The organism is Arsenicicoccus bolidensis DSM 15745, assembly GCF_000426385.1.
Classification (GTDB): Bacteria; Actinomycetota; Actinomycetes; order Actinomycetales; family Dermatophilaceae; genus Arsenicicoccus; species Arsenicicoccus bolidensis.
Genome location: NZ_AUFG01000015.1, coordinates 1 through 55,852, shown reverse-complemented (window position 1 = coordinate 55,852; position 55,852 = coordinate 1). Strand labels below are relative to the sequence as shown.

Sequence of the window (55,852 nt, the reverse complement as noted above, 5' to 3'; positions counted from 1 at the left end):
CCTCAGCTACGACGAGGGGCCGTTCAGCCCCGAGGGGCTCTCGCTCCAGGTGCGCGGGGGCGTGTCCAGCTACCACTCCGTATGGCGGTTCGCCGAGCCCTTCGAGACGCTCGGGGGCACGGCGCGGACCCTCGACAAGGCCGACGGTGAGATCCCCTTGGAGCCAGGTGTCCTGTCCCGCAACGGTTTCGCCGTCCTCGACGACTCCCGGTCGCTCGTGCAGGGCGAGGACGGGCTCGAGCCCCGCCCTGCCGGCGCCATCGACCTCTACGTCTTCGCCCACGGCCGCGACTACCGCGCCGCGCTGCGCGACTACTACGCCCTCACCGGGCCGACGCCGCTCGTGCCGCGCTACGCCCTGGGCAACTGGTGGAGCCGCTACCACCGCTACTCCGACGACGAGTACCGCCGTCTGGTCGAGCGATTCGCGAGCGAGCGGCTGCCCTTCTCGGTCGCCGTCCTCGACATGGACTGGCATATCACGGACCCGGACCCGCGGTTCGGCAGCGGGTGGACGGGCTACACCTTCGACCGCGAGCTGTTCCCCGACCCGGCGGGCTTCCTTGACTGGCTTCATGATCGGGGGATGCGGGTCACGCTCAACGACCACCCGGCGGACGGGGTGCGGGCGTTCGAGGAGGCCTATCCGCGCATGGCGCGGTCGCTGGGCGTCGACCCCGCGACGGAGGCGCCGCTGTCCTTCGACGTCACCGACGAGCGTTATCTCGCAGCGTTCTTCGAGCACGTCGCGCACCCGCTGGAGCGTCTCGGCGTCGACTTCTGGTGGATCGACTGGCAGTCGGGGCCCTACTCGCGGCTCCCCGGCCTGGACCCGCTGTGGGCGCTCAACGACCGCCACTTCCACGAGCTGGCCTCGACGGGCGTGCGGCCCATGATCTTCAGCCGCTACGCCGGTCCGGGCTCGCACCGCTACCCGGTGGGATTCTCCGGCGACGCGGTCATCTCGTGGGCGTCGCTGGCCTTCCAGCCGTACTTCACCGCGACGGCGTCCAACATCGGCTACGGCTGGTGGAGCCACGACATCGGTGGCCACATGTGGGGCGTCAAGGACGACGAGCTGGCCGTGCGCTGGGTCCAGCTCGGGGTCATGTCGCCGATCACGCGCCTGCACAGCGCGGCGAACCCGTTCAGCGGCAAGGAGCCCTGGCGCTACGGCCCGCTCGCCGAGCGGGTCATGGGCGAGTGGCTTCGGTTCCGGCACCGCCTCGTGCCCTACCTCTACACGATGGCCGAGCGGGCGAGCGTCCAGGGCCGGCCGCTCGTGGAGCCGCTCTACCACGAGCTCCCTTGGCGCGAGGAGGCCTACGAGGCGCGCAACACCTACCTCTACGGCTCCGAGCTGCTCGTCGCGCCGATCACCGAGCCCGGCGACGCGCGCTGCGGTCTCGGGCGCGTCCAGACGTGGCTGCCGCCGGGTGACTGGTGGGACGTCACCACCGGCTGGAGGTATGCCGGCGACCGCCGCCTGGTCGCCTACCGCGACCTGTCGACGATCCCCGTGCTCGCGCGCGCCGGCGCCATCCTCCCGCTGGCCGCGGACGGCGGGGACGACTTCTCCGTCGACGAGGCCGACGACCTCGAGATCCGTTGCTACGCGGGCGCGGACGGCTCGTTCACGCTCTACGAGGACGACGGGGCACCCGAGGCGACGCTGCGGGCTGCGCGGACGCCGATCCGCCTCGGGTGGGAGGCGCGCACCGTCGTGGTCGGACCCACCGAGGGCGCGAGCGACGTCGTGCCCGCCTCGCGCACCTGGCGGCTCGCGGTGGTGGGGGTGCCCGCGGGCACCAGCCTCGCGATCACGGTGGACGGGGACCCGGTGGACTGCGACACGGTGCTCGACGAGGGACGGCATACGGTCGTCGCCGTCGTCACCGGGGTGACGCCTGCCCAGCGGGTCGAGGGTCGGATCCTTGGCGCAGATCGGCTGGCGGACAACGACATCCACGCCGCGGCCTATGCCGTCCTCGACGCCGCGCAGGTGGAGTTCGAGGCGAAGTCCGCTGCGCTGCAGGTGATCACGTCCGGTGCCGCCAGCGCGCACGTGGTCTCGCAGCTGATGGCCCTCTCCCTGGACGAGTCCCTGCTCGGTCGCCTGGTCGAGCTCGTCACGGCCTCGGAGCCCGTCACCTGACGGCAGCTCCTGCCCAAGCCCCCACTCACGATCCTGGAGGAGGGAGGTCCGTCCGGGCCGGAGATCGGCGGACCACGCGGGCCGACCCGCTAGGTTGGGTCCGACGAGCAGAGGGAGGGTGCCGTGCGCCGCACGACGACGAGCCTGGCCGGTGCGGGGGCGATCGCGCTCGCCCTGGCCCTGGGGGTGGCGGGCTGCACCTCGGACACCCCGGCCCCGCAGGACGTGGCCAGGCAGTATGCCGAGGGCCTGGCCCGCCTCGACCTGGCCGGGGTGCCCCTCGACGGCGTCGACGCCGCCACCGCCACGACCCGCCTGGCCGCCCTGGCCGGGCCCCTGGCCGGCACGAAGCCGCAGGTGAGCGTGCGGCAGGCCGGACCCGACGAGGGGGAGTCCACGACGGCCCGCCTCGCGGTGACCTGGCCCGGGACGGGGGCGAAGCCCTGGAGCTACGAGACGACCCTCCCCCTGGTCAAGCGGGACGGGACCTGGCGCGCGCAGTGGAGCCCCGCGACGGTCGTGGCGGGTGCGGCGGAGGGTGACACGATCCGCGCGGAGCGCACCGCCGCCCGCCGGGGTCGGGTCCTCGGTGCCGGCGGCGCAGCCATCGTCCAGCCCCGGCCGGTGCGTCGCGTCGGCGTCGACAAGGCGACCGTCACGCCCGAGCAGGCCCTGGCGGCAGCGCCCAAGGTCGCGGCCTTCGCCGGGCTCACCGACGCCGCTGCCTACGCCGCGCGGGTCAAGGCGGCCGGGCCCAAGGCCTTCGTCGAGGCGATCGTCCTGCGCCAGGGCGACCCCACCCTGGCCCGGCTCGACGCCCTCACCACCTCGACGCCGGGGGTGGGCGTCGTGGACGCCGAGCTCCCGCTCGCGCCCACCCGCACCTTCGCCAAGCCCATCCTCGGGACCGTGGGGGAGGCCACCGCCGAGATCGTCGAGCGGTCCAAGGGTGCGGTCGCGGCCGGCGACGTCGTCGGCCTCTCCGGCCTGCAGCAGGCTCAGGACGCGACGCTGCGCGGCACCCCCGGGCTCACGGTCTCGCTCGTGCACGCCGGCACGGCCAAGCCGGTGCACAGCACGGAGCCGGTCCCCGGCCAGGACGTCACCACGACGCTGGACGTCGCCCGGCAGGTCCGCGCCGAGGAGCTGCTCGCGGGGGTCGAGCCGGCGAGCGCCCTCGTGGCCGTCCGCCCCTCCACGGGCGAGGTCGTCGCCGCCGCGAGCGGTCCTGGGGGACAGGGCTACTCGACCGCCACGCTCGGCAAGTACGCCCCCGGCTCGACCTTCAAGATCGTCAGTGCGCTGGCCCTCCTGCGCGGCGGCGTGACCCCCGCGACGCCCGTGCCGTGCACCCCGACCCTCACGGTCGACGGCAAGCCCTTCGAGAACTACGACGCCTATCCCGCCGACGGCCTCGGCCAGGTGCCGCTGTCCACGGCCTTCGCCAAGTCCTGCAACACGGCGTTCATCGCCTCGCGCGACAAGGCGTCCGGCGACGCGCTCCCGCGGGCCGCCGCGTCGCTGGGCCTGACCGCGACCCCGTCCGCCGGCGTCCCCGCCTACCTCGGCGGCGTGCCGGCGCCGGGCAGCCAGGTCGAGGCCGGCGCCGAGATGATCGGCCAGGGCGAGATCACGGCGAGCCCGCTCGGGATGGCCACGGTGGTCGCCAGCGTGGTCAAGGGCGGCCCGGTGACCCCGCGGATCGTCATACCCACCAACGAGACCGGCGCCACGACGCCCTCTGCCGGCGCGACGCCCCCGACCACGGCGACGCCCTCGGCGGCGACGGCTCAGCCGGTCACGGCCGCCGAGGCCGGCACCCTGCGCGCCCTGATGCGCGGCGTCGTCACGGGCGGCAGCGGTGCGGCTCTCAAGGACCTGCCCGGCGAGGTGATCGCCAAGACGGGCACCGCGGAGTTCGGCACGACGACCCCGCCCAAGCTCCACGCCTGGATGGTCGCGGCCCGAGGCGATCTCGCGGTCGCGGTCTTCGTCGACGAGGGGGAGGGCGGGTCGCGCACGGCCGGCCCGATCCTCAAGGCCTACCTGCAGGGATGAGGAGCGAGATGACGAGCACCTCTCGAGAGCGGTCACACACCTCCCCCTGGGAGCTGTATGACGGCCTGACGGCGCTGGTGCCTCGCGGCGTCACCGTCACCACCTGCGTGGTGTCGAGGTGGGCGCTCGTCGAGACCGACGCCGGCGGCGCGGGGCTGTCGAGCGTGCCCGACGACGGCCGCGACGACCCGCACGGGCCGCAGGACGTGGTCGGTCAGGACCTCGCCGACGTGGCCGCGCTGGTGCGCTCGTGGGACCGACGCCTCGCCGCGATCGGGCTCGCCGCCATCAACGCCTGGTGCAACACCCAGGAGCGGCTCGAGGCGCACGCCGGTGACGTGATCGACTGGGACGCCTCGGCGTTCGAGCGGTCGGGGGAGCTCGTGCAGGGGCGCCGGGTGGCCGTCGTGGGGCGCTTCCGCCACCTCGACCAGCTCGCGTCCCGCTGCGACCTGACGGTCCTCGAGCGCCGCCCCCAAGGTCGTGACCTGCCCGACGCCGCAGCGGAGTTCGTGCTGCCGGAGGTCGACCACGCGTTCATCACGAGCATGACGCTGGCCAACAAGACGCTGCCGCGGCTGCTCGAGCTGAGCGGCGGCGCCCGCACCACGCTGGTGGGGCCGAGCACGCCGCTGGCGCCCGAGGCGTTCGCGGGGCGGGTCGACGAGATCAGCGGGTCGCTGGTCTACGACGCGCCCTGGTGCCGCCGCGCCCTGATGCAGGGGCAGGGGATGGCCTCGATGCGGGGCGCCCTGACGCTCTTCAACCTCCGCGTCCCCGCCTGACCGCCCGCCCCAGACCACCCGCCATTGGTCACCAATGACGTGTCGAGGGGTGTTATGAACGATCCAAAACGTCATTGGTGACCAATGGCGCGAGCCGGGTGAGCCGCGCGAGCCGCGCGAACCACGCGAGCCGGGGGAGGACGCGGCAGGTCAGATCAGGTCAGGTCAGGGGCAGCGGACGACCTGGCCGGCATAGGCCAGCCCGCCGCCGAAGCCGAACAGCAGGATCGGGGCGCCGCTCGCGACCCGTCCGCTGCGCACGAGCTTGGACAGGGCGAGGGGCACGCTCGCCGCCGAGGTGTTGCCGGACTCGACGACGTCGGTGGACACGACCGCGTCGGTGGCCCCGATCTTGGCCGCGAGCGGCTCGATGATCCGCAGGTTGGCCTGGTGCAGCACGATCCCGGCGAGGTCGCTCGGCGCGACGTCGGCCCGCTCGCAGATCTGTCGGGCGATGGCCGGCAGCTGCGTCGTCGTCCAGCGAAAGACGGCCTGGCCCTGCTGGCTGAACCCGTCGGGCAGCTCCTTGATGACGACGGCGTCGCCCATCTCGGGCACCGACCCCCACACCACGGGGCTGACCCCGCGCTCCGGCGACGCCTCGAGCACGACGGCCCCGGCACCGTCGCCCACGAGGATGCACGTCGTGCGGTCGTTCCAGTCGATGAAGTCCGTGAACTTGTCGACACCCACGACGACCGCGCGCGTGGCGCTGCCCGTGGCGATCGCCTGTTCCGCGAGCGCCAGCGCGTGGCAGAAGCCCGAGCAGACGGCGTTGACGTCCATGACCGCGGGCGCCGAGCCGAGCCCGAGCCGGCGGGCCACCTGGGCGGCGGTGCTGGGGGAGCGGTCGTGGTTGGTGCAGGTCGCGACGATCACGAGGTCGATGCCCGCGGGGTCGATCCCCTTGTCCTGCAGGGCGTCCCGTGCGGCCTCGGTGGCCATGTCGGCGACCGTCTCGTCCGGGGCGGCGACCCGGCGCTGCGCGATCCCGACCCGTCGGGTGATCCACTCGTCGCTGGTGTCGACCAGGCGGGACAGCTCGTCGTTGTCCAGGATGCGCGCGGGCTGGTAGTGGCCCACGGACACGATGGTCGAACCGATCACGGGTGGGCTCCTCGGGCAACGGTGGACGGGTGCGTCGGTTCGCCCCAGCATGCGCGTTACCCCTGGGTACGCAGAATCGGCGTCGTCTCGCCGGAGGTTGACGGATTGTGGCGACGCGTGGCCACAGATGCCGCTCCCCCCTATGGCGTAACGCGCGGGGGCGTCATACGCTCGCGAAGCGACCAACGTCGGTCGCACGCCATCTCTGGGAGGAACTGTGCACAAGCACTCATGGACCGGTCGAGGGAGACCGGTCATCGTCTCGGCGGCTGCTGCAGCCGTCGCGTTCGGCCCGCTGGCGATCGCCGGCGCGCCGGCCAACGCCGCAGGCCAGGGTTCTGCAGAGCTCTACATCGTCCAGGTCGCGGGCGCGCCGCTCGCCACCTACACCGGTGGGGTCGAGGGGATCCCCGCCACCAAGCCCGGCAAGGGCAAGAAGGTCAAGGTCCGGTCCAGCGCGGGGCAGCGCTACGCCCAGCACCTCAAGGCCGACCACACCGACACGCTCAAGGCCGCGGGGGTCCCCGCCTCGGCCAAGACGCGCGACTACACCACGTCCTTCAACGGCATGGCCGTGCGCCTCACGCCGGCTCAGGCGGCCAAGCTGGAGAAGTCCGGCGACGTCGTGCGCGTGTGGAAGAACGAGATCCGCACGATGGACACCAACACCACGCCGCAGTTCCTGGGCCTCGACGGCCCGAACGGCGTGTGGCAGAAGCAGTTCGGCGGCAACGCCAACTCCGGCTCCGGCATGATCATCGGCGTCATCGACTCCGGCATCTGGCCCGAGAACCCGTCCTTCGCCCCGCTCGCCAACCCGACCGACCAGTGGCGCATCGACCAGAACTGGAACGGCGTCTGCGACGGCGGCACCGGACCCAACAAGGTCACCTGCAACAACAAGCTCATCGGCGCGCGTGCCTACTACAGCGCCTCGACGGTCGAGCCCTTCGAGTTCAAGACCCCGCGCGGCTACAACGACCACGGCACCCACACCGCGGGGACCGCCGCCGGCAACTACGGGGTCCCGGCCTCGATCAACGGCATCTCGGTCGGCAAGATCTCCGGTATGGCGCCTGCCGCCCGCATCGCGGCGTACAAGGCCCTGTGGGCGACCCCTGACGGCCGCGCGAGCGGCGCGACGGTCGACCTCGTGGCCGCCATCGACCAGGCGGTCGCGGACGGCGTCGACGTCATCAACTACTCGGTGTCGGGCTCCAGCGTCTACTCCGTCACGCCGGACGAGATCGCGTTCTTCAACGCCGCCGACGCCGGCGTCTTCGTCTCCGCGTCGGCCGGCAACTCCGGTGACACCGTGGGCGAGTCGTCGGTCGCGCACAACTCCCCGTGGGAGATGACCGTGGCCGCCAGCACGGCGCCCAAGGCCGTCAGCAAGAAGGTCACGCTCGGCAACGGCCAGACCTACACCGGTGTCGGCACCGGCGGCAAGATCGGCCCCGCGGCCGTCATCGACTCCGAGAAGGCCGGCCTGCCGGGCGCGGACGCGACCAAGGTCAAGTACTGCTACTCCGACGTCGACGACAACCACGGCAACGGCATCACGCCCGTCCTCGACCCCGCCAAGATCAAGGGCAAGATCGTCCTGTGCACGCGCGGCGGCAACGCCCGCGTCGACAAGGGCGAGGCGGTCAAGGCCGCCGGCGGCATCGGCATGATCCAGGTCAACACCGCGGACAACCAGTCCCTCAACGCCGACTTCACGCCGGTGCCGATGATCCACCTGTCGGCCACGGACGGCGCCAAGGTCAAGACCTACGTCAACGCCGACGCCAACCCCACCGCGACGCTGGGCGACCCCTACCTCGACCCCGCCGCGCGCAACCCCGAGATGGCGGGCTTCTCGTCATACGGCCCGTCCCTGGCCGGTGGTGGTGACCTGCTCAAGCCCGACATCACCGCCCCGGGCGTCGACATCATCGCCGCCGTCTCGCCCAAGGCCGACGGTCACAACAACTTCAACTCGATGTCCGGCACCTCGATGTCGGCCCCGCACATCGCCGGCATCGCCGCGCTCATCAAGCAGGCCCACCCCGAGTGGACCTGGTCCCCGATGGCCGTGAAGTCCGCGATGATGACGACCGCGTCCCCGCTCGACGACAAGGGTCAGCCGATCCAGCGCTCGGGCGAGAACGCCACCCCGCTCGACATGGGCTCCGGTCACGTCCGTCCGGCCCAGGCCCTCAACCCGGGCCTGGTCTACGACTCCTACTCGCCCGACTGGCTGATGTACCTCTGCGGGATCAAGCAGCTCGAGCTCGTGCAGGCGCCCGGCACCTGCGACCGGGTCGGCACCATCGACCCGAGCGACCTCAACTACCCGAGCATCGCGGTCGGCGACCTCGCCGGCTCGCAGACGGTCACGCGCTACGTGCGCAACGTCGAGAGCAAGACCGCGACCTACAAGGCTCGCGTCCAGCAGCCGACCGGCGTCAAGGTCTCGGTCTCGCCGTCGACCATCACCGTCAAGCCGGGTGAGACCAAGAAGTTCACGGTCACCTTCACCCGCAGCGCGGCGCAGATGAACCAGTACGGCTTCGGCGCGCTGACCTGGCAGGGCAACCGCGGCCAGGTCGTCCGCAGCCCGCTCGCGATCCGCCCGGTGGCCCTGGCCGCCAGCACCAGCGAGATCAAGAGCGCGGCGACGTCCGGCTCCGAGGTCATCAAGGTCACGCCCGGCTACTCGGGCACCCTGACCGCCAAGCCCGCCGGCGCGATCCCGTCGCAGGTCAACACCGGCACCGTCGCCAAGGGCGCCGTCCTCACGACGACCGTCCAGGTCCCGGCCGGCACCAAGGCCGCCCGCTTCGCGACCTTCGACGCCGACTACCCGCAGGGTGTCGACATCGACCTCGTGGTCAAGAAGGACGGCAAGGAGATCGGCAACAGCGGCGAGGCCACGGCCCAGGAGCAGGTCACGCTGATGAACCCGGCGGCCGGCACCTACACCGTCGAGGCCAAGCTCTTCGCCGGTGCGGACTCGCTCGCGATCAAGCAGCACTCGTTCGTGCTGGGCGACAAGGCCGAGGGCAACCTCACCGCGACCCCGGCCACCCAGTCCGTCACGATGGCCCGACCGACCACCGTCACGGCCGCCTGGAAGGGCCTGACCGCGGGGCAGCACTACTTCGGTGCGATCTCCCTCGGCAACGGCGCGGCCACGGTCAAGGACGTCTTGGTCAGCCTGGACCCCAAGTGACCTCAGCCCGCTGAGTCACCGACGAGGGCCCGTCACCTCCGCGAGGAGGGGGCGGGCCCTTCGGCATACCTGCTCTGCTCTGGTCAGGCAGGCGTGGTGAGACCGTGCAGGTCGGGGAGCACCAGGTCGGCGCCCGCGTCGCGGAGCTCCTCGGCCGAGAAGCTGGTGGTGACGCCGACGACGGTCCCGACGCCGGCGGCTCGCCCGGCCCGGACGCCGGCGGGGGTGTCCTCGGCGACCAGGCAGTCCTCGGCGCGGACCCCGAGGGTGCGTATGGCGAGGAGGTAGCCGTCGGGGGCCGGCTTGCCCTCGGTGACGTCGTCGCGGGTCACCATCGCCGCGAACCGCTCGGAGCCGCCGAGGAGCTCGAGCGCGGTGACCGCCCAGCGCCGACCGGCCGAGGTCACGAGGACGCACGGGATGCCGCGGGCGCAGGCGTCGTCGACGAGCTCCCGTGCCCCGGCGACGGGCTCGGGGAGCAGGTCGTGGGGGTGGTGCGACACGACCTCGTGGAAGAGGGCGGTCGGGTCCTCGGCGGACCAGGGGCCCGGGGTGCTGGCAAAGACGTCGTCCGCGCGGCGACCGGTGAACAGCGAGAGCAGCGCGTCGTCGTGCTCCCACCCGCGGGCGCGGAAGAAGCGCCGGTAGGCCTCGCGGTGCACGGGCTCGGAGTCGACGAGCGTGCCGTCGAGGTCGAGCAGCAGCGCGGCGGGTCGCCTCAGCTCGGCCACGTCAGCAGCGTCTCGCCCACGGCGACCGGCGATCCGGCGCGGTCGGTCGGCACGGCGCCGGCCAGCTGGTCCAGGACGCACACCATGACGATGGGGGAGCGGTCGCCCGCCTCGACGGTGGTGGGATCCCAGCGGACCACGGCGGCGCCGGCGTCGACGTGGGCGCCCTCGGTGGCGAGGACCTCGAAGCCCTCGCCGCCGAGCTGGACGGTGTCGATGCCCAGGTGGACGAGCACCGCGATCCCGTCCCCGGCGATGGCGAACGCGTGGGGGTGCAGCTTGGCGATGGTGCCGGAGATCGGCGCGACGGCGGTCTGCGGCTCGCGCGCCGGGTCGACGGCCAGGCCGGGGCCGACCATCTCGGCGGCGAAGACCGGGTCGGGGGCCTCTGCCAGCGGCCGGATGGTGCCGGTCGCCGGGCTGAGGACGTCCGTCACAGCAGGTCCTCGATGTCCTCGGCGAGGTTGTCGGCCTCGGGGCCGACGACGACCTGCACGACCGTGCCGGCGGCGACGACGCCGTGCGCGCCGGCGGCCTTGAGGGCGGCCTGGTCGACCACGGAGGGGTCCTTGACCTCGGTGCGCAGGCGCGTGATGCACGGCTCGATCTCGACGATGTTGCCGGCGCCGCCGAGGGCGGCCAGGATCTGCTCGGCCTTGGTCATGTCAGGGGTCCTTTCGGGATCACGCGCGGTCGTCGGAGGACGAGTCTGCTTCGGTCTGGGTGACCTTGGCGAGCCCGCGCGGGCTGTCGGGGTCCAGGTCCAGCCGGGCGGCGAGGCGTTCGACGACGAGCTGGGCGGGGACGATGGTGCCGATGGGGGCCAGCGTCTCAGGTGCGGCGGGTGCCGGCACGTGCAACCCGCAGGCCCGGACGAACTCGTCGTCCCCACCGATGCCGATCACGGTGGCGCCACGCTCGGCCAGCGCTCCGGCGAGCTCGGTCATCGGACCGGTGAGCGGGCCGTCCTGGGCGCAGACGAGCACCGCCACCGCGCCGGGGCGGACGACGGCGATCGGCCCGTGCCGCAGGTCGGCGTAGGAGTAGCCGCGGACCGGGCGCAGGCAGGTCTCCTCGATCTTGAGCGCCGTCTCGAGCGCCGTGCCGAGCAGGAGTCCGCGGCCCGTGACGATCGTGGGGCCCATCGCCTCGGCCAGGGCGCACGCGGCTTCGTCGACGCCGGTGCCGGCCGCGATGACCTGCGCGATGCGCTGGGGGAGCTCCGCGAGCTCGGCGTCCAGCGTCGTCGGGGTGGGCGAGAGCGCGGTGGCGAGGACGGCCATGGCGATGGTCTGGCCGAGATAGGTCTTGGTCGCGGGGACGGCGAGCTCGGGACCGGCCTGGGTGACGAGAGCGAGGTCGGCCTCGGCCGCGAGTGGGGAGTCGGCGACGTTGGTGATGGCGACCGTCGCAGCGCCCTGCGCCTGCACCAGCGCCTGGGTCTCGACCAGCTCCTGGGTGCTGCCGGACTGGCTGACGGTGACGACGAGCGTGTCGGACAGGTCGACGGTCGCGTGGTAGTGCGTGAACACGCTCGGTGCCAGCATCGCGGCGGGACGCCCGGCATACGTCTCCAGCAGGTAGCGGCCGTAGAGGCCGGCGTTGTCGCTGGAGCCGCGCGCCGCGAACAGGACGTGGCGCCGGCCCTCGGCGAGGGCGGCGATCTCGGGACGCATCGGCACCAGCGCCTCGATGGTGCGCGTGGCGGCGGCGGGCTGCTCGTGGATCTCGCGCAGCATCTGGCTCTCGATCATGACGTCTCCTTCGAGTCACGAGTCGGCATCGGCACGGTTGGGCGCGTTGACAGCGATGGCGACGAGGTGGATCCTACAGGTCCGTACTGGTACGGACCAGTATGCACCACACTGCCGGACGAGAGGACCCCGATGCCACCGCGCACCCGCCTCTCCGACGGCCCCGTCCCCAAGCACGTCCAGCTCCGCGAGGCCCTCGCGGGCCGGGTGCGCACCCTCGGGCCGGACGACGCCATCCCGTCCGAGCGGGAGCTCATGACGGCCTACGACGTCAGCCGGGCCACGGTGCGCCGGGCGATCGAGGGGCTCATCGCCGACGGCGTCCTGCACCGCATCCAGGGCAAGGGGACCTTCGTGACCCGGCCCCGCGTCCAGTCCCACCTGCACCTGGCGTCGTTCACCCAGGACATGCGCCGCCGGGGGCTGACCCCCTCGACCCGGCTCGTCGGGATCAGCCTCGAGGAGCTGCCCGGCGAGGTGGCCGGGGACCTGCGTCTCGAGGCGGGCGTGCCGGCCTGGCTCGTCCAGCGGGTGCGGCTCGCCGACGACGAACCCATGGCCTTCGAGCGGGCCTGGCACCCCGCGGACCTGCTCCCCGGCCTCGACCAGCACGACCTGACCGGCTCGCTCTACGACGTGTTCGCCCACGAGTACTCCCTGACCGTCGACACGGCCGAGCAGACCGCCTGGGCCGACCAGGCCCAGTCCGCCGCCCGCCACCTCGGGGTGTCCACCACCGCCCCCGTCATGATCTTCGACCGGCTCTCCCGCTCCGGGGACCGGCCGATCGAGCGCGTACGCAGCTGGTACCGCGGAGACCGCTACCAGGTGCACATGACGCTCGACCGCACGATGACGCCCTGACGCCGTCGCGCCGCACCACCCCGCACCCCCGAGAGGAACATCCGATGAGCACCACCAGCACGACGACGGCGTCGGCGCCCCGAGAGCGCAAGGGCCTGGCCGCCGCCCAGAAGCTCGGTCGCAGCCTCATGCTGCCGATCGCCGCCCTGCCCGCCGCGGCCATCCTGCTGCGCCTCGGCCAGCCCGACATGCTCGGGGCCGACGGCGCCGGGTGGACCCAGGTCGCCCCCGTCATCGCGGCGGCCGGCGACGCGCTGTTCGCCAACCTCCCGCTGATCTTCGCCGTCGGCGTGGCCATCGGCTGGGCCAAGAAGGCCGACGGCTCGACGGCCCTCGCCGCCGTGATCGGCTACCTCGTCTTCAAGGGCGTGGGCGACGCCATGTCGCTCCTGGTCCTCGACCAGCCCACCAAGGCGGGCGAGAAGCCTGCGCTGATCAACTACGGCGTGCTCGGCGGCATCCTGATCGGTCTGCTCGCCGGCTGGCTGTGGCAGCGGTACTACCGCATCTCCCTGCCGCCCTACCTCGCGTTCTTCGGCGGCCGACGCTTCGTGCCGATCGTGACGGCCTTCGCCGCCCTGCTGCTGGCCGTGCTCACCGCGTTCATCTACCCCGCCTTCAACACCGGGCTCACCTCCGTCGGTGAGTGGGTCGCCAAGAACACGATCCTCGGCGGCTTCGTCTACGGCACGCTCAACCGCCTCCTGATCCCGCTTGGCCTGCACCACATCCTCAACTCCGTGCCGTGGTTCATCCTCGGCGACTACACCGCCGCCTCGGGCAAGGTCGTGCACGGCGACATCGCCCGCTTCCTGGCCGGCGACAAGACGGCCGGCGCCTTCATGACCGGCTTCTTCCCGATCATGATGTTCGCCCTGCCCGCAGCGGCGATCGCCATCTGGCAGGAGGCCAAGCCGGCCGCCAAGAAGGTCACCGGCGGCATCATGCTCTCGGCCGCGCTGACCGCCTTCCTCACCGGCGTGACCGAGCCGCTCGAGTTCGCCTTCATGTTCGTCGCCTGGCCGCTCTACGTGATCCACGCCGTCCTGACCGGCACCTCGCTGGCCCTGGTCAACGCCCTGGGCATCAAGGACGGGTTCGGCTTCTCCGCCGGCGCCATCGACTTCGGGCTCAACCTCGGCATCGCCACCAACCCCTGGTTGCTCGTGCCCATCGGGCTCGGCTACGCCGCGCTGTACTACGTCCTCTTCCGGTTCGTCATCCGCAAGTGGAACCTCAAGACCCCCGGCCGCGAGGACGAGGGCGAGGAGAGCGGCGTGCTCGACTCCGACGCCCGCCGATGATCCTCACCGCGCAGCGTCTGCTCACCACCCGGGGCATCACCGGCCCCGGGTGGGTGCGCGTCCAGGGGGACACGATCGTCGAGGTGTCGTATGCCGAACCGCCCGCACCCGGGGCCGGTCCCGACGCAGAGGACTGGCTGGACCTCGGGGACGTGCTCCTCGCGCCGGGCTTCGTCGACGCGCACAGCCACGGAGGCGGCGGTGCGGCATACACCGATGGCACCCAGGACGCCGCACGCCAGGTGATCGCCACGCACCTCGCGCACGGGACGACCACGATGATGGCGAGCCTGGTCACCGACACGATCGACGAGCTCGCCCGGCTGGTGGGGGTGCTCGCGCCGCTGGTGGCGGACGGCGAGCTGGTGGGCGTGCACCTCGAGGGGCCGTGGCTGAGCCGCTGCCACAAGGGCGCGCACGACCCCGACAAGCTCGTGCCCCCGACCCGGGCAGACCTCGACCGCCTGCTCGGCTCCCATCCCGGCACCGTCCGGATGGTCACGCTGGCACCCGAGCTGGAGGGCGGCCTCGACGCGGTCCGCACCGTCGTGGGGCGCGGCGTCGTGGCGGCGATCGGCCACTCGGACGCGACCTACGACATCGCGCTCGACGCGATGGATGCTGGGGCGACGGTGGCGACGCACCTGTTCAACGCGATGCGGCCGCTGCACCACCGCGAGCCCGGCATCATCGGCGCCTCGCTCACGGATCCCCGCGTGGCGGTCGAGGTGATCTGCGACGGCATCCACGTGCACCCGGCGATGGTGCGTCACGCCGCCGACACCTGCCCCGAGCGGCTCGTGCTCGTCACCGACGCGATGGCGGCGGCGGGGGCACCGGACGGTGAGTACCTGCTCGGGCCCCTCGGCGTCGAGGTCATCGACGGCGTCGCGCGGCTCGTCACCAACGGCGCCATCGCCGGCAGCACGCTCACGCTCGACCGGGCCGTCCGCTACGCGGTGCACGTCGCCGGCGTCCCGCTGGAGGTGGCGCTCGCCGCCGCGACGGCCAACCCGGCCCGGGTGCTGGGGCTGGACGACCGCGGCACGCTCGAGCCGGACAAGCGGGCCGACCTGGTGGCTCTCGACGCCGACCTGCAGGTCACCACCGTGGTCCGCGCCGGGATCCCGCTCGGGGACTGACCCCGGGCCGATGTTCCTACCCCAGGCGCGGGAAGGGCCGGTCACCGTGATGCGGTGACCGGCCCTTCGTCATACGGGCTCGAGCGTGAGACTGGGTGCAGGATCCGGTGTCAGCCCGGCGTCAGTGACCCGCCGGGCGACCGGTGTCCTCGGCGTCGTCGGTGTCGACGTAGTCCGGGACCACGATCGGCCGCAGCCGCGCCCACGCCATGAAGCAGCAGGCGACGACCAGCAGGGCCAGGCCCGTCCACAGGTTAGCGTTGACGCCACCGGTCTTGTCGAGCTCCTTGTCCCCGAAGAGTCCCATCAGGGTGAGGACCAGGCCGTAGAGGCCGAGCAGGTAGCCGATGAAGTTGCGGATGTCGAACGCGCCCGCCTTGTGCTTTCCCTTGCCCGGGCGAGCGGCTGAGGTGCTGGTGCTGGAGCTCATCGGTGCCTCCTCAGGCGAAGATCGTGTTGAGGATGATGACGAGGACGAGAGCCAGGCCGGCCAGCGGCACCGGGCGCGCCAGGAGCGGCAGCGACGCCGCGTCCGCGTCGGTCAGGCTCTCCTTCGGCGTCTCGGAGTAGACCAGGCCGACGAGGGACTCCCGCGGCTTGGGCTTGGTAAACATCGTGACGACGACGCTCACGACGATGTCGACGACGAACGCCGTCGAGGCCGCGAGGAAGGCCAGGCCCTGCCCCGCCATCTCGAAGGCACCACCGAACTTCGAGGCGTACCAGAGGCCGATCGCCGAGACGGTGCCGGCCACGAGGCCCGCCCAGCCGGCGGTCGCGGACATGCGCTTCCAGAACATGCCGAGGATGAACGTCGCGAACAGCGGGGCGTTGAAGAAGCCGAACAGCGTCTGGAGGTACTCCATGACGTTGCCGAACTGGCCCGCGATGCTGGCGGTGAACACCGCGATGACGGTCGCCGCGACGGTGGCCAGACGGCCGACGCGCAGGTAGTACTCGTCCGGCTTGTCCTTGACGGCGTACTCCTGCCACAGGTCGTAGCTGAACACCGTGTTGAAGGCCGAGATGTTGGCGGCCATGCCGGCCATGAACGCCGCGAGCAGACCCGCGATCGCCAGGCCGAGCAGACCGTTGGGGAGCACGTCGCGCATCAGCAGGAGCAGCGCGTCGTTGTAGGTCGCCGTCGTCTCGCCGCCACCCTTGAGGGTCTTGATCTCGCCGACCAGGACCGCCGCCACCATGCCGGGCAGGATGACGATGAACGGGATGAACATCTTGGGGAAGGCGCCGATGATCGGTGTCTTGCGGGCCGCGGTGATGGAGTTGGACGCCATCGCGCGCTGCACCTCGACGAAGTTGGTCGTCCAGTAGCCGAAGGACAGCACGAAGCCGAGGCCGAAGATGATGCCGACGACCGACAGGATCGGGCTGTCGAAGCCCGACAGCGCCTGACCCGGCCAGGAGGACAGCTGCTCGCCGCCACCGGGCGAGGCCGTGACCTTCTCGGTGAAACCGTTCCACCCGCCAACGCGGTGCAGACCGATGAGGGTCAGGGGCAGCAGCGCCGCCACGATCACGAAGAACTGCAGCACCTCGTTGTAGATCGCGGCCGACAGGCCACCGAAGGTGATGTAGGACAGCACGATCACGGCGGCGACGATGAGGGACACCCACTGCGGCCAGCCCAGCAGCGCCTCGACGATGCGGGCGAGCAGGAGCAGGTTGACGCCCGCGATCAGCAGCTGCGCCAGCGCGAACGAGATCGCGTTGACCAGGTGCGCTCCGGGACCGAAGCGGCGGAGCATGAACTCCGGCACCGACCGCACCTTGGAGCCGTAGTAGAACGGCATCATCACGACGCCGAGGAAGAGCATCGCCGGGATGGCGCCGATCCAGAAGTAGTGGAAGGTCGGCATACCCATCTCGGCGCCGGTGGCGCTCATGCCCATGATCTCGACGGCACCGAGGTTGGCCGAGATGAAGGCCAGGCCGGTCACCCACGCGGGGAGCGAGCGGCCGGACAGGAAGAAGTCGATGGAGCTGGAGACCTGGCGGCGCGCGGCGAAGCCGATGCCCAGGACGAACAGGAAGTACAGCGCGATCAGGAGGTAGTCCACCCAGGTCGCGTTGATCAAGGTGTCCTTGGCGGCGAGGGCCGCGGCCGGAGCGATTGCAGTCATGGGACCACCCTTACGTCGGTGGAAAGGTACGGCGGGACATTACCCCCGCCTCGCGGTGACCGCCCTCCGGGCCGTTCGTGGCACTCGCACTGTGGCCGAACCGTCATACTGGGCAGGCCATGTCATCGCTCGCGCCGCCGCCCGCAGGGGCGCGCATCCCCCGTGAGATCTGGGTCCTCGTCGCGGCGGCCCTGGTCATCGCGCTCGGCTTCGGCCTGATCGCGCCCGTCCTCCCCGCCTATGCCCGGTCCTTCGACGTGGGCGTGACGGCTGCGTCGATCGTCGTCAGCTCGTTCGCGCTGATGCGGCTGCTGTTCGCGCCCGTCGGTGGGCGACTCGTCGGCCGGCTCGGGGAGCGCCCCGTCTACCTCATCGGCCTGCTCATCGTGGCGGTGTCGACGGGGGCGTGCGCCTTCGCGGGGACCTACTGGCAGCTGCTGGTCTTTCGCGCGCTCGGTGGCATCGGCTCGACGATGTTCACCGTCTCGGCGGCGGCGCTGATCGTGCGCCTCGCGCCGCCGACGCTGCGCGGGCGGGTCTCGTCGGCCTACGCGTCGGCCTTCCTGACCGGCAACATCCTCGGCCCGGTCGTCGGTGGGGCCTTGGCCGGCCTCGGCTATCGCGTGCCGTTCATCGTGTATGCCGTCACCCTCGTCATCGCGTCCGGCGTCGTCGCGGTGTTCCTGTCCGGCGCATCGTTGCGGCCCGCGCCCGGCTCGGTGCCGCTGCCGCCGATGACGCTGCGCGAGGCCTGGGCGCACCCGACCTATCGCGCGATCCTCGGGGCCGGCTTCGCCAACGGGTGGTCCAACTTCGGCATGCGCGTGGCGATCCTGCCGTTGTTCGCCGTCGCCGCGCTCGGCACCTCTCCCGCGGTCGCGGGGCTCGCGCTCGCGGTGTTCGCCGCCGGCAACGCCGCCGCCCTCACCGTCGCCGGCCGTATGACGGACCTGCGGGGCCGCCGCCCCCTCGTGATCGCCGGGCTCGTGGTCAACGGGATCTTCACCATGCTCGTCGGGGTCACCGGCTCGCTCTGGTTGCTGTTCGCCGTGTCCCTGCTGGCGGGGGCCGGGGCCGGGCTGTTCAACCCCGCCCAGCAGGCCGCCGTCGCCGACGTGGTGGGCAACGAGCGCTCGGCGGGCGAGGCGCTCGCGAGCTTCCAGATGGTGCAGGACGCCGGCACGATCGTCGGGCCGGTCCTGGCGGGCCTGATCGTCGACCACTACGGCTACGGCTGGGCGTTCGCGATGGCGGGGGCGATCACCCTGCTGGCGGCCGTGCCGTGGGTGCGCGCCCCCGAGACCGCCCCCGCCACCACCTGACCCACCCTCACCCCCTCACCACCCCATCGCTCCCCGCGACCCCCGTCACCCCCGCGCCCCCACACCAAAGATCGGGGCTACTTCTGGTGGCTATGACCACCAGGAGTGGCCCCGATCTTCGGTGGAAGCCTCATGCTGCCTCGTCGGCGGCCTCGCGACACCGAGAGCACCGGCCCGTCTCACCGGTCCAGCCGCGACGCTGGAGGGCTGTCGCCACCTGTGCGGCCACCGTGCACGGAACGGTCGCCACCTGGCGCCAGCCATAGCGGAGAGTCGCCTTGCCCAGCACCGTGTGAGCGTTGTCGCGATCCATGTCTCGGAAGCGCCCGTCCCCGACATGACCTTTGCGCCCGTCCAGCTCCACGAGGACATCGAACCCGTCGTACTCGACATCGCAGATCGCGCCGGTCCCGTCCTGCCTGGCCTGGCGCCGAGCCACGGGAAGGCCATGGGCAGACTCGACGTCTCGGGCGTATCGCAGCTCCAGGTGCCTCGTGGTCCCTGACGCCATGTCGTCCAGCAGCGCGTGAAGGAGCTGCCGATGGGGGTGTCGCGTCCGCAGCGTGAGTCGGTGACGGAGGAGGTCTGCCGTCGTCCTCCCTCGTTGGACCGCGTCGAGCAGAGGTGACATGCATCCGTCGACGTTCGTGGACGCCGCGGAGAGGTCGAGCACGGTGTCCTCCACGCGCTGCCGCGGTGGGTGTCCCGGGCGAGGGTCCAGCAGGACCCCCGGGCGCCGGCGCACGAAGCGCCACCCCGCTCGCGACCGCACCCGCCGGTTGCGGGGGACGGAGATGTCGATGACCCGGGGCTCCTCCCCGATCAACCCCTCCAGGCGTGCGGCCGCCCTGCCGGCGACCAGGGCGCCCTCGCCCGCATGGAGCAGGCCTGCCCAGACACGGCTCATGAGCGGCAGGTCCCGTGGGTCTGTGCCGGGAGCAGCGGAGACGGCGTAGATGCCGGCAAAGACGGTGACCCATTGCTGCCGCCGCCAACGGATCGCGTTGTCCGACAACCCTGCCGCGAGGAGCTCGGCACGCGTCACGATGCCCCCACGCCGTCTGACGAGGGTGGTGACCGACTGCGGGAGCTCGCGCATGACCGCAGCCTGATCGATGCCGCCGCGCGGCGCACCTGGCTGGCCAGCACCTGTGGATCCCGCGGTCCGATCCGCGTCTCCCTGTGGACGACGGGGCGCTGATGCACCCTTTTCACCCGATGCCATGACATCGGGGCTACTTCTGGTGGCCATGACCACCAGAAGTAGCCCCGATGTGCAGCGAGCGGTCGGCGAGGTCAGCGGGAGGGGTAGGGGCGTGGCAGGCGCAGCCCGTTCAGCGCCATCACGCGACGCCCCAGGTCGGGGTAGTTCGTGATGAAGCCGTCCACCCCGTTGTCGATCAGCGTCTGCATCGTCGCCGGGTCGTCGACGGTCCACGGCACGACCTTGAGCCCGCGCGCATGGGCCGCGTCCGTCATGGCGCGGTCGGCATACAGCCGGAAGCCGGGCTCGCCGACCTTGCCGTCCTGCGGGAAGCCGTAGTTGGGGGAGAGGGTCGTCACCCCCGGGATCGACGCAGCGGCCGCCACGAAGTCGCCGCCGAAGTCGTCCGCGTCGATGCCGCCCAGCCACGGCGAGGCCCCCGGCTTGCCGACCTGCAGGAAGTCATGGTTGGTCAGCGCCACGAGGGGCAGCGACCGGTCGAGGCTGTGCATGAGCTTGAGCGCGCCCCAGTCGAAGCTCTGCACCGTGACCTGCTTCTTCAGGCCGGAGCGCCGGATCTCGGCGTGCACCGCCCGGACGAAGAGGTTGCGCTGCATCGTCTGCTCCGGCGCGCCCGCCTCGACCTTGGTCTCGATGTTCATCATGACCTTCTTGGCCTTGTGCTCCCGCACCACGGCGAACACGTCGCGCAGCTCGGCGAGCCGGTTGCCCCAGACCACCTCCTGGCGGGGGTGGCCGGGCAGCTGCTGATAGCCGCAGTTCAGCGTCTTGACCTGGGCCAGCGTCAGGTCCTTGATGAACTTGCCGACGTACGGGAACTGCGGGTCGCCGGCCCGCACCGGTGCCGTGTCCGCACACTTCACGCCGGACACCTGACGGTCGTGGGTGACGACGACCTTGAGGTCGCGGGTGACCTGGGTGTCGAGCTCGAGGGTGGTGACGCCCAGCTCGAGCGCCTTCGCAAAGGCCTCCGGCGACTCCTCGGTCGTGAGGCCGAGCCCGCCTCGGTGGGCCTGCAGGTCGAAGGTCTTGGCGGGCTTGGGCTTCGGCTTGGCGGACGGCTGGGCGGTGGCGGACGGCGCGACGAGGCCGGCCAGGGCGAGCGTGGCGAGGGTCGCCGCGGCGGTGCGGGTGAGGCTCACGAGGGCTCCTGCGAGGTATGGCGAGCGCGCTGCTCGCTCGACGGGTCCTGCCTGGTGCGCACGACGCTAGGTCTCGCCGATGACCTCCCGCCCATCACCGGTTGAACGTCAGGGGGAGGATGAAGCCATGGACCATCGACCGAAGCACGTCGACGCCGATCCTGACGAGGATGGGCACGAGCACGAGCACGAGCACGAGCACGTTCCCGTGCCGGCGGGGATCCTGCGGGCTGCGCGTGACGCGAGGCGGGTCACGGTCCTGACGGGCGCGGGCATGAGCGCCGAGAGCGGCATCCCGACCTTCCGCGACGCGCAGTCGGGTCTGTGGGCGCGGTTCGACCCGATGCAGCTGGCCACCCCCGAGGCGTGGGAGGCGGACCCGGCGCTCGTGTGGGCGTGGTACCGCTGGCGGGCCGCCCTCGTCCGAGGCGTCGAGCCCAACGCCGGGCACCGGGCGCTCGCGACCTGGGCCGACGAGACCGCCACGCAGGTCCGCGTCGTCACCCAGAACGTCGACGACCTGCACGAGCGCGCGGGCAGCGCCGTGCTCGCCCACGTGCACGGCAGCCTGTTCGCGACGCGGTGCGCGGACTGCGGGGAGGCGCCATACGAGGAGCCGCCCGTGCCACCCGCCCCCGTGGAGCGCCTCGACCCGCCGACGTGCACCCGCTGCGGCGGGCTGCTGCGGCCCGGCGTCGTGTGGTTCGGCGAGATGCTGCCGGCCGCCCCCATGTCGCGGGCGGAGGAGGCGGTCGAGGACGGCGACCTGGTGCTGGTCGTCGGCACCTCGGGTCTCGTCCACCCCGCGGCCGGCCTGCCGCACCTGGCCCGCGCCCGCGGGATCCCCGTCGTCGAGATCAACCCCGCGCCCACCGAGCTGAGCGACGCCGTCGACGAGGTATGGCGGGAGACCGCCGCCCGCGCGCTCCCCGCACTGGTGGCCGCCGTCCTCGCCTGACGTCCGTCAGGTCGTCATCGCACGGCCTCCTGGGGTTCACGTGTGACGGTGAACGTTGCTGTGGCGCACCAGCGCTCACCCCGCAGCAGCACCCTCCCCGAGGAGCTCGTGATGATGTCTCGCCGCACACCCATCGCTCTCGCAGTCGTCGTCGGCCTCGTGCCGGCCACCGCGCTCGCCGTCAGCATCGCCGCTGACGAGCCGGCCGTCGCCCAGGCCCCGGCCGCTCCCCAGCCGAAAGCCGCGTTCGACCGGTTCGTCGGCAAGGTCCAGGTCGTCCGCGACGTCGGCGCCAGGACGCCCACCACCAACGCCGAGGGCGAGCCGGTCCTGCGCGGCGTCGTCTTCGAGGACAAGGACAAGGACAGCGCCTGGCAGGCCAAGGACAAGGGCGTCGCCGGGGTCAAGGTCAGCAACGGCATCGACGTCGTCCGGACCGACGCCCAGGGTCGCTACGAGCTCCCGGTCCGGGACAAGATGACCGTCTTCGTCACCCAGCCGTCGGGCTACCAGGTCCCCGTCGACAGCAACAACGTCGCCCAGTTCGCCTACAACCACGCGCCCAAGGGGACGCAGCAGAAGCTGCGTTTCGGCGGGATCGAGCCCTCCGGCCCGCTGCCGTCCATGGTCAACTTCCCGCTCGCGCCGTCCAAGGCGACGGCCGCCGACACGCAGCGCTGCGTCGCCGCCGGGGACCTGCAGACCTACTCCGGCCGCGAGATCGGCTACGGCCGCTCCGGCGGTCTCAAGCACCTGGCCGACCGCGGTGACCTGGGCTCGTGCGGCGTCCTGTTCCTCGGCGACGTCGCCGGCGACGACCTCGGTCTCTACCCCCGCATCAAGGAGGCGGCCGGCCAGATCGACGCGCCCCTGCGCTTCGTGCCGGGCAACCACGACCTGGACTACGACGCCACGGACGACAAGGACTCCTTCGACACCTTCCGTCAGCAGATGGGTCCGGCCTACTTCTCCTACGACGTGGGCAAGACCCACTTCGTCGGGCTCGACAACGTGGTCTTCCCCTGCAAGAAGGCCACGGACAACACTGACGGCAAGCGCCCCTCGTGCGACGACCCGGCCAAGCCCGTCTACAACGGCCGCCTCACCGACGAGCAGCTGCAGTGGCTCAAGAACGACCTGGCCAACACGCCCAAGGACTACCAGGTCGTCCTGGCCAGCCACATCCCGCTCGTGAGCTTCGCCGACATGACCAGCCCCATCCACAGCACCGACAACGTCAAGGAGATCTGGAAGCTCCTCGAGGGTCGCAAGGCGCTGTCGCTGTCGGGTCACACCCACTCGCTGGAGAACATGCGCGCGGGTGACTCCTACGGCCCCTGGCAGAAGGCCGCGGGCGTCTCCACGCTGCCGTTCCCGCACATCGTCGCCGGCGCGCTCTCGGGCGACTGGTACTCCGGCGACCTGGACGTCGACGGCCTGCCGATGGCGACCCAGCGTGACGGCGGCCGGCCCGGTCACCTGGTCCTGGACATGAAGGGCAACGAGTTCCGCGAGACCTTCGTGGTGACCGGCGAGCCGGAGCAGAAGCAGATGGCGCTCGGCATCAACTCCCCGCACTGGCGGAGCTGGTTCACGACGCTGTCCCAGTGGCGCCAGGCCAACCCGCCGTCGGCCAAGGACCTCGTCCCGCCCCTCAGCTACAACGACCTCGGCGACCCGCACCTGGTGACCCCGCAGGACCTGGCCGGTGGCAGCTACCTGACCGCCAACGTCTGGAACGGCACCACCGGCTCCAAGGTCGAGGTGTCGATCGACGGGGGCGCCAAGGCGCCGGCCCAGCGCACCCAGCAGGCCCGTGGGGAGGAGTACCGCGTCGGAGCCGAGTGGACCGACCCCTACGCCGCGACCCGCCAGCTGAGCGTCAACCGCTATGCCCAGCAGAGCACCTCGGGTGACCCCCGCTCCCAGGGCTACGAGCTCTACCGCGGCTCGAAGTACGGTCCGGGTGCGGCCCGTCCCGGCAACAACATCGCGGACCGTATGTCGCACCTGTGGCGCCTCCCGCTGCCGGCCAACCTCTCGGTCGGGGTCCACCGGGCCGAGGTGACGGCGACCGACCGGCTCGGACGCCGCTTCACCGAGACCATCAGCTTCGAGGTCGTCGAGAAGCGCCCGCAGATGGAGTTCCGCAAGGAGCTGTTCACCACCGGCGGCTGACGATCCCGCTGTGCCGCAACCGCGCCCGCCCGCCGTGACCCCGTCACGGCGGGCGGGCCGGCATACGGCACCTCTAGGATTGCGGGGACACCCGACGACCGAGAGGGACCCCAGATGACCGCGCCCCAGCTGCCCTCCCGCCTCGAGACCGTCCGCGAGACGATCCTGCGCCGCAACCCGGGCGAGGTCGAGTTCCACCAGGCCGTCGACGAGGTCCTCGTCAGCCTCGGGCCCGTGCTGGAGCGCCGTCCGGACTACGTCGACGCGAGCATCCTCGAGCGCCTCGCCGAGCCCGAACGGCAGATCATCTTCCGCGTGCCGTGGGTCGACGACCACGGCCGCGTGCAGGTCAACCGCGGCTTCCGCGTCGAGTTCAACTCCGCGCTCGGCCCCTACAAGGGCGGGCTGCGCTTCCACCCCAGCGTCTACCTCGGGATCGTCAAGTTCCTGGGCTTCGAGCAGGTCTTCAAGAACTCCCTGACGGGGCTGCCGATCGGCGGCGGCAAGGGCGGCTCGGACTTCGACCCCAAGGGCCGCTCCGACGGCGAGGTCATGCGCTTCTGCCAGTCGTTCATGACCGAGCTCTACCGCCACATCGGGGAGTACACCGACGTCCCGGCGGGCGACATCGGGGTCGGTGGCCGCGAGATCGGCTACCTCTTCGGGCAGTACAAGCGGATCACCAACCGCTACGAGGCCGGGGTGCTGACCGGCAAGGGCCTCACCTGGGGCGGCGCGCAGACCCGCACCGAGGCCACGGGCTACGGCACCGTCTTCTTCGCCGAGCAGATGCTGGCGATGCGCAAGGCCGCCTTCGAGGGGATGCGGGTGGTCGTGTCCGGCTCGGGCAACGTCGCGATCTACGCCGCGCAGAAGGTCGAGCAGCTCGGCGGGGTCGTGGTCGCCATGAGCGACTCCGGCGGCTACGTCGTCGACGAGGACGGCATCGACATCGAGGTCATGAAGGACCTCAAGGAGGCCCGACGAGCACGGATCAGCGTGTATGCCGAGGGTCGGTCGAGCGCTCACCACGTCTCGGACGGCTCGATCTGGGACGTGCCCTGCGACGTGGCCCTGCCGTGCGCCACCCAGAACGAGCTGCCCCTCGCCGGCGCCAAGGCCCTGATCCGCAACCACTGCCGGGTCGTGGCGGAGGGCGCCAACATGCCGACGACGCCGGACGCGACCGCCGCCCTGCAGGAGGCGGGTGTGCTCTTCGCCCCCGGCAAGGCGTCCAACTGCGGCGGCGTCGCCGTCAGCGCGCTCGAGATGCAGCAGAACGCCTCCCGCGACTCGTGGACCTTCGAGCACACCGAGCAGCGGCTGCGGGACATCATGTCGGGCGTCTTCGGCACCTGCGCGATGACGGCCGAGGAGTATGGCGTCTCCGGCGACTTCGTCAAGGGCGCCAACATCGCCGGCTTCGTCAAGGTCGCGGACGCCATGCTGTCCCTCGGCGTCATCTGACCCGGCCATCAGGTCGCTGGGCCGCCCAGTCCTTCCCGCGGGCCCGCCGGGAGGCGGGCGAGCCGGTACGGTGGGCGCCGTGACCACCCCCACCACGCCCAGCCGCCCCGCTGCAGCACCGTCGTCCCACCGCTGGTGGCAGGCCTCCCCGCCCGCCAACCTCGCCGCCGTCGCGCGCGAGGTCGCCCGCCGCACCCCCGCCAAGGTGGTGGCCCGCAGGCGCCGGGGCAAGGAGTGGCACCCGGTCACGGCCACCCAGCTGGCGGCCGAGATCGCCCAGCTGGCCAAGGGATTCGTCGCCGCGGGGGTGCAGCCGGGGGACCGCGTCGCGATCATGAGCCGCACCCGCTACGAGTGGATGGTCGTCGACGTCGCGCTGTGGACCGCAGGGGCGATCCCGGTCGCGGTCTACGACTCGTCGTCGGCCCCGCAGCTGGAGTGGATCCTTGAGGACTCCGGCGCGGTGGGTGTCGTGGTCGAGGGTCGTGACGGGGTCGCGATGGTCGAGCAGATCGCGTCACGGCTGCCCGACCTGGTCCACCGCTGGAGCATCGACGACGCCGACGGCGCCACGAGCCTGGACTCCCTCGTGACCCGCGCGGCCACGGTCGAGGACGCCGAGCTGGACCGTCGCCGCGAGGCGCTCACCCGCGACGACGTCGCCACCTTGATCTACACCTCCGGCACGACCGGCCGCCCCAAGGGGTGCGAGCTGACGCACGACAACCTCCTGCGCGAGGCGGAGCTGGCGGTCGGGCGGCTCCCCGAGCTGTTCGACGGCGAGGACGCCTGCTGCCTGTTCTTCCTGCCGATGGCGCACGTGCTGGGGCGGCTCATGGAGGTGGCCTTCCTGCTCGACGGCACCACCGTCGGCCACAGCGACCCCGGCCGCGTCACCCTCGACCTCGCCACGCTGCGCCCGACCTTCACGGTCGCCGTGCCGCGCATCTTCGAGCGTATCTACGACGGCGCGCAGCGCAAGGCCACCAAGGACGGAAAGGGCCGCATCTTCGACGCGGCCACCGCGACGGCGATCCGCTGGAGCAAGGCGCGCGAGGCCGGCCGCGTCGGCCCGATCCTGGCGGCGCAGCACGCAGTGTTCGACCGCCTCGTCTACGCCAAGATCCGCGAGCTCTTCGGCGGGCGGGTGCGGTATGTCGTGAGCGGGGGCGCGCCCCTGGGGGAGCGGCTCGGCCACTACTTCCACGGCATCGGCGTGACCGTGCTCGAGGGCTATGGCCTCACCGAGACGACGGGCGCGGCGACCGTCAACACCGCGGCCGAGATGCGCATCGGGTCCGTGGGGCGGCCGCTCCCGACCTACGACGCCCGGGTCGACGCCAAGGGCGAGCTCCTCGTCCGGGGCCGCCACGTCTTCCGCGGCTACTGGCACAACCCCGGGGCCACCGCCGACGTGCTCGACAGTGACGGATGGTTCCGCACCGGCGACCTCGCCCGCATCGACGAGGACGGCTACGTCCACATCACGGGTCGGGTCAAGGAGATCATCGTCACCGACTCCGGCAAGAACGTCTCGCCCGCGCCCCTCGAGGACGTCATCCGGTCCCACCGGCTCGTGTCACAGGCCGTGGTGGTGGGCGACGCCCGGCCCGCGATCGGGGTGCTGATCACCCTCGACGAGGAGGCGGTCACCGAGTGGCTGCGCGACCAGGGACGCCCCGAGGCGCCCGTCGCCGAGCTGGTGGACGACCCGGCCCTGCGGGCAGAGCTGCAGCGCGCGGTCGATGACGCCAACGCGACGGTGTCCCACGCCGAGCGGATCGCCCGCTTCGGCATCCTGCCGGTTGAGCTGACCGAGGAGGGTGGGCACATCACCCCCACGATGAAGCTGCGTCGGGGTGCGGTCACCTCGCAGTTCGCCGACCAGATCGACGCGCTCTACCGCCGCGGCTGACGGCCCGCGCGGCGACACGCAGTGCCATGACGTATGCCGCAGGGTGATCGCGGCCCCCCGTCTGGCGCCGCCAACCTGAGAGGTGTCTCCGCATCTGCGGCCTGACCCCAACCCTACCCTCACGTAAGGGTAGGGTTGGGGCTGTCGTCATGCCCGCCGTCCACCGCCTAGGAGCCACCGCCGTGACCCGGTCCAACGCCTTCCGGCCCCCGTGGGACGCACCCCAGCCCCAGCCGGCCGAGCCCATCGCCTCCGATGCCCGTGTCCCCGCCGAGCGCCGCTGGGTCGAGTGGCTCGCCCGCCGTCACCCGATCGTCGACGTCCTGCGCGAGGACCGACAGCGCAACGACGGCATCTCGTCGCCGGGATTCCAGGCCGTCGCGTCGCAGCGGCTGGCCCGGTGGGCGGCCTCCGCGGAGGCCCCGCGATGGGCGCGAGGACCGGTGGGTCGCGCCGCTCGTGCGGGGCAGTGGGTGGCCCGGTCCGTCTACGGCATCGAGATCCCGGCCGAGGTGAGCCTCGGTCGTCGCGTCCGGGTCGCCCACCAGAGCGGCATCGTCGTGCACCGCGACGCGGTGATCGGTGACGACGTCACGCTGCGGCAGAACGTCACGATCGGCCTGCACCGTGACGACGTCGAGGACCAGGCCCGCAACGTCCCGACGATCGGGGACGGCGTCTCCCTCGGCGCCGGCGCCGTGGTCGTCGGACCGGTCGACGTGGGTGCCGGTGCTCGGGTGGGCGCCAACGCCCTGGTCACCGAGGACGTGCCGGCCGGGGGCAAGGCCGTGCTGCCCAAGGGTGTGGTGACCGGCCCGGACCGGCTCGCCGCGACGCCCCGCGCCTCCTGATCCCGGGCCGCTCGCGCGGGCGCCGATCCGATCAGGACGTCAGGCGTTGGCGCGAGCCGTGGCCTGTCCGAGGCGCTGACCCAGGTGCTTGGCCGCCGACAGCCGCTGCTCGATCTCGGCCAGCGCCGTCGTGACGTCCGACCGGCACTCGGCGACGGTCGCCACGTCGTCGTCGGTGCCTTCGCCGTTCTCCAGCGCGAGGCAGGCGTCGACGATGGGACGGATCCGCTCCAGCGGCAGCCCGATGATCTTGAGGTCCATCACGAGCCGTAGCCGCTCGACGGCCTCGGCGCCGTAGATGCGGAAGCCGCCGTTGGTGCGGCCGCGGGGCGTCACGAGCCCCAGGTCCTCGTAGTGCCGGATGGACCGCAGGCTGAGTCCCGTGAGGTCGGCGACGTCTCCGATGTGCAGGGGGCGGTCGGGGACGGGCCCGGACACGGGCGAGATCAGCATCGAGGACTCCGGGACGTGGCTGGCAGGGTGGCTGGCTAGGAATCCTAGCCGTCGTCAGCCCCAGACCCCCGACGATCCCCGGCGGTGGCTGTCGACCAGGTGGGTGTCGACGATGCCGATGGCCTCCATCAGCGCGTGCATCGTCGTGGGTCCGACGAAGGTGAATCCCTTGCGCTTCAAGGCCTTCGACAGGGCCAGGGACTCCGGTGTCGTCGTGGGGAGCTCGGACAGGGTCCGTGGGGCAGGGGTCGTGGCGGGCCGGTGGGCCCAGACGAGCTCGGCCAGCCCGCCCTCGGCGCGCAGGGCGACGGTGGCGCGGGCGTTGGTGATGGTCGCCTCGACCTTGCGACGGTTGCGGACGATCCCGGCGTCGCCCATGAGCCGCTCGACGTCGCTCTGGCCGTAGGCCGCGACGGTGTCGGGGTCGAAGTCCGCGAAGGCGCTGCGGAACGCCGGCCGCTTGCGCAGGATCGTGGCCCAGGACAGCCCCGACTGGAAGGCCTCGAGGCTCAGCCGCTCGAAGACCCCGCGCTCGTCGCGGACCGGCATCCCCCACTCGGTGTCGTAGTAGTCGCGCAGCAGCGGGTCGGTGGCCGCCCACGGCGGGCGCGCCAGGCCGTCCTCACCGATCACGATCTCGCTCAACGACTCTCCTCAGGGGCCGGTATGCCGGTCCGCCGGCGTGGCCGCGGCGGACTCCATCGCCAGCAGCCACTGCTTGGCCTCGGCCCCACCACGATAGGCGCCGCTCGTGCCGTCGCTGCGGACGACGCGGTGGCAGGGCACGAGGATGGGCACGGGGTTGGTGGCGCAGGCCGTGCCCACCGCCCGCACCGCCCCGGGGCTGCCGGCCGCGGCGGCGACCCCGGCGTAGGACCGCGTTGCGCCATACGGGATCTCGCGCAGCCGGTCGAGGACGTCGCGGCGAAATCCCTTGGCGAGCGCCAGGTCCGCGGCGACGTCGAAGTGGTCGCGGCGCCCGGCGAAGAAGTCGTCCAGCTCCCGGGCGACGTCGTCGAGCGTCGAGCCTGCCGGCAGCACGCGCGGGCCCAGGCGCCGGGCGAGGTCGTCGACCACCGCGTCGAACCCCTCGTGCGCGAAGGCGACCCGGGCCACCCCTCGCGGCGTCGCCGCCACCAGCAGCGGCCCGACCGGGCTGTCGACGGTGCGGTGACGCACGTCCAGGGTCCCCTCGAGCAGGGCCCGGGAGGACAGGGCCGCGGTGAGCCGGGCGAGGTCGGCCGTCTCGTCCGCCTGGCCCGGGGCGTCGGCTCCGGCCTCCAGCAGCGTTCGCAGGTCGGTCATCTCGGGTCCTCGTCTCGGTCGTCGTCCGCCAGCAGGGGATAGGTGCGCCGCAGCGCCGCGATGCCGTCGGCGCAGGCGCGGCGGGCGGCGGCCGGCGTGCTGCCGAGGATGATGGCGACATCGGCGTGCGGGAGCCCGGCGAGGTGGTGGTAGGCCACCGCCTGGCGCTGCCGGTCCGTCAGGGTGGCCAGGGCGGCCCACAGGTCGGGGTCGTGGTCGTGCGGGTTCCCGTGGCGCGCAGGGCGGTCCGGGACGTGCTCGGTCGGGGTGCTACGAGCAGCCTTGCGCACCAGGTCGATCGCCTTGCGGTGCGCGATCGTGACGAGCCACGCCTCCACGTTGGCGTCCGCGTCCAGCCGCGGCCACGCGCGCAGGGCCGCGAGAAAGGTCTCGGACCAGGCGTCCTCGGCGTCGACCGGCCCCACCACGGCGCGGCAGACCCGCAGGACGGTGGCCCCGTGCGCGGTGACCACGTCCTCGAAGGGCTCGCTGCGCGGCATACGAGATCGGCTGTCGCTCAGAAGAGCCGACCGGTCACGGACGCCGCCGGCTCCTCGTGAGCGAGCAGCCAGCGCTTGCGCTCGAGCCCCCCGGCATAGCCGGTCAGGGAGCCGTCGGACCCGATGACGCGGTGGCACGGGACGACGATGGAGATCGGGTTGGCGCCGTTCGCGTTGCCGACCGCCTGGGCCGCGCCGGGCTGGCCGAGAGCCCGGGCGAGCTGCCCGTAGGACCGCGTCTCGCCGTAGGGGATCTCGCGCAGCTGCGCCCACACGCGCTGCTGGAAGCCGTCCCCGGGGGGATCCGTGGGGAGGTCGAAGGACCTCCGCTCGCCGCCGAAGTACTCACCCAGCTGGGTGCGGGCCCGGATGAGCAGCGGGTCCTCGTCCGCCCGCTCGCCGCGCTCGGTGACGGCCGGAGCGCGCCCGTGCCGCTCGAAGTAGAGCGCGATCAGGGCGTCGTCCTCGGCGACCGCGGTCAGCGGCCCGACCGGGCTGTCGATGATCGTGTGGCGACGCATGCTGCTCCTCGGGCTGGGGCTCTTCACACACGGTAGACGCCGCGACCCCCCGATCCGTGAGCCCTCACGCCCGATAGGTCTGCGCGACGCCGTGCCAGGCCAGCTCGGCCAGCTGGTGCGTGAGCTCGGCGCGCGTCATGCGGGTCGCGGGGTCGGTCGCGAGCCAGTCGTCCGCGCAGGCCTGCACCGATCCGACCAGCGCCACGGCCCAGACGTGAGCCACCGCCGGGGTGGTCGCCTCGTCGAGGATCGCGGCCACCGTGGCCGCCACCTGGCTGGTGATGCCGGGGACCGGGTCGTCGTCGAGGGGGCCGTCGACCAGCGGACGTCGTATGACGAAGCGGTACAGCTCGGGGTCGCGCTCCACCAGGCGCAGGTAGGCGTCGATCACGGACTCCAGCACCTCGCGCGGCGACGCGTCGGCGTCCAGCGACGAGCGGACCCGCCCCACGATCTGCCCCTCGACGCGCTGCGCCACGGCGCGATACAGGCCGGTGCGGTCCTCGAAGTGCCGGTAGATCACGGTCTTGCTGGTCCCCGCCTGGGTGGCGATGTCGTCGAGGCCGACCCCCGCGCCGTGCTGCCGGACCGCGCGGATGGTGTGGTCCACGAGCTCGACCCGTCGCTGCCGGCGGTGCTCCTCCCACCGGGATGCCCGCCCGTCGACGCGTCCGGCGCCGTCGCCGGGGTGGGGGGTGTCGCTCGTCATACGACAGAAATTATCAGGTGATCAAGGTATCGGGTACTCAAGGTATCGGTTAGATTGGCAACAGCGTCAGACCCATCTCGCACAGGAGCACCCATGACGACCACCCGTCGCGTCGCCGTCCTCGGCGGCAACCGCATCCCCTTCGCCCGGTCCAACGGCGCCTACGCCAAGGCCTCCAACCAGGACATGCTCACCGCCGCGCTGGACGGGCTCGTCGCCCGCTACGGCCTCTCGGGCGAGCGGCTCGGCGAGGTCGCCGCCGGCGCGGTCATCAAGCACTCGCGCGACTTCAACCTCACGCGTGAGTCCGTGCTCGGCACCCGGCTGTCGGCGCAGACCCCGGCCTACGACCTGCAGCAGGCCTGCGGCACCGGTCTCGAGGCCGCCATCCTGGTCAGCAACAAGATCGCCCTCGGGCAGATCGAGGTCGGCATCGCCGGCGGCGTCGACACCACCTCGGACGCGCCGATCGTCATCAGCGAGGGCCTCCGTCGAAGCCTGCTGTCCGCCATGCGCGCCAAGACCCCGATGGCCCGCGCCAAGGCCTTCGCCGGCCTGCGCCCCCAGCACCTGGCCCCCGTCGCCCCGCAGAACGACGAGCCCCGCACCGGCCTGTCCATGGGCGAGCACATGGCCCAGACCGCCAAGCGCTGGGGCATCACCCGCGAGGCGCAGGACGAGCTGGCCGCCGCCTCGCACCACAACCTCGCGGCGGCCTACGACCGCGGCTTCTTCGACGACCTGATGACGCCCTTCCTGGGCCTCACCAAGGACAACAACCTGCGGCCGGACTCCTCGGTCGACAAGCTCGCCACCCTCAAGCCGGTCTTCGGCAAGGGCGAGGGTGCCACCATGACCGCCGGCAACTCCACCCCGCTCACCGACGGCGCCTCGGCGGTGCTCCTGGCCAGCGAGGACTGGGCGCGCGAGCACCGCCTCGAGCCCCTCGCCTGGTTCGTCGACGGCGAGACGGCGGCCGTCGACTACGTGCACGGTGACGAGGGCCTGCTCATGGCCCCGGCGTATGCCGTGCCCCGCCTCCTGGCGCGAAACGGCCTGAGCCTGCAGGACTTCGACTTCTACGAGATCCACGAGGCCTTCGCCTCCACGGTGCTGTCCACGCTCAAGGCCTGGGAGGACGAGGACTTCTGCCGGGATCGGCTCGGCCTGGACGCGCCGCTCGGCTCGATCGACCGCAGCAGGCTCAACGTCAACGGCTCGTCGCTCGCGGCCGGCCACCCCTTCGCGGCCACCGGTGGTCGCATCCTCGCCAGCCTGGCCAAGATGCTGCACGAGCGGGGCTCGGGCCGCGGCCTGATCTCCATCTGCGCGGCCGGTGGCCAGGGCGTCGTCGCGATCGTGGAGGCCTGAGATGGCCGACCAGTACTCCGACTTCATCAACACGCCCTTCGGCAAGAACGTCGCCAAGCGGCTCGGCCTGCCCGCCCCCGTGCGCCTGCGGCGCTACGAGCCGGGCCAGATCCTCTGCGAGTCACCGGTGCTCGTGGCGGGGACGGGCTCGTATGTCGCGAGCGTGCGCTCCCTGCTCACCAACGCCGCCGTGTCCGTGGTGGACTCGCTGGAGGAGCTGGGCGACGGTCGCCTCGGTGGCGTCGTGCTCGACCTGTCGGACGCGCGTCACCCTGCCGACCTCGCCGCGCTGCGCGAGCTGGGTGCCCCGGCCGTCAAGCGGCTCGGCCGCAACGCCCGCGTCGTCGTGATCGGCACGGACCACACGCAGCTCACCGACCCCGTGCAGGTGGCGACCCAGCGCGCCCTTGACGGGTTCACCCGCTCCCTGGCCAAGGAGCTGCGCGCCGGCGCCACGGCCAACCTCGTCCTCGGGCCGGTCTCGGAGGGAGAGGTGTCCGAGCAGGCTCGCGCCAACGTCGGCGAGGCCGTGCGGTTCTTCCTCTCCGGCCGGTCGGCGTTCGTCGACGGGCAGCCCGTGCGGGTGAGCAGCGCTGCGGCGCAGGCCAACCCGACGGTCGACCGTCCTCTCGACGGCCAGGTCGCCGTCGTGACCGGCGCGGCGCGAGGCATCGGCGCGGCCATCGCGCGCACCCTGCACCGCGACGGCGCCACGGTCGTGTGCGTCGACGTGCCCGCGGCCGGCGAGGCTCTCGCGCAGGTCGCCGGCGAGGTCGGTGGCACGGCGCTGCAGCTCGACGTCACGGCCGAGGACGCCGGCCGCCGCATCCTCGACCACGCTCGCGGCCGTCACGGCGGGCTCGACATCGTGGTGCACAACGCCGGCATCACCCGCGACAAGCTCTTCGTCAACATGGACGAGTCCCGGTGGGACAGCGTGATGGCCGTCAACCTCGCCTCGATCGTGCAGATGAACGAGACCCTCCTCGGCTCCGACGGCCTGGGTGACGGCGGCCGCATGGTGTGCCTGTCCTCGCAGTCCGGCTTCGCGGGCAACCGCGGCCAGACCAACTACTCGGCCACCAAGGCCGCGATCATCGGCCTCGTCGGCGCCCTCGCCCCGCAGGTCGCCGAGCGCGGCATCACCGTCAACGGCGTCGCCCCCGGCCTCATCGAGACCGAGATGACGGGCAAGATGCCGTTCGCCACGCGCGAGGCGGCCCGCCGCCTGTCCTCGCTGCAGCAGGGCGGCCTGCCCGTCGACGTCGCCGACACGATCGCCTGGCTGGTCCAGCCCGCGTCGGCCGGGGTCACCGGCCAGGTCGTCCGCGTGTGCGGCCAGAACATGATCGGGGCGTGAGGGCCGGATGACGACCGACCAGCCCACCGTCGCCACCGAGGAGATCCGCGAGTCCCCCTCTCTGGTGCGCTCACTCGTGCGCGGCGCCCTCACCGCCAAGGGGCGCGGCGGCGACCTGAGCACCCGACGCCTGGTGCGCCGCGGGGTGCAGGTCGACCGCGGTCACCTCGCGGACTACCAGCGGCTCGTGGGGGCGGCGGGCGGTGACGTCCTGCCGCACGCCTACCCGCACCTGCTGGGCTTCCCCCTGGCCGCAAAGATCATGTCCGACAAGGACTTCCCCCTGCCCATGCCGGGCCTCGTGCACGTCGAGAACGCCACGACCGTGCACCGCACCCTGCACGCCGACCAGGCCTACGACGTCACCGTGTGGGCCGAGTCGCTGCGCCCGCACACCAAGGGGCGGCTCGTCGACCTGGTGACGCTCGTGGAGGTCGACGGCGAGGCCGTCTGGCAGGAGACCAGCACCTACCTGCAGCGCGGGGCCGGCCAGGCCGACGCCCCGCGTGGCGCCGCGGCCCCCGGCATACCGGCTGGAGACCCGTGCGCCCGGTGGAGGCTGGCCGACGACCTGGGCCGCCGCTATGCCGCGGTGTCCGGGGACGTCAACCCGATCCACCTGCACCTGCTGACGGCCAGGGCGATGGGCTTCCCGAGGGCCATCGCGCACGGCATGTGGACCGGCGCGCGCACCATCGCCGCGCTCGGTCCGCAGAGCACCGGCCCGAGCCGGTCGCACGTGTGGTTCCGCAAGCCGGTGCTGCTGCCGACCACCGTGGACCTCGTCGTGGACCGCTCGGGCAGCGCGCAGGTCGCGGCGCTGCGTGGGACCAGGAAGCCCGACACGATCCACCTCGTGGCCACGCTCGAGGCCTGACACCCGTCCGCGCGCTGCGGCACGGCAGGGGTTGCGTCGTATCTAGATATGACGTGTACTTAGATACGTGACGGACGACATCTCGCGCTGGCCGCTCCCCTGGGTGCGGGCCCTCCTGGAGCCCGCGATCCTGGGCGTGCTCAGCGCCGGACCGGGGCACGGCTACGCCATCGCGGCGTCGCTGGAGGCCGCGGGGCTCGGCCGTCTCAAGGGGGGTTCGCTCTATCCCGTGCTCGCCCGGCTCGAGGAGCGGGGCGACGTCACGACCACGTGGACCCCCGGCGAGAGCGGGCCCGGTCGGCGCAGCTACACGCTGACCGAGCAGGGGACGGCCCGTCTCGCCGACGACCTCGCCGCGCTGGGTGACCTGCAGGCCACCCTCGTGCGGCTCGCCACCAAGGGGGAACGATGAGCAGCACGCAGCAGCCCGACGTCCTGGCCGTCCTCGACGGCTTCCGCGAGGCGCGGGGGAGCGCCGACGACCGGGCCTGGGCGGAGCGGGCGTACTACCGCCTCTTTCGCGACGACGTCCGGTCGAGCGCGGCGGCCCGGGCGCTGGACCAGGCGCTCGACCTGGTCCGGGAGTCCGGGGAGGGGCCGGAGGAGCTGTACGGGTCGGCGGACGAGTGGGCCGAGGAGCAGCGGGCGCGGTGGGCCGAGGAGGGCTCGGACGTCACCGACGACAGCGGGGCGCAGCTGCGGGACGTCCCGCTCATCGCCTCGGTGGGCGCCGTCGTCCTCACGCTCCTGCTGGGCGTCGTGCACGCGCTGTCCGGGGAGTGGCAGGTGACCTACACGATCGGCCTGGTCACCATGCCGTTCACGATCTCCGCCGCAGCTCTCCTCAGCCTGTGGACCTACGAGCGGCTCCTGCGCCGTCGCCGCGTGGCGGTCGCTGCGGCCGGGGCGATCGCGACGCTGCTCGTCTGCGCCGTGGCGATCGCCCTGGTCTTCGCGACCGGCAACCCCCACCCGATCGCCCACGCGTCCGTCCTGTGGTTCGTCCCGCTGCTGGCCGGATACGCCGGGCTCGCCTGGGTGCTGGGCAAGGTCGTCCCCGACGCTCCCGCTGCCACGCGCGCGAGCCGTCGTCGGCTGGACGACGACGACTGGACCGCCGAGCTGGCCCGCGTCCTCCGGTCCCGGGGAGACGTGACGGAGGACCGCGTCCGCACCATCACCGAGGAGGCGCGAGCCCATGCCGCGCAGGCGGGCTCGACCCTGGACGACGAGTTCGGGACCCCCGGCGCCTATGCCCAGCGGATCGCTCGCGACCCCCGCGTGCGGGCCCGGCGCGGCATCGTCGCCCGGCTCGCGCTGCTCGGGATCTGGGTGTGGCTGCTCGTCGACGCCGGCCTCGGTGGCGAGTCCGCCTGGACGATCGGGTGGCGGAGCCTGCTCCTGCTGGTCCTCGTCGTCGAGGCGGTGCGCGTCTGCTGGCGCTACCGCGAGCTGCTGACGTCCGGCCGCGTCAACGACCGCTGATGCTCGAGTAGGGGATTCGCTTGATCTCGCGCACCTCCCCCACCGTGCCCCACTCGTCCCGGCCGAGGCGGGCGAGGGGCGCGAGGTCACGGATCCGGGCGTGCGGGCTGTCGGGGCGGCTGAGGTCGAGGACGTCCTCGTCGACGGCGACGTGCTGCACGGCGCCGATCACGACCGTGGAGTCGCCGAGCGTGACCGCGGCGTGCAGCCGGCACTCGATGGCGACCGGCGACGCGGCCAGACGGGGCACCGAGACGCTGGCGCTGGGCTCCCGCTCGAGCTCGAGCGCCTCGAGCTCGCTCACCTCCGCCGGGTAGTCCGTCCCCGACGCGTTGCCCACCTCGACGTGCCGCTCCCCGAGCAGGTGGACGACGAACTCGCCGGTCTCACGGACGTTCCGCAAGGTGTCCTTGACCCCCACCGAGGTGAACTGCACCATCGCCGGGTCCACGCACGACACGGTGTAGAACGAGTGCGGCGCGAGGTTGTCCACGCCCGCGGCGGACCGTGAGGTAACCCAGGCGATCGGCCGCGGGACGATCACCGACGTCAGCAGGCGATAGAGGCCGCGGTTGGGGAGGGCACCCTCGCCGTGGACCGGGAAGTCGTGACGCATGCCGCCACCCTAGGGCCGCGGTGCCGGACCACGCCCGTCCGCCCCGGCTAGAGTCGCCGCCATGGAGATCCTGGACCACGACGGCGGACCGGTCGTCACCTCGACCCCCGACCTCGTCCGGCGTCTGGCGGAGGCCATCGACGGACCTACCCGGCGCAAGGCGCGCGCCTTCGAGGTGGTGCTCGTCGTCCTGGCGGTCGTCGCGGCGGTGGTCGTGGCGCTCTCCGGCGGATCGATCTCCTGGTGGCTGGCCCTGGCGCCCGTCATCCTGGCGGTGGTCCTCGTGGCGGCCGACGTCGGTCGTCGCCGGCGGGTCACCTCGGCCCTCGGGGGGCAGGAGCGCTTCGCGCTGAGGTATGACGCCCCCGCCCGCCTCGTCCGGTTCCCCATCTCGGGGACGGAGCACCCGCTCGACCGCTTCCGCCGGGCCCGGGTCACCGACGACGGCGTGCTCGTCCTGGAGCGCCGCGACAACACCCGCACCCCGCTGCCCGTCGACGCGATCCCCGCCGACCAGCGCGATGCCCTCCTCGCCGACCTCGCCGGCTGACCCTCGCCGCCCCACCTGGTCACGGGGTCAGGCGTCGCCGAGGTGCTTGAGGGCCTCGCGGACCGAGAGCGGGGACAGGCGGGTGCGCCGGGTCGCGACATACGTCCGCACCCAGGCGGGGTCGACCCGGGCGTGCTGGCGCAGCGCCCACCCGATGGCCTTGCGGATGAAGAACTCGCGGTCACCGAGGTTGGCGTCGAGGCAGTCCTGCAGGAGCTCGACGTCGGTGCGTCCCTTGCTGTCGAGCTGGCCGATGATCGAGGCGCGGCGCAGCCAGAGGTCGTCGGACGTCGACCAGGCGCGCAACCGCGACGCGAATGCCGGCTCGGCGCGCAGGATCTCGCCGACCACCGGCGTGGTCGCGTCGACGACGTCCCACCACGCGCCGGTCATGATCAGGTGCTCGAGCAAGGGAGCCAGGCCGCTGTCGCACCACTCGCGATAGGCGTGGTGCCGGAGCAGCTCGATCGCGGTGTAGCGCTCCTCGCGGTGGGTCGCCTCGTCCCACAACCGGCGGACGGTCGCCTCCCACTCCTCGCGCGTGGCCAGCCGGTGCGCCGCGAGGACGGGACGGGTCACGTGCCGGCGCTCCGGCGAGGTCAGCCCGTGGAACGGCATCGCCGACCTCATGTAGCGCTGCTGCCCGGCCGCCCGCTCCGGGTCTGCGTGCGCGGCGAGGACGGACCGGACCTCGAGGACCAGGGCGTCGGGGTCGCTCACGGCTCCAGCGTAGCAACCAGCGGCCGGACGTTCCTGCGCTCGGAGCTTACGAAGGCACGATTCTCAGCGCCGCGGGTGCCGCGGTCAGTGAGGGCCGCCGGGCCGCCACTGGTCGGGGTCGGGCACGCCCGCCGAGATGATCGACCCGTCCGTGCGCAGGTCGCCGATCACCGGGTGCGAGCCCTGCAGGCTGGCGCGGCGCTCTCCCTGCCCGTCGAGCGGGACGGTGACGGGCGAGCCGGCGGTCACGGCATACGGCGCACCACGGACCGACAGGTCGACCTGGTTGCCCTCCTCGACCTCGAAGGCGATCGACTCCTGCCGCACGGTGACGCGGATCCTGGTGCCGCGCACCCGGATCGGGAAGCTCAGCTGGGGCCAGGCGTCGGGCATGCGGGGGTCGAAGGACAGCTCGCCGTGGTAGTCGCGCATGCCGGCGAAGCCATAGACCAGGGCGTTCCAGACCCCGCCGGCGGAGGCGATGTGGACGCCGTCGGAGGTGTTGCGGTGCAGGTCGGCGAGGTCGACGAACAGCCCGGAGTAGAAGTACTTGAGCGCCATGTCGGCATACCCGACCTCGGCCGCGATGATCGACTGCACGACCGCGGACAGGGTCGAGTCACCGGTGGTGATCGGGTCGTAGTAGTCGAAGTCGCGGCGCTTCTCCTCGAGGGAGAAGCGGTCGCCCTGCAGGAACAGCGCCAGCACGACGTCGGCCTGCTTGAGCACCTGGAAGCGGTAGATCACGAGCGGGTGGTAGTGCAGGAGCAGCGGCCGCCGGGCGGGGTCGGTGCGGGACAGGTCCCACACCTCGCGGTCGATGAAGTGGTCGTCCTGCGGGTGGATGCCCAGCTCGTCGTCGTAGGGGATCTCCATGTGCTTGGCGCAGGCCTCCCACTCGACGATCTCCTCGTCCTCCAGCCGGAGCCGACGCACGAGGCGGGCATGGCCGGAGGGGTCGTTCTCCTGCAGCTCACGGACCGCGCGGGCAGCCCGCTCCAGGTTGTCGCGTGCCATGACATTGGTGAAGAGGTTGTTGTTGACCACGGTGGTGTACTCGTCCGGGCCGGTGACCCCGTGGATCTCGAAGGTGCGCTTGCCGTTCTCGCGCCAGAAGCCCAGGTCGGCCCACATGCGGGCCGTCTCGACGAGCACGTCGATGCCGTCGCGGGCCATGAAGCCCACGTCGCCCGTGACGTCGTGGAACTTGCTGAACGCGAAGGCCACGTCGGCGTCGATGTGGTACTGCGCCGTGCCCGCGGCGTAGTAGGCCGAGGCCTCCTCGCCGTTGATCGTCCGCCAGGGGAACAGCGCTCCGCGCTGCGACAGGTCGCGGGCGCGCTCGCGGGCCTTGGGGAGCATCTGCACGCGGGCCCGCAGGGCGTTGCGCGCCACCTCGGGGGAGGTGTAGGTGAGGAACGGGACGACGTAGACCTCGGTGTCCCAGAAGTAGTGGCCCTCGTAGCCGGACCCGGTGACGCCCTTGGCGGCGATGCCCATCTGGTCGGCGCGGGCCGAGGCCTGGGCCAGCTGGTAGAGGCTCCACCGGATGGCCTGCTGCAGGGCCGGGTGACCCTCGATCTCGACGTCGGTGTTGGCCCAGTAGCGCTCCATCCACGCGCGCTGCTGCTCGACGTAGTGGTCGGTGCCGTTCTCGCGCACCCGGTCCAGCGTGCGGCGGCACCGGTCGACGAGCTCGCGCACGGGGACGCCGCGCGACGTGTGATAGCTGACGGCCTTGGTGATCGTGACCGTCTGGCCCTGCTTGGCGTCGACGCGATAGATCTTGCGGCCGCGGTCCTGGTCGCTGTCGATGAGCTCCTCGTATGCCGCCTCGGTCTCGATGGTGTGGTCCGCACCGACGGCGAGGGTCATGCCGGACTGCGCGGTGCGGTAGCCGAGGATCATCCGGCGGTCGCTGTGCCAGTGCGACTGCGGCTCGAGCACCCGGTCCGCGAAGGCCGACGCCTTGCGGGGGTCGTGGCCCTCGCCCATGGCGGCCGCGCGCACGTGGTACTCGTCCTTGCCGTCCTGCCGGTTGATGATCTGGCTGGACACGACGATGGGGGCGTCGCCCTCGAGCAGGGTCACCTCGAGGGACATGAGGGCGAGGTGGCGCTCGGTGAAGCTGACCATGCGGGTCGAGCAGATCCGCACCCGCTTGCCGGAGGCGGTGCGCACCTCGATGTCGCGGGTCTGCATCCCGGTCCGGAAGTCCAGGGCGCGCTCGTAGTGCACGAGGTCGGCGACGGCCAGCAGCAGCGGCTCGTCGTCGATGTAGAGCTTCATCAGCTTGGCGTCCGGGACGTTGACGATGGTCTGCCCGACCTTGGCGAAGCCGAAGGCCTGCTCGGCGTGCCGGATGTCCCACGTCTCGTGGAAGCCGTTGATGAAGGTGCCGTGCGTGTGCGCCTCGCGCCCCTCGGGCGGGTTGCCGCGCATGCCGAGATAGCCGTTGCCCACGGCGAACAACGTCTCGGTGGTGCCGAGGTCCTCGCCGGAGTACTCTGTCTCGACGAACCGCCACGGCTCGGCGGGGAAGCGGGTGCGGTCCAGGGGGTCGGCCGTCAGGTGCAGGGCTGTCACTGCACCAGCTCCGCGAGGTCGGAGACGACGACGTCGGCCCCGCACGCGGTGAGCCGCTCGACGCCGGCGCCGCGGTCGACGCCCACGACGAGCCCGAAGTCCCCCGCGCGGCCCGCCGCCACGCCGGACTCCGCGTCCTCGAGCACCACGGCGCGCTCGCGGGGCACGCCGAGGCGCTCCGCGGCCGCGAGGAAGGTGTCGGGGGCGGGCTTGCCGGGCAGGCCGTCGGCCTTGGCGACGACGCCGTCCACGATCACGGGGAAGCGGTCCACGAGCCCGGCGGAGGTCAGGACGGGTCGGGCGTTCTGGGAGGAGGAGACGACGGCGACCTTGGTGCCGATGGCGGCGAGGTGGTCGAGCAGCTGCACCGAGCCGGCATACGGCTCGACGCCGTCGCGCTCGAGGACGGTGCGGAAGGCGTCGTTCTTGCCGTTGCCGAGGCCGCAGACGGTCTCGGTGCCGGGCGCGTCGGTCGGCTCGCCCTCGGGCAGCGTGATGCCCCGCGAGGCGAGAAAGGTCCGCACGCCGTCGTAGCGCGGCTTGCCGTCGACGTGGGCGAAGTAGTCCTCGTCGGTGTAGGGCTCGGTGATCCCGCGGGAGGTCAGGTAGGCGTTGAACATCTCGCTCCACGCCCGCATGTGCACGATCGCGGTGGGCGTGATCACGCCGTCGAGGTCGAAGAGCGCAGCGTCATATCGGGTCCAGTCCACACGTACGAGGGTAGCGACGATCCGCGATCGCTTGAACGATCTAGCGCAGAGTTGCCCCGCACGAGCGCCGGGGGTCGCTGAGCGTGACGGCCCGCGCGGCGTGCACAGTGGTCCCATGACGACGACGCAGCGCACCGGGGCGCGGACCGTGGCAGGGATCGAGATGGGCGGCACCAAGGTCGTGTGCGCCGTCGGGACGGGACCGCAGGACCTGCGCGAGCGCACGGTGATCCCCACGACGAGCCCCGACGAGACGCTCGGCGCCGTCGGCGACTGGGTCCAGGCGCGGCTCGACGCGGGGGAGGAGCCGGCCGCGCTCGGCGTCGCGTCGTTCGGGCCGGTGTGCCTGGACGAGGGGGACCCGGCATACGGCCGGATCACGACGACGCCCAAGCCGGGCTGGGGCGACACCGACGTGGTGGGCCGCCTCCGGGAGCGGTTCGGGCTGCCCGTGGGCTGGGACACCGACGTCAACGGCGCCGCGCTGGCCGAGCAGCGCTGGGGCGCGGGGCAGGGGGTCGGCTCGGTCGTCTACCTCACCGTCGGCACCGGGATCGGCGGCGGCGCGGTCCTCGACGGCCGCCCCGTCCACGGCCTGCTCCACCCCGAGATGGGGCACGTCCTCGTCGAGCGCCACCCGGACGACGACTACGCGGGCCGCTGCCCCTACCACGGGCGGTGCGCCGAGGGTATGGCGAGCGGCCCGGCCTTCGCCGACCGCTACGGGACGCGCCTGGAGCTGCTGGACCCCGACCGCCAGGCCGAGGCGGCGCAGCTCGCCGGCTACTACATCGGCCAGGTGACGGCGGCCCTGGTGCTGATGCTCTCGCCGCAGCGCATCGTCGTCGGCGGCGGCGTGCCGCACCTGACGGGGGCCCTGGAGGCGGCGCGCGCGGCCATGGTGGGGAGGCTCGGTGGCTACATCAACCGTCCCGAGATCGTCGGTGGTGCAGCGGACTTCGTCGTGCCGCCGGGGCTGGGCGATGACGCCGGGGTGCTCGGCGCGATCGCCCTCGGCCTCGACGTCAACGGCTGAGGAACGGATCCACGATGGTCACGCCGCGCAGTGTCGACCCGGTGGCGAGGTCCTCCGTCCACAGCTCCGTGCAGCCGGCCTCGGCTGCAGCCTCGACCACCATGGCATCCCAGATGCTCAGTTGATGGTCCCTGGCGGTCGTCGCTGCCCGGACCACCAGGTCGGCGTCTGCGGTCACGCAGGGGAGCTGCGCCAGCCGTGCTACGACGACCTGCGCGTCGTCCAGACTGACCCGTGGACGGAACTTCCGGGTCAGCACCGAGTGCAGCTCCAGGAGGACCTGGGTGCTGACGGTGAACCGGTGACCTGGTCGCTGCAGGAGTCGGCCTGCAGCAATCTGCTTGGACGGTTCGCCATCGTCGTAGAGGTAGGCGAGGACGTTGGTGTCGAGGAAGACCTCAGGCACGGTGCAGCTCGTCCCTGCTCCACGACCGAGGGCCGTTGTCGGCCCCCGCTCCGGACGCGCGGACCACGCTCAGGGTGTTGGAGAAGATCTCCGCCTGAGGCACGTCCCCGGCATACCTGCGCAACATCTCGGCGAGATAGCCGTTGACCGACTCGCCCCGCTCCAGGGCTCGGATGCGGGCGCGCCGCAGGGTGTCACCGTCCACGGTCACGGTCAGGTTCGCCATACCATCAGTGTAGCGCCGGATCAGTGCTGCACGGGTCAGTGCTGCACGAGCTGACGACGTCGTCCAGGGAGACGTGGCACGATCTGCGGCGCTGTCGTCAACCGTACCGAGGAGTCCCGTGAGCCCCCGTCTGCTGTACCGCCGTCTCGCCCAGGCCGAGGTGGTCACCTGGACCCTGCTGATCATCGGCATGGTCCTCAAGTACGTCACGCACACCACCGAGCTCGGGGTGCGCATCGGCGGGATGGTGCACGGGGTGGTCTTCCTCGCCTATGCCCTGGTGACCGTGGTGGTCGCGATCGACCGGCGCTGGCCGGTCGGCACGACCCTGACCGGGCTGGCGTCGGCCGTGGTGCCCTACGCGACGGTGCCGTTCGAGTCGTATGCCGAACGGCGCGGCCTGCTCGCCGACCGGTGGCGCCTGGGCGCCGGGGGAGAGGCCCCGCGGACGCTGCCGGAGCGGGTCGTGGCCACGGGTCTGGCCCGCCCGCTCCTGGCCGTCGTCGTCGCGGTGCTGGTGGTGGCCGTGGTGGCCGCCGTGCTGCTGTGGCTGGGCCCGCCCGTCCCCCGGCGCTGAGGCGTCACGGGGACCGCCGCACGCCGCGACGGCCTCAGGCGGTCATCGGATCCTGGCGTCGAACGCCCGGGCGTAGGCGTCCTGGCCCTCGGCGGTGGGGTGCATCGACGAGGAGTCGATCGAGACGGACCCGGTGGTCGCCGAGACGGTGCCCTTGACCGGCGTGATCCACGACGCGGTGCCGCTGCACAGCGAGTGGTCGCCGTAGTACGGGCGCACGTCGGCCACCTGCGCGGGGCGGCCGCGGACGGACCGTGGCGCGTCGAGGATCACCTGGTCGAGGCGGTCGACCGTCTCGGTGAACCACGTGGCGTCGGCCTTGGAGACGTAGAGCGGGACGGTCTGCGCCGGCGCCTCCCGCACGGTCAGCCCACCGACCCGGCACTCGGTGCCGGCGAAGGTCGAGGACACGAGCCGAGGGTAGGTGCCGAGCACGACCTGGGCGTGCGGGGAGCGCTCGCGGATGTCGGCGATGACCTCGTGCAGGGGCGTGATCGGCAGACCGCCCGGGGTGGTGGCGGTGCCGCGGCCGGCCAGGGCGTCGATGCGGGCGGCCACGGCGCGGGTCAGCGCGGCGTTGGCCGAGCAGTCCTTGCGGGTGGCGCGCTGCTGGTCGCCATACAGGCACGCGGCCAGGACCGACCCGAAGCCGACGTCGTTGCCACCGATGGTGAGGGTCACGACGTCGGTGCGGCGGTCGACCCGGCTGAGCTGGGCGGGCTCGAGGGCGTCGACGGTGACGCGGTTGCCGTTGTGGTCGGGGGCGTAGAGGTCCTGGGTGACCGCGCCCGCGCAGGCGCCGAAGTCGAAGCTGGTCGCGGCCAGGGTGGCGGCGAGCTGCGGGGGATAGGCCCGCCGGGAGCGGTGGCAGCGGTTGGTGGTGGTGTCGGAGCCGGGGAGGTAGGGCCTGACCGCCTCGCCGGAGGAGTAGGAGTCGCCGAGGGCGACGTAGTCGCGCGGGCGCTCGGCCTGGGCCGGGGACGCCGCGACCGCCGTGACGAGGGTCGTGGTGACCGCGGTCGCGGCCGCCAGGGCTGCGAGGCGCGCCGGTCGGGTCGTTCGGCGTGCGGTGGAGTGACGGTGCTGACCCATGGGGGCTCCTCGGGGCGGTCTGGTGGTGGCTGACCGTGACGATAGCGGTCCGTGGTCGGGGGCGGGCCCGTTGCCTGGGATGATGGGGCCATGGGCGATCCCCGACTGATGAGCATGCAGCAGCGCTACGAGACCTGGGCGGACCACGCGAGCGTCCTGCTCCTGGAGACCGCGGCGGTGCACCAGACCGCGGTGACCTACGCCGACCTGGCGGCTCGCGTCCAGGAGCGCTCGGGGGTGAGCACCGAGGTCCCGTTCCGCAGCTGGCTGGGCAAGGTCCTCGCCATCGTGGCCGGCCGCACCCGGGAGGCCGGCGAGCCGGAGCTCGTGTCGCTGGTCGTGCAGGCCGACGGGGCGGTGGGCCCGACGTATGACGCGGTCCTGACCGCCTGCGGGGACCAGGCCCCCGGACCGGAGCGGCGCGAGCAGGCCGCCGCCGAGGCGCGGCTGGAGTGCAACCGTCGCTATGCGCCGGGCGTGCCCGAGGACGCCCAGCCGCTCCTGCACCCCGTGACGACGGTCGACACGTCCCCGGTCGCGGACCGTGCGGTGCGCGCGCCACGGGCACCACGAACCCCCAAGGAGCCCAAGGCGCCTCGCGAGCCGCGGGTCCCCAAGGCGCAGCCGGCCCGCCGCGTCAGCAAGGCCGACTCCGAGCCCGCGCCGGTGATCTGCCCGCGGTGCTTCCTGCAGGTGCCGCTCAACGGGATCTGCCCCAACTGCGACTGACCTGACCGCAGCTCCGCTCCTCCTCGAGGGGGAGGCGGGGGCGGCCGGATCTCCGCCCTCTGGCCGAGGTGCGGGGCCGTCATCGCCGCCTTCACCATCCCGATCGCGATCCTGATGACCTGCCTCATCACGCTGGTCGCCAAGGGTGAGGGATCGCCCGTGGAGTATGCCGTCCTCGGCCTGGCGCTCGCGGCGATCGTGGGCACGATGTCCTGGATGCTGCGCCGCCAGCGGGCCCACCAGCCTCAGCGCTGAGGGTCGGGGCGCCGCGCCGCCGTCACGGGGTCGCGGTCGCGGCCCCGGGTGACGGCCCAGCCGAGGCCCACGACGGCCAGCAGGCCGAGGAAGGACCCGAAGACCCGGGCGAAGCCCGACGGCTCGTGCTCGCGCGAGATGTCATCAGTCATCGCACCACCGTAGCCCCGCACCGCGTCCTGCTGGCCGGATCGGTCAGCGGCGGCGGTTGGTGCGGGCGGTGGCTGGGGCCGTCCACGGATCCTCGGGCCACGGGTGCCTCGGGTAGCGGCCCCGCATCTCGGCGCGCACCTGCTGGTAAGGCCCGCTCCAGAAGGACGCCAGGTCGTCGGTGATCGCGAGCGGCCGCTGCGCCGGCGACAGCAGGTGGAAGGTGAGGGGGACCCTCCCGTCCGCGACGGTGGGCGTCGCCGCCCAGCCGAAGCACTCCTGCAGCTTGACCCGCACCGTCGGGCGCGCGGTCGGGTCGTCGTGCGGGGGATAGGTGATCCGGGCGTGCGAGCCGCTCGCGACGGTAAGTCGCTCCGGGGCCAGCTCGTCGAGGCGGGCCGCCTCCGGCCAGGGCAGCAGTCGACGCAGCGGGTCGGTCAGGTCGAGGCCGCTCGCGGCGGATCCTCGCGCCAGGGTGTCGATCTCGGGTCCGAGCCACGCGTCCAGCCGGTCGAGCAGCGCCTCGTCCGAGACGTCAGGCCAGGGTCCTCCGAGATGAGCGTGCAGCAGCGCCAGGCGATCTCGCAGCGCGGTCGCCGACGGTGACCACGTGAAGACGTCGAGTCCCTTGTCCTGCACGGCTTCTCGGACGGCCTCCCGCAGGGCCGAACGCACGTCGCCCCGGACCCCGGCGCCGGAGGTGGCGACCGGCGTCGAGGTCAGCTCGATGGCGCCGATCGCCCGCACCTGCCGAGCTCGCACGCGTCCGCCGACCAGCTCGGCCCGCACCTCGTCGACCAGCAGGTGGGCGGCGACGAGCTCCGCCGTCGCCTGGTCCATCGGCGCGGCCAGCCGAACGACGGCGCCGGTCCCCGCAGCGGCACGGCCGGAGGCCCTCGTGACGTCGGCGATCGCCAGCCACTCCTGGCGCGCGAGCGGACTGCCCTGCGGCAGAGCGGCTCTCGTGCCGCTGGCCAGGAGATAGGTGTCGCCGGACCGGCGAGCCACGCGCTCGGGGTGCGCCAGCCCGACGACGAGCCCCTCGACCACCCCGTCGCATGCCGTGCCGCCCACCCGATCGGCGGCCAGGGGCTCCAGGCGGCGGGTCTCGCGTCGCCACCGGTCCGAGGCCGGGTGCCCGGACCGCAGGTCGCGCAGCAGGCCCGTGAGATCGCCGGTGGGAGAGCGGATGTCGTCGGACAGTGCGGCCACCACCTCGGCGGCCCGGCGCGGTCCGACCCGCTCGCTGCCGTCGAGCAGGCCGCGAGCGAGCCTGGCGGACACCGGGATCCGCGCGAGCCGGCGGCCCTCTGCGGTCGCCGAGCCGACGGCGTCCACGGCGCCCAGCCGCCGCAGGGTCGTCTCCGCGTCGCGCATCGCCGCAGCTGGAGGGACGGTGGGCAGGTGCAGGCCCTGCCCCCGCGGAGTGCCCCAGCAGGCGAGCAGCAGCGCCGCGTCGGTGAGGTCGCTCGTCGCGATGGCGGGGGTCACGTGCTCGGGCATCCCGGCATACGTGCTCTCGTCGTAGCACCGCACCACCACGCCCGGCCCGAGGCGGGCCGCGCGACCGGCGCGCTGGTCGGCGGAGGCGCGCGAGCAGGTGACCGTGACCAGGCCTGACATGTCGCGTGCCGCGTCCCGTCGAGGCTCCCGGGCGAGCCCGGAGTCGACGACCAGGCGGACCCCGGGGACGGTCAGCGAGGACTCGGCCAGCGAGGTCGAGACGACGATCCGCGGCGGTCCCCCGGGCGGCCGGCCACCCACGGCACGGTCCTGCTCGCGCGGTCCGACCTGGCCGTGGAGCTCGAGCACCTCGGTGCCCGTGAGCTCGCGCAGGCGCGACGCGACCTGGCCGACCTCCCAGGCGCCAGGCACGAAGACCAGCGCGTCCACGTCCGGGTCGGTGGCGAGGGCGTCCCGGTGGGCCTCGGCCGCGACGTCCGCCACGTGACGCAGGAAGGCGCGGGAGACCCCGCGGTCGTCGGTCCGCGGTCCGGCCCCGGGTCGCCAGGACACCGTCAGCCGGTGCAGGGCCGACGGGCAGTCGACCACCGGGGCGGCTCCCGACCCACCCCCGAGCAGCCGGGCGAACATCCCCGCGTCGACCGTCGCCGACATCGCCACCAGCACCAGGTCGTCCCGCAGCTCGCGCAGGTCGGTGAGCAGCCCGACGAGCAGGTCGGTCTCCAGCCCGCGCTCGTGCACCTCGTCCAGCACCACGGCACCCACGCCGTCGAGCGAGGCGTCGCCGAGCAGGCGTCGCAGGAGTATGCCGGGGGTCACGACCTCGATCAGGGCGCCCCGGTCCAGCCGTCGCTCGCCCCGCACGGTCCATCCCACGACCTCGCCGACGCGCGTGCCCGTCAGCGCCGCCAGCCGGGTGGCCGCAGCCCGCGCGGCGACGCGACGCGGCTGCACCACGACGACGCGACCCGCAGCGACAGCACCATCCCCGCCGCCGTCCCCGCCGCCGTCCCCGCCACCACGGCTGCGGCTCGCCAGCACCCTGGCGACCACGGGTGGCACGAGCGTCGTCTTGCCCGTCCCCGGTGGCGCCTGCACCACCGCGACACCTGCGGCCAGCGCCTGCTGCAAGGCCGGCACCGAGGCCGCGAACGGCAACCCTGCACCGATCCGGCCGAGGTCCAGCCGGTCGAGACCTGGCAGGCGCAGGGCAGTCATGCCCAGAGAGTAGCCCCCGGTTGTCAGAGTGCTCTCAGGTCGTGCAATATTAAGCACGACATATCCCGTTATTAATGGAGGGGCGATGAGCCTCAAGGACTCTCAAGACACCGGAGCGCTCGTCGAGCACCACCGGATCTCCCGGCGAGACAAGCGATGGTGGATCGCGCTGGCCTGCGTGGTCGTCGGCTCGTTCGCCGTGCTGCTGTGGATGGGGCAGCAGATCAACACCCACAAGCCGCCGATCCCCGCCCACGTCGTGTCCACCGACGGGCAGGAGCTGTTCACCGGCGACGACATCGTCCAGGGACAGCAGGTCTGGGCATCCCTCGGCGGGCAGGAGATCGGGTCCGTCTGGGGCCACGGGGCCTACGTCGCTCCGGACTGGACGGCCGACTGGCTCCACCGCGAGTCCACGCTGCTGCTCGAGACCTGGACCAAGGCGGAGGGCATGTCGTCCTACGACCAGCTGCCCGTCGAGCGCCAGGCCGCGCTCAAGGCGCGCCTCAAGCAGGCCATGCGCACCAACACCTTCGACGCCCGCACCGAGACCATCTCGCTGTCCCCGGAGCGGGTCCGGGCGTTCGAGTCCAACGCCCAGTACTACGGCTCGATGTTCGCCGGCGGCCACGAGCACTACGCCATCCCGCGCGGCACGCTCAAGGACCCCGCGGCGGCCCGGCAGATGGCGGCCTTCTTCTGGTGGACCAGCTGGTCGTCGTCCACCGACGCCCCCGGCACGGACGTGACCTACACGCAGAACTGGCCGCACGAGCCCCTGATCGACAACGTCCCGCCGCCGGGCAACATCCTGTGGAGCATCATCAGCTTCATCCTGCTCCTGGGCGGCATCGCCGGGCTCGTGTGGTACCACACGTCCTACGCCGAGGAGGACGTGCAGACCCCGGAGCTGGCACCCGGCCGCGACCCGCTCCTCGGCTACGCCCCGACCCCGAGCCAGCGCGCGACGCTCAAGTACTTCTTCGTCGTCGGCTTCCTGCTGGTCCTGCAGATCGCCTGCGGCGTCGTCAGCGCCCACTACGGCGTCGAGGGCGGTGCTCTCTTCGGGATCCCGATCGACCAGGTCCTGCCGTATGCCGTCGTGCGCACGTGGCACACCCAGCTCGGCATCTTCTGGATCGCGACCGCGTGGCTCGCCACCGGCCTCTACGTCGGTCCCGCCGTCGGCGGTCGTGAGCCCAGGCTGCAGCGGCTCGGCGTCAACGTGCTGTTCGTCGCCCTGCTGATCGTCGTGCTGGGCTCGATGGCCGGCGAGTGGCTGTCGATCAAGGGCAAGATGGGCTACGGCACCGAGCTCACCTTCTGGCTCGGCACCCAGGGCTACGAGTACGTCGACCTGGGCCGGGTCTTCCAGATCGGCCTGTTCATCGGCCTGTTCCTGTGGTTCTTCCTGATGTGGCGCGCGATGGCCCCGGCCCTGCGCCGGGCCAAGGCGACGGGCTCGTCGATCAGCCCCACCGAGGACGCGCCCCTGGCCTCGGGCAGCATGCGCTCGCTCGTGGCGATGCTGCTCATGAGCTGCCTGGCCATCGCCGGGTTCTACGGCGCAGCCTTCGGCATGGGCCACTCCACCCACCTGTCGATCGCAGAGTACTGGCGTTGGTGGGTCGTGCACCTGTGGGTCGAGGGCTTCTTCGAGGTCTTCGCCACGACGGTCATCGCGTTCCTGTTCGCCCGCCTCGGCCTGATCAAGGCGACCACCGGCACCACGGCGGTCATCTCCGCGACGACGATCTTCCTCGCCGGCGGCATCATCGGGACGGCCCACCACCTGTACTTCACCGGCGCCCCGGCCCCGGTCATGGCACTCGGCGCCGTCTTCAGCGCGCTGGAGGTCGTCCCGCTCGCCCTCGTCGGCTTCGAGGCCTTCCGCAACCTGCGCATCCTCAAGGTCAAGGAGTGGGTCTCGGGCTACAAGTGGGCGATCTACTTCTTCGTCTCGGTCTCCTTCTGGAACATGTTGGGCGCCGGGGTCTTCGGCTTCCTGATCAACCCGCCGATCTCGCTGTTCTACGTCCAGGGCCTCAACCTGACTCCGCTGCACGCCCACACCGCCCTGTTCGGCGTCTACGGGATGCTCGGCATCGGTCTCATGCTGTTCTGCGTGCGCTCGCTGATGCCGGGTCACGAGTGGAACGACCGGTGGATCAAGTGGGGCTTCTGGGGCCTGAACGGCGGCCTGCTCACGATGGCCCTGGTCTCGCTCCTACCGCTGGGCCTGGCCCAGGCCTGGGCGTCGATCGACTCCGGCCTGTGGTACGCCCGCAGCGAGGAGTTCCTCTACACCCCCACGCTGACCTTCGTGCGGTGGCTGCGCGTCCCCGGGGACATCATCTTCGCCCTGGGTGCGCTCGCGATCGGCGTGTTCATGGTCGGCCTGCTCACCGGGAGGTCGCTGCGCGGCCGCTCGGACGAGGTCGAGGCCGGCGACCTGCGCACGACCGACACGGAGCCATCGCTCCACGAGTGATCAGGCCGGGCCCCGGCGACCACGCGGGTCGCCGGGGCTCCGTCATACCTGAGCGCGCTGAGCCCGCTCACTGCCAGGCGCGCTCCCCCAGGGGGGTGTGGTCCGCCGGCACGCGCTCGCCCTCGGGGACCGGGGCGGGAGCCGTGCCCGCGCCCCACGGCGACCCGCCGAGCTGCTCGCGGCCGCTGGGCTCGAGCAGCCCGGCCAGGTCGGGGCCGAGCGGGACGATGCGCGTGGGGTTCACGTCCGAGTGCACCCAGTAGTAGTGCTCCTTGATCTGCGGGAAGTCCGTCGTGTCGCCGAACCCGGGCGTCTGGAACAGGTCGCGCAGGTAGGCGTGGAGGACCGGCATCTCGGACAGCGTGCTCCGGTTGCACTTGAAGTGGCCGTGGTAGACGGCGTCGAAGCGCACCAGCGTGGTGAACAGCCGCACGTCGGCCTCGGTGATGTGGTCGCCGACGAGGTAGCGCCGGTCGGCGAGGTAGCCCTCGAGCCAGTCCAGCGCGGTCCACAGGCGCTCGTACGCCGCGTCGTACGACGCCTGGTCCGAGGCGAAGCCGCAGCGGTAGACCCCGTTGTTGACCTCGGTGTAGATCCGCGTCATCAGCGGCTCCATCTCGGCCCGGAGCGCCTCCGGCCACAGGTCGGGCGCGCCCTCGCGGTGGTGCTCGCGCCACTGCGTCGACAGGTCGAGCGTGATCTGCGGGAAGTCGTTGGTCACCAGCTGCCCGGTCGGGACGTCCACGATCGCCGGGACCGTGACCCCCTTGGGGTAGTCGGGGATCCGCTTGTCGTAGGCCTCGCGGAGCAGGTGGATCCCCAGGGCCGGGTCCCGCCCGTCCGGGTCGAGGTCGAAGTTCCACGACTCCTCGCCGTGGGTGGGGGACACGAGCCCCAGCGAGATGACGTCCTCGAGGCCGAGCAGCCGGCGGACGATGACGCTGCGGTGCGCCCAGGGGCAGGCCCGGGCCGCGACCAGGCGATAGCGACCCGGCTCCACCGGCCAGCGCATGGCGCCGACCCGGTCGCCCGTGGGCTCGCCGGCGGGGGCGTCCGCGACGATGCGGTCGTTGACATAGGACTCGTCCCGCTCGAAGGGGCCGTCGACGGAGGCGTTGCGTGCGTCAGGCATGACCTCACCATGCCCCGGCGGTCGCGAGGTTAGCCACGGGTCGCACGGCTCAGGCCACCTGGAAGGACCGCTTGGACAAGCCCGTCCAATAGCCCTCGACGACGGCCTGCACGGGAGCGGCCGGATCGGCTGCCGCCCCCAGCGTGACGAACAGCGGCGTGAAGTGCTCGACGGTCGGGTGCGCGAAGCCCACCCCGGGAGCGCGCTCGGCGAACCGCGCCAGCTCCTCGACGTCCCCGCGCCCGAGCGCCTCCGCCGCCCAGGCGTCGAACTCCGAGGACCAGGTCGGCACGACGTCCGGCTGGGACCACTGGATGAAGGGCAGCCCGTGCGTCATGAAGCCCGAGCCGAGGACCAGCACGCCCTCGTCGCGCAGGGGACGCAGGGCCGCCCCGAGGCGCAGGAGCCGCTCAGGGTCCGCGGTCGGCAGGCTGAGCTGGAGCACCGGGACGTCCGCCTCGGGATACATCGCCTTGAGGGGCACCCAGGCGCCGTGGTCGAGTCCGCGAGCGGTCTGCTCGTGGACGTGCACCCCGTCCGGCATGACCTCGCGCACGCGTCGGGAGAGCCACGAGGCGTCGGGGACGTCATACCGCATCTGCTCGTAGATGGGGTCGAACCCCCAGAAGTCGTAGACCAGCTCGCGTGGATGGGGGTTGGTGATGGCGATGGCGTCGGACTCCCAGTGGGCGCTCACGACGAGGACGGCGCGCGGGCGGGGCAGGTCGTGGGCCCAGGTGTGGAGCTCCGCCATCCACCCCGCGTCGGCGAGCAGCGGCGGTGCGCCGTGGGAGAGGTACATCGCGGGGAGGGCCCCGTCGTCCGGCGTCCACGAGGGGTGCCGCTCCGCCGCCGCGGCGCGGTGCAGGTGGCCGGCGAAGGGGTGGGTCGCGGGCACGAGCGCGTCGGCTGCGGCGGTGGTGGTGGTCACGGGCTGGCTCCTGGCTGGCAGTCTGCTAGATAGTTGAGGATTCAACCATAGCAGTGCTGCGCCTGAGGGAGAAGAGGTATGGCGGTATCCCGCGCAGGTCCATCACCCCGACGAGGGTGTCCGGGTCGACCGCCCGGAAGGTGTCGACGATCGGCTGGTGGTCGTAGACGAGGGCTGCCGACACCACGCCACGATGCTCGAGCATCCGCAGCCGGCCCCGAGGACGACGGGTCTGCAGCGCCGGGCGCAGCGCGCGAAAGGCATTGGCCGTCATGCGAGCTCGCAGCAGGGGCGGCACCCGCAGGCCGACGCCCAGGGGGAGCCGGGCGGGGTCCACCTCGTAGGTCCCGCCGCCCTGCGCCCGGAACACCAGCGGGTGCGCGTCCTCCGGTCCCGCGAACCACTTGCCCCACCAGCCGTATGCCGTCAGCGCGCCGTCGAGGGGATGCCCCGTCGGGATCTCGGTGCCGCGCCACCATCCCCGCAGCTGCGCCACCGTCACGGGCGCGAGCCGGTCGTAGGTCTCGAGCGCCGTCCCGAGGTCGGTGCCGTGCTCGAGGTCGTGAAGGTCGGTCATGCCCCCACTGTCTCGCGCCGTCGGGTGGTCCGCACCGCCCAACCGGCCAGCGCGGCCGCCGCTGGCAGCTCCACGGAGGCCATCAGCACCGCGCCGACGAGGTCTGCGGATCCTGCTGTGCTGCAGTCGAACCACGCGTCCGCCAGCAGGGCCGTCGCGGTGGCCAGCGCGAGTCCCGGGGCGAGGGGGTCCTGCCGCCGGACGAGCCAGCCGGTCGTGGCGAACAACCCGGCGAGGGCCAGGTCGAGGCCCACCCAGGCGAGGCCCCACCGCTCGGCGGCGTAGGTCGCCGACAGCGTGCGGCCGAGCACGGTCGCCCAGGCCAGCATCCCCACGGCGATCGCACCGAGGGCCGCGGGGACGGCGAGGCGGGGGAGGGAGGCGGCGGGCGTGCTCATGTCTCCAGGGTGGGTGCGCAGCCTGCCGTGGCGCTGTCGTGCGCCTGTGCCGACGCTGTGGAGCCCGGCGACCGCGTGGGTCGCCGGGCTCCGGTGGGCGAGCTGGTCAGGCGCTGGTGGGGGCGGACGTTGCCCCTCCGGTGGGCGCCTGCTGACCCTGCTGATCGGGCTGGCCCTGCTGCCCGCCGTGGCCCCCACGGCCGCCGTGACCGCCGGTGCTCTGGGTGATCGTCGCCAGGTCCTTGGACACGTCGTAGAAGACCTGCTGGCCGGCCTTGGTGCCGAGCGCGTCGTAGGACCCGTCGGGGTCCTTGCGGACCTCCGTGATGGTGACCGAGGAGTCCTTGGCCTTGACGGCGTCCTTGACCTTGGTCGCCTCGGTGCCGGTCACGGCGGTGTCGTTCTGCCCGCTACCGCCGTGGCCGCCACCGGTGCCGACCGTGACCGTCTTGTAGTCCGCGGAGACGTCGACGCGGACCTGCTGGCCTGCCTTGGTGCCGAGCGCGTCGAAGGATCCGTCCGGGTCCTTCTGCACCGTGCTGACCGTGATGGTCGAGTCCTTGGCCGTCACAGCGGCCTTGACCTTGGCGGTCTGGTCGGCCGTGGCGGCGGTGTGCTCGTGCGGGGCCCGCTGCCCGCCCCGCCCGGCGTCGCCGTAACCCTGGGCGGCGTAGCCGTAGCCCGTCGACGCCTGCGTGGACCCGCTGGTGGCGGCGTTGGCGGCCGCGGCGCCGCCGGCGATCATCAGACCGGCAGCGGCCACCGCGGCAGCCGTGAGAGTGCGGTTGTCGGGGGACATCGTTGCTCCTGGTGGATCGTCATGAGGTCGGTGCGGGTGCACCGGCGGGCCCTTCACCCGCCGCCTCTACGATCACGACCAGGGCTGTCGCGACGCTGTCAACGCCGTGGGGCCGACCTAGGAATCAGACGGCGTAGCCGGCGGGGGAGGCCGCTCCGCTCGTGCTGGGGGCCGGCGTCTGACCGGGCTGGCCGCCGTGACGCCCATGGCCGCCGCGGCCACCGGTGCGCACCTCGACCGTCTTGAGGTCCTTGCTGACCTCGACCATCACGCGCTGGCCGGCCTTGGTGCC

The 55,852-nt window shown here is 72.4% G+C and carries 53 protein-coding genes (1 of these 53 cut by a window edge); 24 read left to right on the top strand and 29 right to left on the bottom strand.

What is annotated here, in order from left to right; all coding sequences use genetic code 11:
• The 3 genes from K313_RS0110080 to K313_RS20735 all read left to right on the top strand — a co-directional run.
• Window positions 1–2,155, top strand: partial view of a glycoside hydrolase family 31 protein gene (locus K313_RS0110080; protein ID WP_029211515.1) — the 3' portion only. 191 nt of this gene lie to the left of the window's left edge; only the last 2,155 of its 2,346 coding nucleotides appear in the window; the start codon falls outside the window, past its left edge; the stop codon is at window positions 2,153–2,155.
• A gap of 123 nt (window positions 2,156–2,278) precedes the next feature.
• A complete protein-coding gene (locus K313_RS0110075; RefSeq protein WP_029211514.1) occupies window positions 2,279–4,213 on the top strand; it encodes a penicillin-binding transpeptidase domain-containing protein in 1,935 nt (644 codons plus the stop codon).
• Window positions 4,214–4,221: 8 nt separating this feature from the next.
• The gene (locus K313_RS20735) at window positions 4,222–4,998 is read left to right on the top strand and encodes a Rossmann-like domain-containing protein (RefSeq protein WP_029211513.1); all 777 of its coding nucleotides are present in this window, start codon (window positions 4,222–4,224) and stop codon (window positions 4,996–4,998) included.
• 165 nt (window positions 4,999–5,163) lie between these two features.
• Here the strand turns inward: K313_RS20735 and K313_RS0110065 are convergent, their stop codons facing one another.
• On the bottom strand, window positions 5,164–6,105 hold the full coding sequence (locus K313_RS0110065) for a beta-ketoacyl-ACP synthase III (protein WP_019285099.1): 942 nt from the start codon (window positions 6,103–6,105) through the stop codon (window positions 5,164–5,166).
• Between the two features lie 217 nt (window positions 6,106–6,322).
• Between K313_RS0110065 and K313_RS0110060 the strand changes: the two genes are divergently transcribed.
• Window positions 6,323–9,322, top strand: a complete 3,000-nt coding sequence (locus tag K313_RS0110060; protein ID WP_029211512.1) for a S8 family peptidase — start codon at window positions 6,323–6,325, stop codon at window positions 9,320–9,322.
• A gap of 83 nt (window positions 9,323–9,405) precedes the next feature.
• On the opposite strand, the gene K313_RS0110055 is transcribed toward K313_RS0110060, so the two are convergent.
• The 4 genes from K313_RS0110055 to K313_RS0110040 are packed head-to-tail and all read right to left on the bottom strand — an operon-like array spanning window position 9,406 to window position 11,807.
• The gene (locus K313_RS0110055) at window positions 9,406–10,053 is read right to left on the bottom strand and encodes an HAD family hydrolase (protein ID WP_034252708.1); all 648 of its coding nucleotides are present in this window, start codon (window positions 10,051–10,053) and stop codon (window positions 9,406–9,408) included.
• On the bottom strand, window positions 10,041–10,490 hold the full coding sequence (locus K313_RS0110050) for a PTS sugar transporter subunit IIA (protein ID WP_029211510.1): 450 nt from the start codon (window positions 10,488–10,490) through the stop codon (window positions 10,041–10,043). The genes K313_RS0110055 and K313_RS0110050 overlap by 13 nt, the downstream gene beginning before the upstream one ends.
• Window positions 10,487–10,717 (bottom strand): PTS sugar transporter subunit IIB, encoded by a 231-nt coding sequence (locus K313_RS0110045; RefSeq protein ID WP_019285096.1) that lies wholly within the window; start codon window positions 10,715–10,717, stop codon window positions 10,487–10,489. The genes K313_RS0110050 and K313_RS0110045 overlap by 4 nt, the downstream gene beginning before the upstream one ends.
• A 19-nt stretch (window positions 10,718–10,736) precedes the next feature.
• Window positions 10,737–11,807, bottom strand: a complete 1,071-nt coding sequence (locus tag K313_RS0110040; RefSeq protein WP_029211509.1) for an SIS domain-containing protein — start codon at window positions 11,805–11,807, stop codon at window positions 10,737–10,739.
• Window positions 11,808–11,939: 132 nt separating this feature from the next.
• Between K313_RS0110040 and K313_RS0110035 the strand changes: the two genes are divergently transcribed.
• Genes K313_RS0110035 through nagA form a run of 3 tightly spaced genes read left to right on the top strand, consistent with a single transcriptional unit; the run spans window position 11,940 to window position 15,117 of the window.
• A complete protein-coding gene (locus K313_RS0110035; RefSeq protein WP_029211508.1) occupies window positions 11,940–12,671 on the top strand; it encodes a GntR family transcriptional regulator in 732 nt (243 codons plus the stop codon).
• Window positions 12,672–12,715: 44 nt separating this feature from the next.
• Window positions 12,716–13,975, top strand: a complete 1,260-nt coding sequence (locus tag K313_RS0110030; RefSeq protein WP_019285093.1) for a PTS transporter subunit EIIC — start codon at window positions 12,716–12,718, stop codon at window positions 13,973–13,975.
• Window positions 13,972–15,117, top strand: a complete 1,146-nt coding sequence (gene nagA / locus K313_RS0110025) for an N-acetylglucosamine-6-phosphate deacetylase (RefSeq protein ID WP_029211506.1) — start codon at window positions 13,972–13,974, stop codon at window positions 15,115–15,117. Before K313_RS0110030 ends, nagA begins: the two co-directional genes overlap by 4 nt.
• 121 nt (window positions 15,118–15,238) lie before the next feature.
• Here the strand turns inward: nagA and K313_RS0110020 are convergent, their stop codons facing one another.
• Window positions 15,239–15,547, bottom strand: a complete 309-nt coding sequence (locus tag K313_RS0110020; RefSeq protein ID WP_029211505.1) for a hypothetical protein — start codon at window positions 15,545–15,547, stop codon at window positions 15,239–15,241.
• Window positions 15,548–15,557: 10 nt separating this feature from the next.
• Window positions 15,558–17,258 carry a sodium:solute symporter family protein gene (locus tag K313_RS0110015; RefSeq protein WP_029211504.1) on the bottom strand — a complete coding sequence of 567 codons (1,701 nt, stop codon included), beginning with the start codon at window positions 17,256–17,258 and terminating at the stop codon, window positions 15,558–15,560.
• Between the two features lie 119 nt (window positions 17,259–17,377).
• Here K313_RS0110015 and K313_RS0110010 point away from each other — a divergent pair, with 119 nt between their 5' ends.
• A complete protein-coding gene (locus K313_RS0110010; protein WP_029211503.1) occupies window positions 17,378–18,580 on the top strand; it encodes an MFS transporter in 1,203 nt (400 codons plus the stop codon).
• A gap of 130 nt (window positions 18,581–18,710) precedes the next feature.
• Here K313_RS0110010 and K313_RS23485 read toward each other — a convergent pair whose 3' ends face one another.
• Both K313_RS23485 and K313_RS0110000 read right to left on the bottom strand, forming a co-directional pair.
• Window positions 18,711–19,265 carry a hypothetical protein gene (locus K313_RS23485; protein ID WP_156911285.1) on the bottom strand — a complete coding sequence of 185 codons (555 nt, stop codon included), beginning with the start codon at window positions 19,263–19,265 and terminating at the stop codon, window positions 18,711–18,713.
• A gap of 611 nt (window positions 19,266–19,876) precedes the next feature.
• Window positions 19,877–20,947 carry a glycerophosphodiester phosphodiesterase family protein gene (locus K313_RS0110000; protein WP_029211501.1) on the bottom strand — a complete coding sequence of 357 codons (1,071 nt, stop codon included), beginning with the start codon at window positions 20,945–20,947 and terminating at the stop codon, window positions 19,877–19,879.
• 127 nt (window positions 20,948–21,074) lie between these two features.
• Here K313_RS0110000 and K313_RS0109990 point away from each other — a divergent pair, with 127 nt between their 5' ends.
• From K313_RS0109990 to K313_RS20725, 5 genes are all read left to right on the top strand, one after another.
• Complete coding sequence (locus K313_RS0109990) at window positions 21,075–21,905, top strand: SIR2 family NAD-dependent protein deacylase (protein WP_084412686.1); 831 nt, start codon at window positions 21,075–21,077, stop codon at window positions 21,903–21,905.
• Window positions 21,906–21,947: 42 nt separating this feature from the next.
• Window positions 21,948–24,083 (top strand): calcineurin-like phosphoesterase C-terminal domain-containing protein, encoded by a 2,136-nt coding sequence (locus K313_RS0109985; protein WP_205621844.1) that lies wholly within the window; start codon window positions 21,948–21,950, stop codon window positions 24,081–24,083.
• A gap of 114 nt (window positions 24,084–24,197) precedes the next feature.
• On the top strand, window positions 24,198–25,550 hold the full coding sequence (gdhA, locus tag K313_RS0109980) for an NADP-specific glutamate dehydrogenase (protein WP_029211498.1): 1,353 nt from the start codon (window positions 24,198–24,200) through the stop codon (window positions 25,548–25,550).
• A gap of 79 nt (window positions 25,551–25,629) precedes the next feature.
• On the top strand, window positions 25,630–27,465 hold the full coding sequence (locus tag K313_RS0109975; protein WP_205621843.1) for an AMP-dependent synthetase/ligase: 1,836 nt from the start codon (window positions 25,630–25,632) through the stop codon (window positions 27,463–27,465).
• Window positions 27,466–27,647: 182 nt separating this feature from the next.
• The gene (locus tag K313_RS20725) at window positions 27,648–28,316 is read left to right on the top strand and encodes a serine O-acetyltransferase (protein ID WP_029211496.1); all 669 of its coding nucleotides are present in this window, start codon (window positions 27,648–27,650) and stop codon (window positions 28,314–28,316) included.
• A 39-nt stretch (window positions 28,317–28,355) separates the two neighbouring features.
• On the opposite strand, the gene K313_RS0109965 is transcribed toward K313_RS20725, so the two are convergent.
• The 6 genes from K313_RS0109965 to K313_RS0109940 all read right to left on the bottom strand — a co-directional run bounded on the left by K313_RS0109965 (window position 28,356) and on the right by K313_RS0109940 (window position 31,804).
• Entirely contained in the window at window positions 28,356–28,769 is a 414-nt protein-coding gene (locus K313_RS0109965) for a MerR family transcriptional regulator (RefSeq protein WP_029211495.1), read from the bottom strand.
• 54 nt (window positions 28,770–28,823) lie between these two features.
• Window positions 28,824–29,414 (bottom strand): DNA-3-methyladenine glycosylase I, encoded by a 591-nt coding sequence (locus tag K313_RS0109960; RefSeq protein ID WP_029211494.1) that lies wholly within the window; start codon window positions 29,412–29,414, stop codon window positions 28,824–28,826.
• A 9-nt stretch (window positions 29,415–29,423) separates the two neighbouring features.
• The gene (locus K313_RS0109955; protein WP_019285076.1) at window positions 29,424–30,074 is read right to left on the bottom strand and encodes a methylated-DNA--[protein]-cysteine S-methyltransferase; all 651 of its coding nucleotides are present in this window, start codon (window positions 30,072–30,074) and stop codon (window positions 29,424–29,426) included.
• Window positions 30,071–30,574, bottom strand: a complete 504-nt coding sequence (locus K313_RS0109950) for an RNA polymerase sigma factor (protein ID WP_029211492.1) — start codon at window positions 30,572–30,574, stop codon at window positions 30,071–30,073. Before K313_RS0109950 ends, K313_RS0109955 begins: the two co-directional genes overlap by 4 nt.
• 17 nt (window positions 30,575–30,591) lie before the next feature.
• Window positions 30,592–31,095 (bottom strand): methylated-DNA--[protein]-cysteine S-methyltransferase, encoded by a 504-nt coding sequence (locus tag K313_RS0109945; protein ID WP_029211491.1) that lies wholly within the window; start codon window positions 31,093–31,095, stop codon window positions 30,592–30,594.
• 64 nt (window positions 31,096–31,159) lie between these two features.
• Window positions 31,160–31,804 (bottom strand): TetR/AcrR family transcriptional regulator, encoded by a 645-nt coding sequence (locus K313_RS0109940; RefSeq protein ID WP_029211490.1) that lies wholly within the window; start codon window positions 31,802–31,804, stop codon window positions 31,160–31,162.
• Between the two features lie 93 nt (window positions 31,805–31,897).
• Between K313_RS0109940 and K313_RS0109935 the strand changes: the two genes are divergently transcribed.
• From K313_RS0109935 to K313_RS0109915, 5 genes are all read left to right on the top strand, one after another.
• A complete protein-coding gene (locus K313_RS0109935) occupies window positions 31,898–33,175 on the top strand; it encodes an acetyl-CoA C-acetyltransferase (protein ID WP_029211489.1) in 1,278 nt (425 codons plus the stop codon).
• A 1-nt stretch (window position 33,176) separates the two neighbouring features.
• A complete protein-coding gene (locus tag K313_RS0109930) occupies window positions 33,177–34,535 on the top strand; it encodes a 3-oxoacyl-ACP reductase (RefSeq protein WP_029211488.1) in 1,359 nt (452 codons plus the stop codon).
• Between the two features lie 7 nt (window positions 34,536–34,542).
• Window positions 34,543–35,412, top strand: coding sequence for a MaoC family dehydratase (locus K313_RS0109925; protein ID WP_029211487.1), 870 nt, complete (start codon window positions 34,543–34,545; stop codon window positions 35,410–35,412).
• Between the two features lie 67 nt (window positions 35,413–35,479).
• Window positions 35,480–35,824 carry a PadR family transcriptional regulator gene (locus K313_RS0109920; protein ID WP_019285068.1) on the top strand — a complete coding sequence of 115 codons (345 nt, stop codon included), beginning with the start codon at window positions 35,480–35,482 and terminating at the stop codon, window positions 35,822–35,824.
• Entirely contained in the window at window positions 35,821–36,897 is a 1,077-nt protein-coding gene (locus K313_RS0109915) for a hypothetical protein (protein WP_029211486.1), read from the top strand. Before K313_RS0109920 ends, K313_RS0109915 begins: the two co-directional genes overlap by 4 nt.
• Here K313_RS0109915 and K313_RS0109910 read toward each other — a convergent pair.
• Window positions 36,884–37,513, bottom strand: coding sequence for a flavin reductase family protein (locus K313_RS0109910; RefSeq protein WP_029211485.1), 630 nt, complete (start codon window positions 37,511–37,513; stop codon window positions 36,884–36,886). The genes K313_RS0109915 and K313_RS0109910 overlap by 14 nt on opposite strands.
• 61 nt (window positions 37,514–37,574) lie before the next feature.
• Here K313_RS0109910 and K313_RS0109905 point away from each other — a divergent pair, with 61 nt between their 5' ends.
• Window positions 37,575–38,063, top strand: a complete 489-nt coding sequence (locus K313_RS0109905; RefSeq protein ID WP_029211484.1) for a hypothetical protein — start codon at window positions 37,575–37,577, stop codon at window positions 38,061–38,063.
• A gap of 27 nt (window positions 38,064–38,090) precedes the next feature.
• Here the strand turns inward: K313_RS0109905 and K313_RS0109900 are convergent, their stop codons facing one another.
• The 3 genes from K313_RS0109900 to K313_RS0109890 all read right to left on the bottom strand — a co-directional run bounded on the left by K313_RS0109900 (window position 38,091) and on the right by K313_RS0109890 (window position 42,079).
• Window positions 38,091–38,783: a DNA alkylation repair protein gene (locus tag K313_RS0109900; protein WP_029211483.1), complete on the bottom strand. Its 693-nt coding sequence runs from the start codon at window positions 38,781–38,783 to the stop codon at window positions 38,091–38,093.
• Window positions 38,784–38,867: 84 nt separating this feature from the next.
• Window positions 38,868–41,369 carry a glycoside hydrolase family 65 protein gene (locus K313_RS0109895; protein WP_029211482.1) on the bottom strand — a complete coding sequence of 834 codons (2,502 nt, stop codon included), beginning with the start codon at window positions 41,367–41,369 and terminating at the stop codon, window positions 38,868–38,870.
• Entirely contained in the window at window positions 41,366–42,079 is a 714-nt protein-coding gene (locus tag K313_RS0109890) for an HAD family hydrolase (protein ID WP_029211481.1), read from the bottom strand. Before K313_RS0109890 ends, K313_RS0109895 begins: the two co-directional genes overlap by 4 nt.
• Before the next feature lie 115 nt (window positions 42,080–42,194).
• Here K313_RS0109890 and K313_RS0109885 point away from each other — a divergent pair, with 115 nt between their 5' ends.
• Window positions 42,195–43,115 (top strand): ROK family protein, encoded by a 921-nt coding sequence (locus K313_RS0109885; protein ID WP_051274084.1) that lies wholly within the window; start codon window positions 42,195–42,197, stop codon window positions 43,113–43,115.
• On the opposite strand, the gene K313_RS0109880 is transcribed toward K313_RS0109885, so the two are convergent.
• Both K313_RS0109880 and K313_RS0109875 read right to left on the bottom strand, forming a co-directional pair.
• Entirely contained in the window at window positions 43,105–43,521 is a 417-nt protein-coding gene (locus tag K313_RS0109880) for a PIN domain-containing protein (RefSeq protein ID WP_029211479.1), read from the bottom strand. The genes K313_RS0109885 and K313_RS0109880 overlap by 11 nt on opposite strands.
• On the bottom strand, window positions 43,514–43,747 hold the full coding sequence (locus K313_RS0109875) for a hypothetical protein (protein WP_029211478.1): 234 nt from the start codon (window positions 43,745–43,747) through the stop codon (window positions 43,514–43,516). Before K313_RS0109875 ends, K313_RS0109880 begins: the two co-directional genes overlap by 8 nt.
• A 118-nt stretch (window positions 43,748–43,865) precedes the next feature.
• On the opposite strand from K313_RS0109875, the gene K313_RS0109870 reads away from it, so the two are divergent.
• Window positions 43,866–44,324, top strand: coding sequence for a DUF3817 domain-containing protein (locus K313_RS0109870; RefSeq protein ID WP_029211477.1), 459 nt, complete (start codon window positions 43,866–43,868; stop codon window positions 44,322–44,324).
• A gap of 42 nt (window positions 44,325–44,366) precedes the next feature.
• Here K313_RS0109870 and K313_RS22355 read toward each other — a convergent pair whose 3' ends face one another.
• Window positions 44,367–45,416 carry an SGNH/GDSL hydrolase family protein gene (locus K313_RS22355; RefSeq protein ID WP_029211476.1) on the bottom strand — a complete coding sequence of 350 codons (1,050 nt, stop codon included), beginning with the start codon at window positions 45,414–45,416 and terminating at the stop codon, window positions 44,367–44,369.
• A 90-nt stretch (window positions 45,417–45,506) separates the two neighbouring features.
• On the opposite strand from K313_RS22355, the gene K313_RS22350 reads away from it, so the two are divergent.
• Together K313_RS22350 and K313_RS23480 are read left to right on the top strand one after the other, a co-directional pair.
• Entirely contained in the window at window positions 45,507–46,145 is a 639-nt protein-coding gene (locus K313_RS22350) for a hypothetical protein (protein WP_029211475.1), read from the top strand.
• Window positions 46,146–46,259: 114 nt separating this feature from the next.
• Window positions 46,260–46,400: a hypothetical protein gene (locus K313_RS23480; protein ID WP_156911281.1), complete on the top strand. Its 141-nt coding sequence runs from the start codon at window positions 46,260–46,262 to the stop codon at window positions 46,398–46,400.
• On the opposite strand, the gene K313_RS0109850 is transcribed toward K313_RS23480, so the two are convergent.
• Together K313_RS0109850 and hrpB are read right to left on the bottom strand one after the other, a co-directional pair.
• Window positions 46,391–46,552, bottom strand: coding sequence for a hypothetical protein (locus tag K313_RS0109850; RefSeq protein ID WP_156911279.1), 162 nt, complete (start codon window positions 46,550–46,552; stop codon window positions 46,391–46,393). The genes K313_RS23480 and K313_RS0109850 overlap by 10 nt on opposite strands.
• A 43-nt stretch (window positions 46,553–46,595) precedes the next feature.
• Window positions 46,596–49,232: an ATP-dependent helicase HrpB gene (gene hrpB / locus K313_RS0109845; RefSeq protein ID WP_029211473.1), complete on the bottom strand. Its 2,637-nt coding sequence runs from the start codon at window positions 49,230–49,232 to the stop codon at window positions 46,596–46,598.
• Window positions 49,233–49,317: 85 nt separating this feature from the next.
• Between hrpB and K313_RS0109840 the strand changes: the two genes are divergently transcribed.
• Window positions 49,318–51,723 (top strand): nitric-oxide reductase large subunit, encoded by a 2,406-nt coding sequence (locus K313_RS0109840; RefSeq protein ID WP_029211472.1) that lies wholly within the window; start codon window positions 49,318–49,320, stop codon window positions 51,721–51,723.
• A 67-nt stretch (window positions 51,724–51,790) separates the two neighbouring features.
• On the opposite strand, the gene K313_RS0109835 is transcribed toward K313_RS0109840, so the two are convergent.
• From K313_RS0109835 to K313_RS22345, 5 genes are all read right to left on the bottom strand, one after another.
• The gene (locus K313_RS0109835) at window positions 51,791–52,855 is read right to left on the bottom strand and encodes a glutathione S-transferase family protein (protein ID WP_029211471.1); all 1,065 of its coding nucleotides are present in this window, start codon (window positions 52,853–52,855) and stop codon (window positions 51,791–51,793) included.
• A 49-nt stretch (window positions 52,856–52,904) separates the two neighbouring features.
• Window positions 52,905–53,786: a dioxygenase family protein gene (locus K313_RS0109830; protein ID WP_029211470.1), complete on the bottom strand. Its 882-nt coding sequence runs from the start codon at window positions 53,784–53,786 to the stop codon at window positions 52,905–52,907.
• A 25-nt stretch (window positions 53,787–53,811) separates the two neighbouring features.
• Window positions 53,812–54,363: a DUF4334 domain-containing protein gene (locus K313_RS0109825; protein WP_029211469.1), complete on the bottom strand. Its 552-nt coding sequence runs from the start codon at window positions 54,361–54,363 to the stop codon at window positions 53,812–53,814.
• Window positions 54,360–54,761 carry a hypothetical protein gene (locus K313_RS20710; protein WP_029211468.1) on the bottom strand — a complete coding sequence of 134 codons (402 nt, stop codon included), beginning with the start codon at window positions 54,759–54,761 and terminating at the stop codon, window positions 54,360–54,362. The genes K313_RS0109825 and K313_RS20710 overlap by 4 nt, the downstream gene beginning before the upstream one ends.
• A 106-nt stretch (window positions 54,762–54,867) precedes the next feature.
• Entirely contained in the window at window positions 54,868–55,560 is a 693-nt protein-coding gene (locus K313_RS22345) for a hypothetical protein (RefSeq protein ID WP_029211467.1), read from the bottom strand.
• Between the last annotated feature and the right edge of the window lie 292 nt (window positions 55,561–55,852).

Excerpts from the sequence above, each read along its gene's own strand:
- K313_RS20735 (WP_029211513.1), top strand. The coding sequence starts at position 4,222 with ATGACGAGCACCTCTCGAGAGCGGTCACACACCTCCCCCTGGGAGCTG.
- K313_RS0110045 (WP_019285096.1), bottom strand. The coding sequence starts at position 10,717 with ATGACCAAGGCCGAGCAGATCCTGGCCGCCCTCGGCGGCGCCGGCAAC.
- K313_RS0110040 (WP_029211509.1), bottom strand. The coding sequence starts at position 11,807 with ATGATCGAGAGCCAGATGCTGCGCGAGATCCACGAGCAGCCCGCCGCC.
- K313_RS0110035 (WP_029211508.1), top strand. The coding sequence starts at position 11,940 with ATGCCACCGCGCACCCGCCTCTCCGACGGCCCCGTCCCCAAGCACGTC.
- K313_RS0110030 (WP_019285093.1), top strand. The coding sequence starts at position 12,716 with ATGAGCACCACCAGCACGACGACGGCGTCGGCGCCCCGAGAGCGCAAG.
- nagA (WP_029211506.1), top strand. The coding sequence starts at position 13,972 with ATGATCCTCACCGCGCAGCGTCTGCTCACCACCCGGGGCATCACCGGC.
- K313_RS0110020 (WP_029211505.1), bottom strand. The coding sequence starts at position 15,547 with ATGAGCTCCAGCACCAGCACCTCAGCCGCTCGCCCGGGCAAGGGAAAG.
- K313_RS0110015 (WP_029211504.1), bottom strand. The coding sequence starts at position 17,258 with ATGACTGCAATCGCTCCGGCCGCGGCCCTCGCCGCCAAGGACACCTTG.
- K313_RS0110010 (WP_029211503.1), top strand. The coding sequence starts at position 17,378 with ATGTCATCGCTCGCGCCGCCGCCCGCAGGGGCGCGCATCCCCCGTGAG.
- K313_RS0109990 (WP_084412686.1), top strand. The coding sequence starts at position 21,075 with ATGGACCATCGACCGAAGCACGTCGACGCCGATCCTGACGAGGATGGG.
- gdhA (WP_029211498.1), top strand. The coding sequence starts at position 24,198 with ATGACCGCGCCCCAGCTGCCCTCCCGCCTCGAGACCGTCCGCGAGACG.
- K313_RS0109965 (WP_029211495.1), bottom strand. The coding sequence starts at position 28,769 with ATGCTGATCTCGCCCGTGTCCGGGCCCGTCCCCGACCGCCCCCTGCAC.
- K313_RS0109955 (WP_019285076.1), bottom strand. The coding sequence starts at position 30,074 with ATGACCGACCTGCGAACGCTGCTGGAGGCCGGAGCCGACGCCCCGGGC.
- K313_RS0109950 (WP_029211492.1), bottom strand. The coding sequence starts at position 30,574 with ATGCCGCGCAGCGAGCCCTTCGAGGACGTGGTCACCGCGCACGGGGCC.
- K313_RS0109945 (WP_029211491.1), bottom strand. The coding sequence starts at position 31,095 with ATGCGTCGCCACACGATCATCGACAGCCCGGTCGGGCCGCTGACCGCG.
- K313_RS0109940 (WP_029211490.1), bottom strand. The coding sequence starts at position 31,804 with ATGACGAGCGACACCCCCCACCCCGGCGACGGCGCCGGACGCGTCGAC.
- K313_RS0109935 (WP_029211489.1), top strand. The coding sequence starts at position 31,898 with ATGACGACCACCCGTCGCGTCGCCGTCCTCGGCGGCAACCGCATCCCC.
- K313_RS0109930 (WP_029211488.1), top strand. The coding sequence starts at position 33,177 with ATGGCCGACCAGTACTCCGACTTCATCAACACGCCCTTCGGCAAGAAC.
- K313_RS0109925 (WP_029211487.1), top strand. The coding sequence starts at position 34,543 with ATGACGACCGACCAGCCCACCGTCGCCACCGAGGAGATCCGCGAGTCC.
- K313_RS0109915 (WP_029211486.1), top strand. The coding sequence starts at position 35,821 with ATGAGCAGCACGCAGCAGCCCGACGTCCTGGCCGTCCTCGACGGCTTC.
- K313_RS0109910 (WP_029211485.1), bottom strand. The coding sequence starts at position 37,513 with ATGCGTCACGACTTCCCGGTCCACGGCGAGGGTGCCCTCCCCAACCGC.
- K313_RS0109905 (WP_029211484.1), top strand. The coding sequence starts at position 37,575 with ATGGAGATCCTGGACCACGACGGCGGACCGGTCGTCACCTCGACCCCC.
- K313_RS0109885 (WP_051274084.1), top strand. The coding sequence starts at position 42,195 with ATGACGACGACGCAGCGCACCGGGGCGCGGACCGTGGCAGGGATCGAG.
- K313_RS0109875 (WP_029211478.1), bottom strand. The coding sequence starts at position 43,747 with ATGGCGAACCTGACCGTGACCGTGGACGGTGACACCCTGCGGCGCGCC.
- K313_RS22355 (WP_029211476.1), bottom strand. The coding sequence starts at position 45,416 with ATGGGTCAGCACCGTCACTCCACCGCACGCCGAACGACCCGACCGGCG.
- K313_RS22350 (WP_029211475.1), top strand. The coding sequence starts at position 45,507 with ATGGGCGATCCCCGACTGATGAGCATGCAGCAGCGCTACGAGACCTGG.
- K313_RS23480 (WP_156911281.1), top strand. The coding sequence starts at position 46,260 with ATGACCTGCCTCATCACGCTGGTCGCCAAGGGTGAGGGATCGCCCGTG.
- K313_RS0109850 (WP_156911279.1), bottom strand. The coding sequence starts at position 46,552 with ATGACTGATGACATCTCGCGCGAGCACGAGCCGTCGGGCTTCGCCCGG.
- hrpB (WP_029211473.1), bottom strand. The coding sequence starts at position 49,232 with ATGACTGCCCTGCGCCTGCCAGGTCTCGACCGGCTGGACCTCGGCCGG.
- K313_RS0109840 (WP_029211472.1), top strand. The coding sequence starts at position 49,318 with ATGAGCCTCAAGGACTCTCAAGACACCGGAGCGCTCGTCGAGCACCAC.
- K313_RS0109835 (WP_029211471.1), bottom strand. The coding sequence starts at position 52,855 with ATGCCTGACGCACGCAACGCCTCCGTCGACGGCCCCTTCGAGCGGGAC.
- K313_RS0109825 (WP_029211469.1), bottom strand. The coding sequence starts at position 54,363 with ATGACCGACCTTCACGACCTCGAGCACGGCACCGACCTCGGGACGGCG.
- K313_RS20710 (WP_029211468.1), bottom strand. The coding sequence starts at position 54,761 with ATGAGCACGCCCGCCGCCTCCCTCCCCCGCCTCGCCGTCCCCGCGGCC.
- K313_RS22345 (WP_029211467.1), bottom strand. The coding sequence starts at position 55,560 with ATGTCCCCCGACAACCGCACTCTCACGGCTGCCGCGGTGGCCGCTGCC.